The 57671-nt window shown below is 72.4% G+C and carries 39 protein-coding genes and 1 pseudogene (1 of these 40 cut by a window edge); 17 read left to right on the top strand and 23 right to left on the bottom strand.

The genetic code is table 11. The features are described 5' to 3' along the window. Positions 1-292: 292 nt before the first annotated feature. From WMF31_RS32210 to WMF31_RS32195, 4 genes are all read right to left on the bottom strand, one after another. Positions 293-964 carry a tetratricopeptide repeat protein gene (locus tag WMF31_RS32210; protein WP_436605617.1) on the bottom strand — a complete coding sequence of 224 codons (672 nt, stop codon included), beginning with the start codon at positions 962-964 and terminating at the stop codon, positions 293-295. Continuing rightward, positions 964-2391, bottom strand: coding sequence for a serine/threonine-protein kinase (locus tag WMF31_RS32205; RefSeq protein ID WP_436605616.1), 1428 nt, complete (start codon positions 2389-2391; stop codon positions 964-966). Before WMF31_RS32205 ends, WMF31_RS32210 begins: the two co-directional genes overlap by 1 nt. Positions 2392-2526: 135 nt before the next feature. After that, positions 2527-3984: a GDSL-type esterase/lipase family protein gene (locus tag WMF31_RS32200; protein WP_436605615.1), complete on the bottom strand. Its 1458-nt coding sequence runs from the start codon at positions 3982-3984 to the stop codon at positions 2527-2529. Next, positions 3981-5123 (bottom strand): SDR family oxidoreductase, encoded by a 1143-nt coding sequence (locus tag WMF31_RS32195; protein WP_436605614.1) that lies wholly within the window; start codon positions 5121-5123, stop codon positions 3981-3983. The genes WMF31_RS32200 and WMF31_RS32195 overlap by 4 nt, the downstream gene beginning before the upstream one ends. 486 nt (positions 5124-5609) lie before the next feature. Here WMF31_RS32195 and WMF31_RS32190 point away from each other — a divergent pair, with 486 nt between their 5' ends. The 4 genes from WMF31_RS32190 (at position 5610) to WMF31_RS32175 (ending at position 15432) form a co-directional block, all read left to right on the top strand. Continuing rightward, positions 5610-7403, top strand: coding sequence for a hypothetical protein (locus WMF31_RS32190; protein ID WP_436605613.1), 1794 nt, complete (start codon positions 5610-5612; stop codon positions 7401-7403). Next, positions 7400-8410, top strand: a complete 1011-nt coding sequence (locus tag WMF31_RS32185; protein ID WP_436605612.1) for a 3D domain-containing protein — start codon at positions 7400-7402, stop codon at positions 8408-8410. The genes WMF31_RS32190 and WMF31_RS32185 overlap by 4 nt, the downstream gene beginning before the upstream one ends. Positions 8411-8536: 126 nt before the next feature. Continuing rightward, positions 8537-11362, top strand: coding sequence for a protein kinase domain-containing protein (locus WMF31_RS32180; RefSeq protein WP_436605611.1), 2826 nt, complete (start codon positions 8537-8539; stop codon positions 11360-11362). Beyond that, positions 11359-15432 carry a DnaJ domain-containing protein gene (locus WMF31_RS32175; protein ID WP_436605610.1) on the top strand — a complete coding sequence of 1358 codons (4074 nt, stop codon included), beginning with the start codon at positions 11359-11361 and terminating at the stop codon, positions 15430-15432. The genes WMF31_RS32180 and WMF31_RS32175 overlap by 4 nt, the downstream gene beginning before the upstream one ends. Positions 15433-15503: 71 nt before the next feature. Here the strand turns inward: WMF31_RS32175 and WMF31_RS32170 are convergent, their stop codons facing one another. After that, positions 15504-17390, bottom strand: coding sequence for a S41 family peptidase (locus WMF31_RS32170; protein WP_436605609.1), 1887 nt, complete (start codon positions 17388-17390; stop codon positions 15504-15506). 356 nt (positions 17391-17746) lie between these two features. Between WMF31_RS32170 and WMF31_RS32165 the strand changes: the two genes are divergently transcribed. Beyond that, positions 17747-18574, top strand: coding sequence for a sigma-70 family RNA polymerase sigma factor (locus WMF31_RS32165; RefSeq protein WP_436605608.1), 828 nt, complete (start codon positions 17747-17749; stop codon positions 18572-18574). A 225-nt stretch (positions 18575-18799) separates the two neighbouring features. Here the strand turns inward: WMF31_RS32165 and WMF31_RS32160 are convergent, their stop codons facing one another. Continuing rightward, entirely contained in the window at positions 18800-19621 is an 822-nt protein-coding gene (locus WMF31_RS32160) for an MBL fold metallo-hydrolase (RefSeq protein ID WP_436605607.1), read from the bottom strand. A gap of 389 nt (positions 19622-20010) precedes the next feature. Here WMF31_RS32160 and WMF31_RS32155 point away from each other — a divergent pair, with 389 nt between their 5' ends. From WMF31_RS32155 to WMF31_RS32145, 3 genes are all read left to right on the top strand, one after another. Continuing rightward, positions 20011-20556 carry a YdcF family protein gene (locus WMF31_RS32155; protein WP_436605606.1) on the top strand — a complete coding sequence of 182 codons (546 nt, stop codon included), beginning with the start codon at positions 20011-20013 and terminating at the stop codon, positions 20554-20556. A gap of 2 nt (positions 20557-20558) precedes the next feature. Further along, positions 20559-22937, top strand: a complete 2379-nt coding sequence (locus WMF31_RS32150; RefSeq protein ID WP_436605605.1) for a peptidylprolyl isomerase — start codon at positions 20559-20561, stop codon at positions 22935-22937. A gap of 154 nt (positions 22938-23091) precedes the next feature. Then, positions 23092-24213 (top strand): glycosyltransferase family 2 protein, encoded by a 1122-nt coding sequence (locus WMF31_RS32145; RefSeq protein WP_129345535.1) that lies wholly within the window; start codon positions 23092-23094, stop codon positions 24211-24213. Positions 24214-24336: 123 nt separating this feature from the next. On the opposite strand, the gene WMF31_RS32140 is transcribed toward WMF31_RS32145, so the two are convergent. From WMF31_RS32140 to WMF31_RS32130, 3 genes are all read right to left on the bottom strand, one after another. Continuing rightward, on the bottom strand, positions 24337-25113 hold the full coding sequence (locus WMF31_RS32140; protein ID WP_436605604.1) for a YdcF family protein: 777 nt from the start codon (positions 25111-25113) through the stop codon (positions 24337-24339). Between the two features lie 205 nt (positions 25114-25318). Beyond that, positions 25319-27136, bottom strand: a complete 1818-nt coding sequence (locus tag WMF31_RS32135; RefSeq protein WP_436605603.1) for an MYXO-CTERM sorting domain-containing protein — start codon at positions 27134-27136, stop codon at positions 25319-25321. Positions 27137-27250: 114 nt separating this feature from the next. Next, positions 27251-28666, bottom strand: a complete 1416-nt coding sequence (locus tag WMF31_RS32130) for a PQQ-dependent sugar dehydrogenase (protein WP_129345539.1) — start codon at positions 28664-28666, stop codon at positions 27251-27253. 110 nt (positions 28667-28776) lie between these two features. Here WMF31_RS32130 and WMF31_RS32125 point away from each other — a divergent pair, with 110 nt between their 5' ends. Genes WMF31_RS32125 through WMF31_RS32115 form a run of 3 tightly spaced genes read left to right on the top strand, consistent with a single transcriptional unit; the run spans position 28777 to position 31832 of the window. After that, a complete protein-coding gene (locus WMF31_RS32125) occupies positions 28777-29535 on the top strand; it encodes an EboA domain-containing protein (protein ID WP_436605602.1) in 759 nt (252 codons plus the stop codon). Between the two features lie 23 nt (positions 29536-29558). Then, positions 29559-30443 (top strand): TatD family hydrolase, encoded by an 885-nt coding sequence (locus WMF31_RS32120; RefSeq protein ID WP_436605601.1) that lies wholly within the window; start codon positions 29559-29561, stop codon positions 30441-30443. A gap of 12 nt (positions 30444-30455) precedes the next feature. Further along, positions 30456-31832 carry an alkaline phosphatase family protein gene (locus WMF31_RS32115; protein ID WP_129345543.1) on the top strand — a complete coding sequence of 459 codons (1377 nt, stop codon included), beginning with the start codon at positions 30456-30458 and terminating at the stop codon, positions 31830-31832. Between the two features lie 62 nt (positions 31833-31894). Here the strand turns inward: WMF31_RS32115 and WMF31_RS32110 are convergent, their stop codons facing one another. From WMF31_RS32110 to WMF31_RS32095, 4 genes and pseudogenes are all read right to left on the bottom strand, one after another. Then, on the bottom strand, positions 31895-33610 hold the full coding sequence (locus WMF31_RS32110; RefSeq protein WP_436605600.1) for a hypothetical protein: 1716 nt from the start codon (positions 33608-33610) through the stop codon (positions 31895-31897). A 91-nt stretch (positions 33611-33701) separates the two neighbouring features. Then, positions 33702-34589 carry a UbiA family prenyltransferase gene (locus tag WMF31_RS32105; protein ID WP_436605599.1) on the bottom strand — a complete coding sequence of 296 codons (888 nt, stop codon included), beginning with the start codon at positions 34587-34589 and terminating at the stop codon, positions 33702-33704. Beyond that, on the bottom strand, positions 34586-36061 hold the full coding sequence (eboE, locus tag WMF31_RS32100) for a metabolite traffic protein EboE (protein WP_436605598.1): 1476 nt from the start codon (positions 36059-36061) through the stop codon (positions 34586-34588). The genes WMF31_RS32105 and eboE overlap by 4 nt, the downstream gene beginning before the upstream one ends. After that, positions 36058-37284 (bottom strand): annotated as a pseudogene (locus WMF31_RS32095) (3-dehydroquinate synthase); the annotation flags it as partial. The gene eboE and the pseudogene WMF31_RS32095, both read right to left, overlap by 4 nt. Before the next feature lie 262 nt (positions 37285-37546). Here WMF31_RS32095 and WMF31_RS32090 point away from each other — a divergent pair. The 4 genes from WMF31_RS32090 to WMF31_RS32075 all read left to right on the top strand — a co-directional run bounded on the left by WMF31_RS32090 (position 37547) and on the right by WMF31_RS32075 (position 43205). Further along, positions 37547-38149 carry a polysaccharide biosynthesis/export family protein gene (locus WMF31_RS32090; protein WP_242516450.1) on the top strand — a complete coding sequence of 201 codons (603 nt, stop codon included), beginning with the start codon at positions 37547-37549 and terminating at the stop codon, positions 38147-38149. 4 nt (positions 38150-38153) lie between these two features. Next, a complete protein-coding gene (locus tag WMF31_RS32085; RefSeq protein WP_436605597.1) occupies positions 38154-39635 on the top strand; it encodes an oligosaccharide flippase family protein in 1482 nt (493 codons plus the stop codon). A gap of 174 nt (positions 39636-39809) precedes the next feature. Next, positions 39810-41144 carry a nucleotide sugar dehydrogenase gene (locus tag WMF31_RS32080; RefSeq protein WP_436605596.1) on the top strand — a complete coding sequence of 445 codons (1335 nt, stop codon included), beginning with the start codon at positions 39810-39812 and terminating at the stop codon, positions 41142-41144. A gap of 363 nt (positions 41145-41507) precedes the next feature. Then, entirely contained in the window at positions 41508-43205 is a 1698-nt protein-coding gene (locus WMF31_RS32075; protein ID WP_436605595.1) for a SpoIIE family protein phosphatase, read from the top strand. A gap of 51 nt (positions 43206-43256) precedes the next feature. Here WMF31_RS32075 and WMF31_RS32070 read toward each other — a convergent pair whose 3' ends face one another. The 5 genes from WMF31_RS32070 to WMF31_RS32050 all read right to left on the bottom strand — a co-directional run bounded on the left by WMF31_RS32070 (position 43257) and on the right by WMF31_RS32050 (position 49272). Then, entirely contained in the window at positions 43257-44660 is a 1404-nt protein-coding gene (locus tag WMF31_RS32070) for a hypothetical protein (RefSeq protein ID WP_436605594.1), read from the bottom strand. A gap of 88 nt (positions 44661-44748) precedes the next feature. Then, positions 44749-46584 (bottom strand): hypothetical protein, encoded by a 1836-nt coding sequence (locus WMF31_RS32065; protein ID WP_436605593.1) that lies wholly within the window; start codon positions 46582-46584, stop codon positions 44749-44751. Beyond that, entirely contained in the window at positions 46577-48130 is a 1554-nt protein-coding gene (locus WMF31_RS32060) for a GumC family protein (protein WP_436605592.1), read from the bottom strand. Before WMF31_RS32060 ends, WMF31_RS32065 begins: the two co-directional genes overlap by 8 nt. Before the next feature lie 258 nt (positions 48131-48388). Then, a complete protein-coding gene (locus tag WMF31_RS32055; RefSeq protein ID WP_436605591.1) occupies positions 48389-48688 on the bottom strand; it encodes an STAS domain-containing protein in 300 nt (99 codons plus the stop codon). Further along, positions 48685-49272: an ATP-binding protein gene (locus WMF31_RS32050; RefSeq protein WP_436605590.1), complete on the bottom strand. Its 588-nt coding sequence runs from the start codon at positions 49270-49272 to the stop codon at positions 48685-48687. Before WMF31_RS32050 ends, WMF31_RS32055 begins: the two co-directional genes overlap by 4 nt. A gap of 65 nt (positions 49273-49337) precedes the next feature. Between WMF31_RS32050 and WMF31_RS32045 the strand changes: the two genes are divergently transcribed. Next, positions 49338-50069: a sugar transferase gene (locus WMF31_RS32045; RefSeq protein WP_436605589.1), complete on the top strand. Its 732-nt coding sequence runs from the start codon at positions 49338-49340 to the stop codon at positions 50067-50069. A gap of 25 nt (positions 50070-50094) precedes the next feature. Here WMF31_RS32045 and WMF31_RS32040 read toward each other — a convergent pair whose 3' ends face one another. Both WMF31_RS32040 and WMF31_RS32035 read right to left on the bottom strand, forming a co-directional pair. After that, entirely contained in the window at positions 50095-51477 is a 1383-nt protein-coding gene (locus tag WMF31_RS32040; protein WP_436605588.1) for an O-antigen ligase family protein, read from the bottom strand. A 114-nt stretch (positions 51478-51591) separates the two neighbouring features. Continuing rightward, positions 51592-52557: a hypothetical protein gene (locus WMF31_RS32035; RefSeq protein WP_436605587.1), complete on the bottom strand. Its 966-nt coding sequence runs from the start codon at positions 52555-52557 to the stop codon at positions 51592-51594. Positions 52558-52715: 158 nt separating this feature from the next. Between WMF31_RS32035 and galE the strand changes: the two genes are divergently transcribed. Next, positions 52716-53681 (top strand): UDP-glucose 4-epimerase GalE, encoded by a 966-nt coding sequence (gene galE / locus WMF31_RS32030; RefSeq protein ID WP_436605586.1) that lies wholly within the window; start codon positions 52716-52718, stop codon positions 53679-53681. Positions 53682-53690: 9 nt separating this feature from the next. On the opposite strand, the gene WMF31_RS32025 is transcribed toward galE, so the two are convergent. The 3 genes in view from WMF31_RS32025 to WMF31_RS32015 are tightly spaced (each overlapping or abutting the next) and all read right to left on the bottom strand, a layout consistent with a single transcriptional unit that may run on beyond the window. Further along, positions 53691-56174 (bottom strand): hypothetical protein, encoded by a 2484-nt coding sequence (locus tag WMF31_RS32025; protein WP_436605585.1) that lies wholly within the window; start codon positions 56172-56174, stop codon positions 53691-53693. Then, positions 56171-57181 carry an NAD-dependent epimerase/dehydratase family protein gene (locus tag WMF31_RS32020; RefSeq protein WP_436605584.1) on the bottom strand — a complete coding sequence of 337 codons (1011 nt, stop codon included), beginning with the start codon at positions 57179-57181 and terminating at the stop codon, positions 56171-56173. The genes WMF31_RS32025 and WMF31_RS32020 overlap by 4 nt, the downstream gene beginning before the upstream one ends. After that, a protein-coding gene (locus WMF31_RS32015) for a Gfo/Idh/MocA family protein (RefSeq protein ID WP_436605583.1) crosses the window boundary here: on the bottom strand, positions 57178-57671 show its 3' end. 595 nt of this gene lie beyond the right edge of the window; the window shows 494 of its 1089 coding nt (coding positions 596-1089); its start codon lies beyond the right edge, outside the window; it ends in the stop codon at positions 57178-57180. The genes WMF31_RS32020 and WMF31_RS32015 overlap by 4 nt, the downstream gene beginning before the upstream one ends.

The following is a 57671-nucleotide window of genomic DNA, read 5'->3' as shown; positions in this document are numbered from 1 at the left end:
CGTCAGGCGTGCCTCGCACGCGGCGCTCACGCGTCGCCCGAGCGCGCTCAGGGCGCTCCGGCCGGCGCCGCGCGCGCGAGGGCTTTCCGCCGTCCACGACGATGATCGCGGGCTCCTCCGCGGCTCGCACAGGTGCTCGAGTGTATGGATCTCGGCGCGGTGCGGTGCGGGTTACCGCGGGGCGCGCCGCCATGGATGCGCGACGCGCGGTGCGCGACGGGAGAGCGGATCGCGATCGCCCTCTCGTGCGCCGCGCCACAGGCCCGCCGCGGCGGCGGGCCGCCCGGCGACCTCACGGCGGCGCAGCGCTGGTCGGCAGCGGGTGCACGGTGAGCGTCACGAACCGGGTGCGGCGCTCGTGGCTCGAGAACGCGCTCGCGGCGACCGGAACGCCGTGCCGGAGCGCCACCGCGACGTGAGGGCCTGGATCGACCCGGATCGCCTTCGACGGCTCCGCCGGCACGCCGTCGAGCCGCAAGGTCACGCCCTCGGTCGCGCCGGCGAGGTTGAGCACGATCCGCGGCATGCGCGCCTCGATGTCCTGGAGGCGCGCGTCGATCTCGGCGAGCACCGCGGGCGCCGCCGCGTGGAGCGCGACCTCGCGCGCACCGCGGTACAGCCGCTCGGCCCTGAGCAGCCGGCCGAGGCGGTCATTGCAGAGGCCGATGTGGAACGTCACGTTCGCCGTCGGCCGGAGGCGGGCTATCGCCTCGAACCGCTCCAGGGCGTCGGCCCAGCGTCCGGCGTTCTCGAGGGTCAGCCCCTGCGCGAACTTCAGCCGCAGCGCGCGCGTCGCGACGTCGTCCTGCGCGCGCGTCGCGACGTCGTCCCGCGCGCGCGTCGCGACAGCGTCCTGCGCGCGCAGCGAGGCCGGCGACAGGAGCGCGCAGCCGAGGAGGCCGAGCGCGGCGGCGCCCCGGCAGGAGCGCCCGCGCGACGGGGGGAGCGGCGCGGCGCGTGCCATCAGAACCCGGGGCTCGTGACGCGGGAGCGCCATGGCCCGCGCGGTGCGTGCGCGCGCGGGCGCGCGTCCTCGGTGTCCGCCGCGACGCCGGCGCTGTCCGGGGCCGCCGGGGTGAGCGCGGGCGGGCCCGCCGCGCTGGCGCAGCTCGCCGGGGCCGGGGTCGGCGCGTCGCCGCCCGCCGCCCCGAGCGGGCCCGCGCCGCGCCGCGCCGCCGCGCCGCCCTCGGCGAAGGCCGCCGCCAGCACGGGGCGGAGGGGGACGCGCACCGCGCTCTCCGGCGCCGCGCCCGTCGACTCGAGCAGCGCCACGGAGGTGAGCGCGGCCGCGAGCGCCGCCGCGGCCGCGACCCGCAGCGCCATGGCCGCCCTCGCGCGCCGCCGGGAGAGCGGCGGGGGCGCGGCGCCCGGCGTGCTCCCCAGCGTCGTCGCCTCGAGCCGTCGATGCGCCTGCCGCGAGATCCAGAGCCGCCGCAGGGCGCGCGCGGCGCGCAGCGGGGGCGCGGCGAGCGCGCAGCGGGCGCGCGTCGCCTCGGCCGCCCGCGCGCCCGCGTCCGGCTGCGTGACGATCACGATCGGCGCGGGCGCGCACGCGCCGAGGTCGTCGAGCGCGGCCTCCAGATCCGCCCGGAGGGAGGCCGCGTCCTGGTAGCGGCGCGCCGGGTCCTTCTCGAGGCAGCGGCCGACGATCTTCCGGAGGCGCGGCGGGACCGAGGGCGGGAGCGGCGCCGGCTGGGCCTCGAGGATGCGCCGGAGCACGGCGTGGTGGTTGCCGCCGCCGAACGGCTGCGCGCCGCTCAGCGCCTCGTACAGCATGACGCCGACCGCCCAGAGATCGGCGCGCGCGTCGATCGTGCGCCTGCCGAGCGCCTGCTCCGGGCTCATGTACGAGGGCGTCCCGAGCAGCTGTCCGTCGAGGGTGAGCGCGTCGGTCGCGCCTGTGATCTGGCTGATGCCGAAGTCGACGATCTTCGGCACGATCCCCTCGCCGGGGACCATGGCCATCACGATGTTCTCCGGCTTGATGTCGCGGTGCACGACGCCCTCGGCGTGGGCGGCCGAGAGCCCGGCGCACACCTCGATGAGGACCGGCACCACCTCCTCGGGCGGGAGCGGTCGGTTCGGGATGAGGCGATCCGCGAACGGCGCGCCCCGCAGGAGCTCCAGCGCCAGGAAGAGGTAGCCCTCGTCGGGGAGCTCTCCGGCGTCGACCACGCCGACGATGTTCCGGTGCTGGAACTTGCCGATGATCTTCGCCTCGCGGATGAACCGCCCGACGACCTGCTCGTCCCGGAGCGCCGGGGACAGCTTGAGCGCGACGTCCCGGCCGATGAGCTCGTGGCGCGCCCACCAGACGCTCGCCATGCCGCCCGAGCCGATCGGCCGAATCAGTCGGAAGCGACCTCCTGCGACGTCCCCGGCATGCAGCATGTGCCTCCTTCGCCCATCGCGCGTGAGAGAAGCCTTCACGCTGATGGAGCACCGGGAGCCGACAAGGCACGAGCAAGGCCAGCCCCGCGGCGCGCCGCCGTCGCCGTCCTACGGGCGAGCCGGGGATCCGTCCCTTCAGGGGCGATAGCGCTCGAGGAGGTCGCTGGAGAGCTTCGCGCCGAGCTCGCGGTAACCGCGGGCGGTCAGGTGGACGCCGTCGCGCGAGGCGCGCGGCGGGCGCTCGCGGTACCAGGCCTCGATCGAGCCTCTTCCGCCCATCGCCTCGTAGGTGTCCCAGAACCCGCAGCCGCCCTCGCGGGCGGCGTCGCGCAGCACGTCTCGGACGAGGGGGATGCGCTCCGCGGCGTCCCTCCGGTCGGTGGGCGCGAGGACCAGGCAGTCGATGTCGGGCTCGACCCGACGCGCCCGGGCGAGCAGCTCCCCGAGCTGCGTCGCGTAGAGGGACGGATCGGTGGTGACGTCGCCGGCCTCGTTCGTGCCGTACTCCAGGATGAGGAGCTCCGGCGAGCGCCGCGCGAGCTCCGCGGCCCAGCCGAGCTCGTTCCACCGCAGCGGCGTCGCCAGGCGGGCGCCGTTGATGCCGAGCGTGTCGAGCACCACGCCGGGCCGGACCTCGGGATCGGCCTCGACGACCACGCCGCAGAGCTCGGGCGCGCCCGACGGAACGACGCTGAGCGTCGGCGCGTCCACGCTCGCGAGCTTCGCGTGCTGCAGCACACCGGCGCCGTCGTCCGCGGCCCCGCGGAGGACGGCGCTCGGCCCGCCCGCGATCGTCACGGCGAGCTCGTCGGTCGGCGCGGAGGGCCGGTAGCACACGTCCCAGAGCAGCCGTGTGGACGGCGCCACCCCGCTGACCGTGAGCTCCGCGCGCACCGGGCCGCGCTGCGCGCCGAACAGGATCCCGCCGAGCCCGAAGATGCCGTCGTCGGACGGCGCGGAGCCGCCCGGCGCCTTCGGGCGTGTCCGCCACTTGCCCTCGACGATGAGCCGCGCGCCGTCGTGGCGGTAGGCGGCGTAGCCGAGGTGCACGAAGCCGAGCCCTCCGTCGCCGAAGCGCCGCTGGAGCGCCGCGCGGAGCGCGCCGCTCCAGAAGTCGGCGGCGGCGTGCGAGTCCCCGAGCCAGGCGATGCGCACGTGGTCCTCGCGCTGCCCCTGCTCGAGCGCGCGGAGCGCCGCGAAGAAGTGGGCGTAGGGCCCGTCCTCGGGGCGCAGGAGCGCGCGCTCCGGCGGGGGCGCTGGGAGGGCCTCGGCGCCGTGCGGCGCGGGCGACGCTGCGGGCTCCGGGGCGGCTCCTGTGCGGTGCGGCGCGGTCGCCGCCGTGAGCGCGGGGGGCGCGGCGCCCGCCTCCGGCGCGGGCGGCGCGGCGTGATCGCAGGTCGCGCTGCAGCCGAGCGCCGCGGCGGAGAGCAGCGCCGCGGCGGAGAGCGGCGCCGCGGCGGAGAGCAGCGCCGCGGCGGAGGGCCGCGCTGTGGTCTGGGGCCACGCCGGCGCGCGCCGGCCCGGGGGACGGGGAGGCGCGGCGTCGCGCCGCGGGATTTCCGCGCGCTCCACGGAGCAGGGCGCGCCGCTCACGAGAGCGGGTCCTCGATGTCGAGGTCGGCGTCGGCGCCGGCCTCGGGCTCCGGGCGCTCGCGCCGCTCGCGGACGCGATCTTGCACGGCGCCCACGAGCACGTCGACGTACGACTCGAAGGGGGGGCAGGTGATCCCGGCGCCGGCGAGCACGAGGTCCGCGTTGCGGGCGTCGTAGCGCACCGGGGTCGTCAGCTGCTCGACGAAGGCGCGCGGGCTGCGGAGGAAGCGCTCGATCCCGGGCGTGCGGAGCAGCGCCTTGGCGAGGTTCGACGGGATGTGGCCGCGCGCGGCGCGGCGACCGCTCGCCTTGGCGACCAGGTCGAAGACCCGGCGCGCCGAGAGCGGGTGCGGGTCGGCGATGTGGAACGTGCGGCGCGGCGCGAGCCGGTGGAGGCCGATCGCGTGCGCGGCGCGGACCACGAAGTCGATGGGCACGATGTTGAGCGGGACGTCGCCTCGGCCGGGCATCGGGATCGCGATGTCGGGCGGCGCCGCCATGATGAGCAGCACCAGCAGGTAGAGGCCGTCGAGCCGATCGATCTCCCCGCTCACGGAGTCGCCGACCACCGTGGTCGGCCGGATGACGGCGACCGGCACGTGGCGCATCGCCCGCCGCACGAGCACCTCCGCGCGCATCCGCGTCTCCTCCACGGGGTTGCGGAACGTCTGGCCAGCCTCGAGATCGTCCTCGTACACCGTCCCGGTCCGGTCGCCCGACACGAACGCGGTCGACTGGTGGACGAGGCACTGGAGCGAGGCGCAGGCGCGGGCGAGCTCGAGCACCTCGGCGGTCCCGACGACGTTCAGGGCGTGGGCGGCGCTGCGGTCGGCCCCGGCGTGGCCCATGTACGCGAGGTGATGGATGCGGTCGACCTCGCGGGTGAGCTGCCTGAACTCGGCGCCCGACAGCCCGAGGTCCATCGCGGTGACGTCCCCCTCGAGCAGCACGACGCGCTCGCGATCCGGCGCCGGGAGCGCGTCGCGCTCCGTGCTCGCCTGCGCCCACGACTTCGCGAGCACCACGGCGTAGACGAGCGTGCGCGGCTCCGACGCGAGGAGGTGCTGCAGCATTCTCTTCGCGACGAACGAGGGAAAGCCGGTGATGAGCACCACGCTGTCGTAGCCGGGGCGAGACATTGGCCGGAAGCTTACCGCAGCGGTGCGTCTGCTCTGCAGCTTTCGATCGACGCGCGCTCGAGCGGGGCGTCGCGGGCATACGCCGAACAGCGCGTCGCGCTGCGGCGGCCGGGGGGCGTTCCGGTGCTCGGCGGCGGACTCCCGGAAACGGCGACGATGACGGGCAACGTGTGCGGAAGCTGGCCCTGGTACTACGGCGGGAAGTTGCCCCGGAGCAGCAGAAAAACCGCCATGGCGCCAACGACGCCAAGACAAGAAGAGAGGGGAAGGGTTGTCCCTCCATTTTCCCCTTCTACCTCCCTGGTTTCTTGGCGCCCTTGGCGTCATGGCGGTTCGCCTCTCGGCCCGATTTCCCGCAGTAGCGCTAGCTGAGTTGCCGCACCCAGGTTGAGCCGGCGTCCGCACCCAGGTTGAGCCGCCGCCCGCTTGGGGCAGGGAGTCGCAGGTTCGTGGTCGATCGCGGCAGGAAGGCGCTACCGTTCGGTCGTGACCGCACAAGCGACCTCCGCCATGCACCGCCGCGCGGCCGCGCTCCTGGCCATCGCCCTGGGCCTGAGCGCGGGCGCGCCGGGGTGCAAGCCGCGGGATCCGGCGCCCGACGCCGGCGCCGCGAGCCCGAGCCCCGTGCCCGCGCCCGCCGGGCTCATCGCCGAGGCGTTCCTCCCGACGCCGGACGCCACGTGGGCCAAGGCGCGCGCCCTCGCCGGCGGCCCGGCGGCGCTCCTGCCAGGCAGCACCGGCGCCCTCGCCGCGTCGCTGCTCGGCCTGCCGATCACCGTCGCGTCCGAGATCGACGGCGGCGTGCCGGTGCTCGGCGCGGCCGTGGAGGCCCCGGACAGGCCGCGCCCACGGGTCGCGATCGGCCTCCACGTGAAGGACGGCGCGCGCCTCGTCGACCAGCTCACGCGGGGAGACGCGGCGCGCTTCCGCGCGAAGCCCGACGCGGCGACCTCGATCACGCTGCTCGAGCCGCTGCAGGGGACGAGCCCTTTGGCCCTCGGCGTCCTCGGCAACTACCTGCTCGTCTCCGAGCGCGCCGACGACCTGACCCTCGTGGGGCCGTACGTCGCGCGGACGATGCCGCGGTCCGCGGTGCCGAAGGAGGACCTCGCGATCGAGATCCCGCGGTCCGCGATCGAGGGCCCGCTGCTCAAGGCGGCGCGCAGCGCCTGGGACCGCGCCCGCGGGGCCGAGGGCGCGCCGCGCGCCACCGCGGTCCCGCTCGCGCCGATGATCGAGGACGGGCTGGCCTGCCTCGGCGATCTCGACCGGGCGCGCCTCACGCTGGTGCTCGGCGACGGCGCGCACCTGCGCGTCACCGGGACGCCGAGGGCAGGGGGCGGCCCGGCGTCGAGGGCGTCGGCGGAGCTCGCGGTCGGCGACGTGAAGCCGCTGCTCGAGCTGCCCGCGGACACGCTCGCCGGCGTCCTGGTCCGCGACCGGGCCGCGTCTCGCGCCGAGGACGTGCCCAGGCTCGTCGACGCCCTCGCCGGGCTCGTCGAGGGCGAGCTCCCGCCCGCGGAGCGCGAGCGGCTCGGCGCCGCGATCCGCGCCGCGTCGGACGCGCGCGGCGACTGGTTCGCCGGCGGGCTCCGCTTCTCCGGGGCCGGTCCGACCGCCTTCGTGCGCGCCGCCGTCGGCGATCGGGCAAAGCTCGAGACCGCCGTCGCGGATCTCCTCGGGACCGCGGAGCTCACGCCGGTCAAGGCGGCCCTGAAGCGCGAGGGGATCCGGATCTCCGCGAGCAAGGCGGCGCTCCCGCAGCTCGCCGGCGGCGTGCGGCGGGTGCTGTTCGAGCGGTCCGGCGGGGCGAGCCAGGCCGGCGGCGCGGCGCCGTCGCCGGCGCGCAAGGCGCCGGCGGGCGCTGGCCTGTCGGGCGGGGGCGCGCCGGGATCCAGCGGCGCGTCGGGGGCGCCGTCCTCGGTCGAGCTGCTCTATCTCCTCCGCGACGACGGCCTCTTTGCGTCGGTCGGCAGCGAACCGGGCGAGGGGCTCCGGAGCGTCGTCGCCGCGCTTCAGGGCGAGAACCTCGGCGGGGTCCCGGCCATGAAGACCGCGCTCGCCCCGCTCGGCGCGGACATCGCGTTCGCGCTCGTCGTCGAACCGCTGCGGCTCGTCGCGAGCCGCCTGGGCCAGCCGGGCGCCGGCGACTCGGCTCCCGTGGTGATCGCCGTCGGCGCCACGCCCGCCGCCGCCGGCGCGCCCGCCGTGCTCTGGGCGCGCGCCGACGTCGCCGCCACGGCGATCCGGGAGATCATCCGCTTCGGAGGCGCCTTTTGACGAGCGCGGCGCGCGCGAGGGCGCTCCGCGCCTGCGGGCTCCGCGCGCTCCTGCTCGCGGTCGCGATCGCGGCGGGGTGCGCCACGAAGGCGGGCGCGGACTGGGTCGAGGACGGATCACAGCCGCGGCTCGCGCGCGGCGGCGGCGGCTGGCTCCACGCGCCCCCGCCGGACGACGGCGGCCGCGGGCCGCGCGCCGGCGTGGCGCCGGCCGATGCGCGCGGCGTGGCGCCGGCCGACGCGTCCGGCGCGGCGCTGGTCGACATGCGCGCAGCGGTGGCCGTGGCCCCGGCGGAGGAGGAGCCGCCGATCCTCGTGCGCGTGCACGGCCGGCCTGCGCGCCCGGCGGCTCCGCGCGCCGCGGGCGCCGTGCTCGCCACGCCGGGGCTCGCGCCCGGGCTGTTCCGGAACACCTACTACGACTTCCCGAGCGAGGGCCCCGGGCCGAAGGACGCGACGCTCTACGATGCGGCGTGCGCGCCGCTCGCCAGCGTCCCGCGTTCGTTCCACGACGAGGTCTGCGTCCAGGGCAGCGGCCGGCTCGCCTCGGGGGACACGGTGAGCTTCGCGCGGCGCGGCTGCGCGTGCGCCGACATCTGCCCGCGCACCGGCCAGAAGGTGTGCTTCGAGCGGCTCGATCCGCGGCGCTTCCCCTACGGTCGGGGCGCGACAGGGCGCCCGATCACGCCGCTGCGCACGGTCGCGGTGGACTCGAGCGTCATTCCGCTCGGCACGCCGCTCTACGTGCCCGAGCTGGTCGGCTTGCCGCTCCCGGGCGGCGGCCGTCACGACGGCTGCTTCATCGCCGAGGATCGCGGCATCAAGGTGGTCGGGCAGCAGATCGACGTCTTCACCGGCGATCCGGCGGTCACCGCGCGCCTGAACGCGCTCTTCCCCTCGAACCGCGGCGTGCGCCCGGTGCTGAACGACGCGCGCTGTCGCGCCGTCCTCGCCGCGCCCGCCGCCACGCCGATCCCGGCGTCCGGCGCCGCGCCCGGGCCGTCCTGACCGGCGCCCTCGGCGGGACGCTGGCGGGGACGCGACCGGACCGTGAGGTGGGCCTCCTTCGCGCGCGAAATCCGGAACCTGACGAGGGCGCGGTGGTGATACGATTTCCGGCCTTCCGGTGGCCGAATGACCTCACGTGGCGTCATCCCCGAGTCCGTCTTCCCTCCGCCCTCGGAGGTCTCGGGCACGCCGGACGAGAAGCAGAGGGCGCGCGCCCGGGTCGGCCTGACCATCAAGCAAAAGTGGCGGATCGACGCCCTCCTCGGCGTGGGCGGGATGGCCTCCGTGTACGCGGCCACCCACCGGAACGGCTCGCGCGCCGCGCTGAAGATCCTCCACGCGGAGTTCGCGCGCGACGCCAGCATCCGGGACCGGTTCCTGCGCGAAGGGTACGTGGCGAACCGGATCGACCACCCCGGCCGGGTCGCGATCCTCGACGACGACCTCACCGAGCAGGAAGAGCCGTTCCTCGTGATGGAGCTGCTCGACGGCGAGACGGTGCAGCAGCTCTGGAAGCGCAAGAGCCGCAGGCTCCCCGTCGCGGAGGCGCTCTGGATCGCGGGGGAGGTGCTCGACACGCTCGAGAGCTTCCACGGGGAGGGCATCGTCCACCGCGACCTGAAGCCCGCGAACATCTTCATCACGAAGGACAACATGGTGAAGCTGCTCGACTTCGGCGTGGCGCGGGTGCGCGACGCGCACGGCGACAAGACCAAGGCGGGCACGGCGCTCGGGACCCCCTCGTTCATGGCGCCCGAGCAGGCGATGGGGCTCTCCGAGGGGGTCGACGGGCGGGCCGATCTCTTCTCGATCGGCGCGACCCTGTACGCCGTGCTCAGCGGGCAGCGCCTGCACCAGGGGCGCTCGGACAACGAGGCGTTCATCCTCGCCGCGACGACGCCGGCGCCGTCGCTCGCGCGGGTCGCGCCCGAGCTGCCCGCCCCGGTCATCGGCCTCGTCGACAAGGCGCTCGCCTGGGATCGGCGCAACCGCTACGACTCGGCCGCGCAGATGCGGAAGGAGGTGCTGCGCGTCCTGGAGGAGACCAGCGCGTCCGCCCCCCGCCGGACCGGGCCGATGAGCACGCGGCGCCCCCCGCCGGACGACGCGCCGACCGCCGTGGGGACGCGGCCGGCCGAGGAGCCGCCCCGGCCGGAGGAGCAGGGGGAGGCCGGCCCCGACGACCCCGCGGTCGCCCGGCTCGTCGAGGTGTTCCGCCGCGCGGAGCGGCTCCTGCCCGCGGTGCGCCACTACGGCTGGGACCACCCGGATCCCGAGAGCAAGCTGCGCGCGACCTTCCGGGCGATCGTGGACGCGCTGCGCGAGGACGGGAACCTCGTTTACTGGACGCTCTCGCCGTACGCGTTCGAGCACCGCCGGAGGACCGTGTGGGAGCCGTCGCACCCGCTCGATCTGGTCCCGTACAACCTCTTCGCGGCCGGCCTGCGGCGCGTCCAGCTTCTCCCGGGCATCACGAAGGAGGAGCTGCGCTCGTTCTGCGAGGTGCTGCTGCTCGATCCGCTGCGCGACCTGACCCCCGAGGACGACGTCGTGGCCGCGCTGTGGGAGCGCCGCCTCGAGCACGTGCGCTACGACGTGGTGAGCGTCTTCGCCGAGGGGGACGCGGCCGATCGCGAGCAGTTCTGGCACGAGGCCGACGACGTCGAGGGCATGGCCCGGCGCGCCGCCGAGGAGCGGGCGAACCGCGCCGAGGCGGCCGCGATGGTCATCGACACCGACGCGGCCGCGGTGCGGGCGGCGCGCCGCGCCGCGGGCGCGCTCGCGCTCGACCCGGCCGCGCAGCGCGCGCTCGGCGCGCAGCTCGTGCTCAGCCCGGATCTCTGGAGCGAGCGCTTCGTCGAGGTCCTCGCGGACGCCTTCCTGAACGCGAAGCGCTACCAGGACGCCGAGCTCGTGACCGAGCCGATGGCGGCCTCGGCGCGCGACCTGATCCTCGCGCGCCGCTTCGACGTGCTCTTCTCGATGCACGAGGCCGTCGAGAGGGCGCTCGACGCGCTCGCGCCCAGGCAGCAGGGGGGCGCGCTCGCGGCCGAGCTCACCCGGGGCATGTTCCCGCCCGACACGATGCGGCTGCTCCTCCGCGAGGCGACGCGGGGGCCCGCCCCGGGCGCCCCCGGCGCCGCGGCGCAGGCCGCCCCCGTGGACCTCGACCTCGTAGCGCAGCGCCTCGCGCCGATCTTCGACGAGCTCGGCGCCGAGTACCTCCCGGTCGCGATGGAGAACGTCGGGCACATCGGCCACGAGGCGCTGCGCCGCGCGCTCTTCAGCTTCCTCGAGCGGACGCTGCCGGGGCACGAGGAGGGGGTCGTCGACGCGCTCATGACGCTCGAGCTCGACATCTCCCGCCCGATCCTCAAGATGTTCGCGGCGTCGCGGACGCAGGGCGCCACGGGCGCGCTCAGGCGGCTCTCCGGGTGCGCGAACGCGGCGCTCCGCTGCGAGGCGATCGCGCACCTCGCGCAGAGCCCCGAGCAGATCCGGGACGAGCTGCTCACGCTCGCCGAGTCGGCGCCGCCCGACGTGCGCGTCGCGGCGCTCCGCACGCTGGCCCACCACCAGGTGCGCGCGGCCGGGCCGCTGCTCGTCCGCCGCGTGCAGGACAGCTCCTTCCACCAGCTCACGCTCGACGAGCGGCGGGAGTTCCTCGGCGCGCTCTACACGCTGAACCCGGCGCGCGGCGAGTCGGTCGCCATCGAGGCGCTCCTGCGGCACGGGCTGCTCGCCGACGACGCCGTGGAGCAGACCCGCTGCCTCTCGGCGGAGCTGCTCGGCCGCGAGGCGAGCTCGCAGGAGGCGCTCGACGCCGCGCTCGCGGCCTCGAAGCGGCGGCCCTGGAACAGCCAGGCGCTCCGCGACGTCGCGACCGCCGCCGCCGAGGCGATCGCCGCGCGCATGGGCGAGCGGATCTCGACGGGCGGAGATCTCCCGTGACGGCGCCCCAGGTCGACGTCATCAGCCAGAACGTCTCGGAGAACATCCGGCGCGAGCAGGCGCGCGACCTCGCCGCCAGCGTGGTGCAGGCGCTCTTCCGGCTGGTCAAGCTGTCGACGCTGCACGCGATCGACAACCAGGCCATGGTGCGGCAGGTCGAGGAGACGGTCGCCCTGATCCAGGACTTCGGCCAGCGCTCCGGGCACAACGTCTCCATCCTGTTCGCCCGCGGCGCGGTCTTCGTCTCCGGGCAGCTCCTCAAGGCGAACCGCGCCGTCTACGAGGGGGCGCAGGAGCTCGGCGACGTCGTCGGCCGCTGCGGCTACTCCGAGATCGGGGTCGCCAAGGACGTCCGCGCGAGCGATCTCTACGCGTTCGCCTCCGCGCTCGCCGAGGCGCTCCGCAGCGGCAAGCCGGCGCTCGCGGACCGCCCGGCCCCTCGCATCCGCCTGCGCGCGGTGGACGAGGCCGTGCTCCTCCGCGAGGCGGCGGGCGATCGCGACGGCGACGAGGCCGCGGCGATCGTGCGCGCCTACGCGACGGCGATCGTGATCCTCCGCCGGTTCTACGAGGACCTGCGGCGGGGGCGCTACGCGCTGCGGCAGGGCGTCAAGCGCATCACCCAGCGCCTCGTCGACCTCTCCGCGAACGAGACGCCGGCCTTCCTGGGCGTCACCGCGCTGCGCAACCAGAACCACGACGACGCCGGGCGCGCGGTGAACACCGCGATCCTGAGCCTCGCGATGGCCCGGCAGATCACGGGCGACGTCGTGCTCCTCCAGCGGCTGTCGATGGCCGCGCTGCTCTTCGACATCGCGCGGCCGCGGCTCACCGGCGTCGCGCGGGGCGGCGAGGGCGGGCTCGTCCCGCAGCTCAGCGAGCAGCAGGAGGCGGACGTCCCGGCGGGCACCGCGGTCGTGCTGACCGCGCTCGGCCTCGTCAACGAGCCCAGCGTGATGCGCACGGTGGTGGCCTACGAGGCGCACTGGGTGCGCCGCCAGGCGACGCTCGGCCCCGTCTACCGCGGGCTCCGCCCGCCGACCTTGCAGGCGCGGATCCTCGCGACCGCCCGCGCGTTCAACGATCTGCTCACGGCCGCGCCGGGCGAGGCGCCGCTCTCCGCCGACGAGGCGATCGCCCGGCTCGAGCAGGAGGCGGCCGACCCGGCGGATCGCACCGTGCTGCGGCTCCTGGTCGGCGCGCTGGGCATCTTCCCGACGGGCACGCTCGTGGAGCTCTCGACCGGCGAGGTCGCGCTCGTCGTGCAGACGCCGGCGCACCCGGCCCGCTATTCGCAGCCGCGCGTCCGGCTGGTGCTCGACGCGTCGGGCGGCCCGATCGAGGGCGCGACCGAGGTCGATCTCGCCGAGCCGCCCCGCAGGGGCGAGCCGGCGCGGCACGTCCACCGGATCGTCGCGACGAGCGACGACCCGGCCGCCGCCTCGATGCGGGCCCACGCGGCGGTCCAGGACGCGACGCCGCACGCGTCGCTCCGCGCCCCCAGGGTCCCGGTGGTCCCGGACGCGCCGCCGCCGCGCGCGGCGCCGCCGGCGTCGCCCCTCAACCACCTGCGCATGCCGCCGCCGCAGACCATCACGCGGCCGTCGTCGCCGACGCTGCCGAAGGCCACCGCCCCCTCGCGGTGGAGGACGCAGCCGCGGCCGTTCGACGCGGGCCGCGGGCCGAGCTCGTCGGACGGCGGCGCGTGGGCGGCCGCGCCCGAGGACGGGGGCGCGGACGCGGCGCTGCTCGGGGACCTCCCGCCGGCGCCGTCCGCCAGGCAACCGCCGACATTGCGGCCCGGGCGCACCACCGCGCGCTGGCCGGACCCGCCATCACCGCACGCGCCGTTCGCGGCGGCGGACCCGTACGGGTCGCCGGCGGGCGCCTCGTACGGGTCGCCGGCGGGCGTTCAGGGAGAGGAGTCGTGGTCGGTGCAGACAGACAGCGAACAGGACGAGATCCCCGAGGAGAGCGCGCGGGCGCAGGCGCTGCGCACCCGAGGCTGGGCAGAGCCATCCGAGCGCCGCGAGCGCAGCCCCCTGTCCGACCTGCCCCCCTCGGCCATGGCGGGCCCGATCGCCGTGCTCTCGCTGCCGAGCGACCCGCCGACCGCGGAGGGCACGCTCGCGCGCACGCCGCTCGTCCACCTGCTCGTGTACATGCTCGACCGGCGCCTCACCGGCACGACGTGCCTCGTCGACCCCGAGGGCGTCCGCCACGGCATCTTCTTCAGCGACGGCGTCCCGGCCAAGATCTGGACCGGGACGATCATCGCCCCGCTCGATCGGGTGATCCTCGAGCTCGGGCTGCTCGACGAGGCGACGCTCCGGGAGACGCTGCGGGAGATCACCCGGCGGCGGGTGCTGCACGGCCGGCTGCTCGTCACCCGGGGCCTGCTCGACCGGGAGACGGTCTTCGGCGTGCTGCGCCAGCAGCTCGTGCGCAAGCTGGTCGCGCTCTACGATCTCTCCCCCGGGACGCGCTACGCCTACTACGACGGCCAGAATTTGCTGGCGTCCCACGGCGGACCGGAGCTCATCGGGTGCGAGCCGCTCGCGGTGATCATGGCGGGCGTCCGGCTCCACGCCGACGATCCGCTCATCGACACGACCCTCGACCGGATCCAGAGCCGGCCGCTCGGCATCCACGTCGACGCCGAGATGAAGCGGTTCCAGCTCCAGCGCGACGAGGCGGCCGTCGTCGATCTCCTGCGCACGCGGCGCATGACGCTCACCGAGCTCGTCGGGGCCGGCGTCGCCCAGGAGCGCGTCGTGCGGCTCACGATCTACGCGCTCGCGATCACGCGGCACCTCGACCTCGGCGTGCCGGGCCGCGGCCCCGTGGGGCTCGGCCGGGAGCGCGCCGCCGGCGGCCCGCCGGTCGACGCGGGGCAGGCCGGCCAGCGCGAGCCGTCCGGCGCGGCCGCGCGCTCGCCGCGCCCCGCGGCGGGCTCCACGATGCCGGCCGGGCCGCACCCGACCCGCGGCGAGGCCGATGGCCGCGCGTCCCCCTCGGACGCGCCGAGCCGGCGGGGCGCGCAGCTCGCCGAGCCGGCGGCGCCGCTCCGCAGGCCCGCCCAGGCCGCGCCCGGCGCGCGCGCCCAGCCCGCGCAGGCGCCCACCGTCAAGATGCCGGTCGTCGGCCCGGAGGGCAGGGCCGCGAGGGGGGCAGGGCGCGCCGAGGCGCCGCCGCCGCCGCCGTCGCCGCCTCCGCGCGCCGCGGAGCCCGCGAGGCCGACGGCGGCCGCCGCGCCCCTCGCGGATCTCCCGCCGCCGCCGCGCGCTGCGCTGAGCCCGGAGCTCGCCGCGCGCCGCGCCGAGATCGAGGCGCGCGCCGCCGCGATCGACGGCGAGAGCTTCTTCGAGCTGCTCGGCGTCGCGGAGGACGCCCCCCCGGAGCGCGTGCAGAGCGCCTACTTCGCGCTCGCCAAGCAGTGGCACCCCGATCGGACGCCCCCGGAGCTCCAGGACCAGAAGCCGCAGGTCGCGCGCGTGTTCGCGCGCATCAGCGAGGCCTACCAGACGCTGAGCGACCCGAAGCGGCGCGCCGAGTACCAGAAGGCGCCGAAGGACGGCGCGGCGCCCGCGGAGGACGAGGAGAAGATCGCCCGCGCCGTCGACGCCGCGCTCGAGTTCCAGAAGGCCGAGATCCTGCTCAAGAAGAACGACCTCGCGGGCGCCGAGATCCGCGCGCGGCGCGCGCTGAGCGCCGACCCGGAGCAGCCCGAGTACATGACGCTGCTCGTGTGGATCCAGGCGCTCCGGCGCGGCGAGCCGCCCCCGCCCGCGGAGGGGGTCACGAGCGCGCACTACGACGACCTGATCCAGGTGCTCGACACGGTCTTGCGGAAGGAGCCCCACTACGAGCGGGCGCTCTTCTACCGCGGCATGCTCCTCAAGCGCTCGGGGCGGATCGACCGGGCGATCCGCGATTTCCGCCTCGCGGCAGAGCTCAACCCGAAGAACCTCGACGCCATCCGCGAGGTCCGCTTGCAGGAGATGCGCAGTCGGACCAGCAACGATCCGACGCCCACCGGCGGCCTCCTCGGCAAGTTCTTCAAGCGCTGATCGCCCGCGGGAGGTGGGGCACGTCGGGGGCGTGCGGTGGGGCACGTCGGGGGCGTGCCCCCGCCCGCGCGTCAGCGCGCCGCCGCGCGGATGGCGCCGAGCGATCGCAGCGCGCGGCAGACCGTCTCGTCGCGGCAGGGCCCCACCCGCCCCGCGTGCGCCGGCCAGGGCACCTCGCGCACGCGGTGCAGGTCGCGCACGTCGGGGCCGCGCCAGGGGCCGAGCGCGCGCTCCACGCGCGCCTCGCGCTCGTTCGTCGCCGGAAGCGAGAGCTGCACCTGCGGCACGATGCCGACCTTCTGCACCGGCGCGCCGTCGGGGAGCGCGTAGAGCAGCGTGGTCAGCCGCAGCACGCCGACGTGGGCGTCGTCGTCGAGGTACTCCTGGGCGCAGCCCTTGCCATAGGTGCGATCGCCGACGACCACGCCGCGCCGGTAGCTGCCGATCGCGCCGGCGATCATCTCCGCCGCGCTCGCGGAGTCGCCGTCCACGAGCACCGCGAGCGGCCCGCTCCACCCGCGCCCCGGCGGGACGTCGGGCGAGCGCTCCACCTCGACGCCGCCGTCGCGGCGCCGCATCGGGAACAGCGGCACCCCCGGCAGGAACAGCCCGAGCGCGGCGATCGCCCCGTCGGTCGAGCCGCCGCCGTTCGCGCGCACGTCCAGCATCACCCCCCGCGTGTCGGGCCGCGTCCGCGCGCGCGCGAGCGCCGCCGCGACCCGATCCCCGAGGTCGTCCGGTACGTCGGCGATGGTGATCACCGCGACGTGGCCGTCGCCATAGCGCACGATGTCGAGCGGCAGCTCCGAGGGCGCCGCCACAGGCTGCGGCTGCGGTCCGGCTGTGGGCGGCGTGATCGTGAGCTCCAGGGGCGCCGCGGCGTCCCGCCGCAAGAGCGCCACCCGGGCGGTCGTCCCGGGGCGCAGGTCGGCGAGCACGGCGAGCTGTTCGGCCTGCTCGACGCTCATGCCGGACATGGGAAGATCCTCGATCCGGAGCACCACGTCGCCGTCCACGAGCGGCGCGAGCGCGCCGCGGTCGATGCGCACGCCGATCGCGGTGCGCGTCATCTCCTGCCAGAGCCTGGCCGGCGGGTTCGCCTCGAGATCGAGGTCGTAGATGGAGACCTCCTCCTCGAGCGGCGCCCAGGCCCCGTGCGCGTCGAGCTGGGGCACGTAGGCGCGCACCGCGGCCGCGATCACCACGCGCGCCCAGCCATCATCGCTCATCGAGGGCGCCGTGCGCTCCCGCGCGGCGTCCGCATAGCGGGCCAGCGGATCGCCGAAGCGCGCGCGCAGGGCGCCGACCCCCCGGCCGAGCTCGTGCGCGAGATCCCGGGCGCTCCGCGTCACCTCGCCGTCCTCGAACGGCGCTGCGGAGATCAGCTCCCATGCCTCGGTGGGCGTCGCGGGCGGACTGGCCAGGCCGTGACGGAAGCCCTCGTCGAAGATCCCCTGGAGCTCGCGCGACCAGTGCGAGAGCTCCTCACCGACGCGCAGCGCCGCCGCGCACGGCCCGCTGCCCACCGGCGCCTGCAGCTCGGCCAGCAGCGCGGCTGCCTCCCGCCGCAGCGACGCGCCCACGGGCGCGTCCGGGGCGACCGACCACAGCCCGTGCGGATCCAGCCAGTCCGAGGTCGCCTCGGAAAACTTTGCGGGATCGACGCGGAGCGGCGGAGCGGCCAGGGTGGTGCGCGCCTGGGCGACGATGGCGCGCGCCTGCTCGCAGCCGAGCGAGGTCGGCGCTCCGGTCGGCATCGCGATGCCGCGATCGAGGGCGTTCGGGTCACAGCCATCGCCGTCGATCTCCTCGTCCAGCGGCGTGACGACCCGGAGCACGGGCCGCGCGAGCCCGCGCCGCGCCTCGACGGGGGGCGCGCCCGCGTCGCGCGAGAGCACGGCGAGCATCGCCAGGCCGGCGGCGATGCACGCGACGGAGCTCGCGACGCGCGTCTTCACTGCTCTCCGAATATCATGGCGCGGGGCGCGGGTGCAGAGGCGACCGCGCCGGGGGCGCCGGCGAGGCCCGCCCCGGGCCGGGAGCTCAGGCGCTGCCCCGGCCGCATCGTCCGCCGCTCGCGCGCCATCGACCAGGGCTCAGCGCCGCGCATCCGTGCTCCTCCGCTTTCCCGCAAAGCTTTCGCATCCCTCCCCGGATCCGAACACGTTGCGCATTCCAGCGCAAAAATAAGGCAAATTCCTAAGGTCGCCCCCGGCATCCCGCCTGCATCTGGCGGCATTGCCGCCCACCGGCTTGCATGGGCCTCCGACCCAAGGCCCCTTGACCGGCGCGCGCGGCGGAGATCGAAGGGACCATGAGCACCACCTGGGATCGTGCGGCATTCTCGGCTTACCGTACAGAGCTCGCGAACTACGCCACCCTGAGCCCCGAGGCCGAGCGGGAGCTCGCGCGCCGCTGGAGGGCTGGTGACCGGGACGCTGGCCGGCGCCTCATCGAGGCGTGCTTGCCGTTCGTCATGACGATCGCGCTCGAGTACCGGCGATGGGGGCTGCCGATGGAGGACATCGTGCAGGAGGGGAACATCGGCCTGCTCAAGGCCGCGGAGCGCTTCGACCCGGATCGCGGCTGCCGCCTCGCCACCTACGCGGCCTACTGGATCCGGGCGGAGATCCGCGAGCACGTGGCGCGGGGTTACCGGATCGTGCGCCTCGGCTCGTCGAAGAGCGAGCGCCGCGCGCTGCGCATCTACCGCAAGACGCACGAGAAGGATCCGGCGGTGCTGGCGGAGCTGAGCGGCCTGACGGAGGAGCGGGCGGCCGAGCTGCTCCCGCTGCTCATGGCGCGCGACGTGAGCCTCGAGCGCGCCCCGACGGACGACGGCGTGGCGCCGCTCGACCGGCTCACGTCGAACGCGATCTCGCCCGAGGAGGAGGCCTGCGCCGCCGACGAGCGCGAGCACCTCGCGCGCGCGCTGAGCCAGGTGGTGAGCGAGCTGTCGCCGCGCGAGCGCTCGATCGTGAACCAGCGCTGGCTGACGGACAACCCGGTGACGCTCGAGCAGCTCGGCGCCGATTTCGGCGTCAGCAAGGAGCGCGTGCGGCAGATCGAGGAGCGCGCGAAGAAGCGGATGCGCGAGCGCATCGAGCAGATCACCCGCGAGCCCATGGCGCGAAGCGCCTGACGAGCGGCGAGCGGCGGTCGCCCGCTTCGGATACGGGCCCACCTCGACGTCTTCGGTGCTCGGCGTACTTGAGTACGCCTGCGCGCCGAAGACGCCGATCTGGGCCCGTCTCCTGTGCGGGCGACCGCCGCTCGGTTCCGTGGGGGCTGGCGCTCGGGGGAAGCTGCGCCTCGGGGGGCGTTGTCCCCGAGGCGGGGTGCGGGGGCTCGCAGGCGGGGGCGACCGCTAGATCTCGATGACCGTGCCCTCGCGCGCCGCGATGGTGTTCGGGAAGAGCTCGCGGGCGCGCATCTCCTTCTCGCGCACCATCGCGTCGGTCTGGTTGGGGTCGTGGTGATGGAGCACGAGCTGCTTGGCGCCCGCCGCCTTGGCGAGCTCGCAGCCCGCGACGAACGTGGCGTGCCCCCAGCCCGTCTTCGGCCCGCCGCCGACCTCGCCGGCGTACTCCTCGGGCGTGTACATGGCATCGAAGATCAGCACGTCGGCGCCCATCGCGAGCTTCTTCAGCTTCGGATCCACGATCGCGTAGTGCTCGGAGTCGGTGATGTACACGACCACCTTGCCCTCGTGCTCGACGCGGTACGCGTACACGCCGTTCGGGTGGTTGCCCCGCGCGTTGGTCACGCGCACGTCGTCGTTCGGGCCGATCGTGACCACCTCGCCCTCGTAGAGATCGCGGAACGTCATCGCCGCGCCCATCTCCGTGAGGTGCACGGGGAAGCTCGGGTAGTCCATCTGCCCGGCGAGCGTCTCCTCGAGCGTCCGGGAGACGTTGAGGCCGCCGTAGAGGTGAATCTTGTTGCCGCGCACGAACGCCGGCGTGAAGAACGGGAAGCCCTGGATGTGATCCCAGTGCACGTGGCTGAAGAACATCCACGCCTCGAAGGGCATCTCCTTGACCAGGTCCTGGCCGAGGAGACGGAGCCCCGTCCCGCCGTCGAGGATGATCAGCGTCTCGCCGGCACGGATCTCGTAGCAGCTCGTGTTGCCGCCGACTTCGACCGTGCTCGCACCGGGCGTGGGGATGCTTCCGCGAACCCCCCACATCTTGATCCGCATCCTGCCTCGCTCGCTGAACCCCGCCCGTTTCAAGGTAGAGCTATTAGATTCCGAGCGCGGGCAGCGTCAAGCCGCCTGGTGCACCGGGCGCAAGGAAGGTCGCAGGCATGGCGCCCTGACCGGGGGAGCAGCGCCCTCGGCGCCAATGTAGTTGTGGCCCGCGCGACCGGCGCCGTGGCGGGTGGCGGGGCCCGCTGGGGGCTCACCGGAGGGGCTTTCGTGCAGGCGAGCCACGACAGGGGCTCGCCGGAACGCAAGCCACGGAAATGAGCCCCCAGCGGGCCCCGCCACCCGCCGCGCGGCGGCGTCCGCGGGGGCGAGGTGCTAGGTGCGCGGCGGACGGGCGAAGCCCTCGGCCGATCGGCTATGGTCGGCGCATGCCGCTCCACGCGGACGCCATCGTCGTCCTCGGCTGCAGGGTGCTCCCGTCCGGGCGCCCCGCGGCTCCCGGCGCGCGCCGCGCCGCGACCGCGGCGCGCGCCTACCGCGAGGGGGTCGCGCCCCGGGTCGTCGTGAGCGGCGGGCGCCGCTGGGGCGCGCAGATCGAGGCGCGCGTGCTCTCCGCCGAGCTCGGGCGCGCCGGCGTCCCCGCGGCCGCGATCGTCCAGGATCTCTGGTCCTTGACGACCCACGAGAACGCCATCTTCAGCGCGGCCCTGCTGCGCCGGATGGGCGCGCGGCGGGCGGTGATCGTCACCTGCCCGTGGCACATGCCGAGGGCGCTCCAGAACTTTCGCGAGGTCGGGATCGACGCCTCGGGCCTGCCCGCGCCCGCGGGCTGCGACCGGGTGGTTGCGCGCGCGTGGCAGCGCGGTCACGAGATGGTCTCGACGTGGCTCGACGCGCGCGCGATGCGCCGCCGGCGGATCCTCTGCGAGAGCGCCGCCTGGTTGCTCGACACCGCGCGCCACGGTGAAACGTGATCATGCCGATGTGGCGCCGCTGCTCTCTGCCTCTCCTCGCCCTGCCCCTCTCCCTCGCCGCCTGCACCGGGCAGCCGGCGCCCGGCGCGGCCCCCGACGCGGGGAGCGACGCGGCGGCCGCGCCGTCCCGCGAAGGCGGCGAGGCGCGGCGCGCGGCGCTGCTCGCCGCCGAGCAGCGCCGCGCCGCGCTCGAGGTGACCCCGGCCGATCAGCAGAGCCGTGACGTCGAGGTGCGGCGCGCCGCCGCGCGCGCGCTCGCGCGCATCGGCGGGGACGCGTCCCGGGCGGGGCTCCTGCGGGCGCTCGCCGACGAGGACGAGGAGGTGATCGCGTGGGCCGCCTACGGCCTCGGGTCCTCGTGCAAGGGGCGCGAGGGCGAGACGGTCTCGGCGCTCGTCGCGCGCGCGCTCGCCCGCGACGCGGGCCCGGGGAGCGCGGCGGGCGCGCGGGGCGGCGCCGCGCCCGCCGCGGGCGGTGCGCGGGCGGCGAGCGCCGGCGGCGCCTCCGCCGGCGCGCCGCGGCTCGACGCCGGGGGCGCCATCGCGCGCGCCATCGGGCGGTGCGGCGCCGAGGCGTCGGAGCCGACGCTGGTCGCGTGGCTCGAGGGGCCGCGCGCGCGCGCGGTCCACGCGGCGTACGCGCTCGGCGATCTCGCGGCGCAGAGGCTCAGGCTGCGCGAGGAGACGCTCGTCGCGTTGCTCAACCTCGCGGCGGGCAGCGCGGCGAGCCCGCCCGTCCCGGAGGCGCTCTACCCGATCGGGCGGCTCGAGCACGTCCCGCTCACGGTCATCGCCCGCATCCGCGACGTCGCGACCGCGCGGCTCGCGGAGGCGGGCGACGCGCGCCTCTTCGCGGTGCGCGCGCTCGGGCGGGCAGGGAAGGAGGCCGCGGTCGAGCTCCAGCGCGTGCTCGTGACGAGGGGCGTGTTCACGGCGAGCGAGCGCGCCGAGGCCGCGCGCTCGCTCGCGCGGCTCGGCGCGCCCGGGCAGCGCGCGCTCGCGGAGGCGCTCGCGCCGCTCGTCCCGAGCGCGGATCCGATCGCGCTCACGGGGCTGGTCGGCGAGGACCTCGGCGTCCTGCTGACCGTGCTCGACGCGCTCGGCGCGCCCGGGGCCGCGCGCAAGCCGCTGCGCGACCTCGCCGCCCTGCCGCCGCCGCCGAGCGCGCCCGCCGCGGTCCTCCGCCGCGTGGCGTGGCTCCGCTGCGCTGCGGCCAAGCTCCTCGCGGGCGCGGATCACCGCGAGCCGCTGCTCCTCGGCTGCGACGTCACCGCGCCGGCGGATCCGGAGCGCAAGCCGGGCGCGGCCGCGCCGGTGCGCGGCTCGATCGGGGCGCGGGCCGTCGTCGAGGTGATCGGCCGCGGCGCGATCACGGGCGCCCGGCTCGCCGCGTACCGCGCCTACGCCGAGGGGGGCGAGCTGCGCGCGAGGGAGGCCGCGATCGAGCTCATCGCCACGCACGACGAGATCGCCGGGGCGCCCGAGCTGCTCGCGAAGGCGCTCGCCGCGGAGGAGCCGGGCCTCGTCGCCGCCGCCGCGGAGGTCATCGCCCGGCAGCCCCAGCGCGCGTCGGAGGACCCGAAGCCGCCGCGGCGAAAGCGCAAGCGGCGGCGCGACGACGACAGGGGCGCGCCCGTCGCGACCGCGTCGGCCGCGATCGAGCGCGCGCTGCTGTCGATCCTCGATCGGCCGGGGGCGCGCGACGATCCGGGGCTGATCGACGCCGTGATCGACGCGGTGGGGGCGCTCGCGCTGAGGCCGGCCGAGGCGCGGCTCGTCTCGCTCTGCGGATCGAGCTATCCCACGACGCGGGCGCGCGCGGGGACGGCGCTCGGCGTGCTCCGGGGGCGCAAGGTCGGGTGCGAGGCCGGGGTGCCGGGCGACGCGGCGCCTGGGGGCCTGCCGGCGCTCGCGCCGCCGACCGGCGAGCTGCCGGCCGAGGCGTCCGCGCTCGTGCGCGAGCCGGCCGTGCTGACGTTCGACACGGACGCGGGCGAGCTCACGATGACGCTCGACCCTGCGCTCGCGCCGGTCGCCGTGACCCGCTTCGTCGATCTCGCGCGCTCGGGCTTTTACGACGGCAAGATCATCCATCGGGTGGTGCCCGGGTTCGTCACCCAGTTCGGCGCGCCGTTCGGTGACGGCGCCGGAGGTCCGCCCGGCCGGCCGGCGCTCCGCTGCGAGACGTCGCCGGTCCCGTTCGAGCCGCTGCGCGTCGGCGTCGCCCTCGCGGGACGCGACACCGGATCGAGCCAGCTGTTCGTCATGCACACGCGCGCGCCGCACCTCGACGGCCAGTACGCCGCGGTCGGCACGGCCGCCGGGCCGTGGTCTGCGCTCGTCGACGGGGACGTCATCCGGAGCGTGAAGGTGCGAGACTGATCACGCGGCGCGTGGCGAGCGGCGCGCGGCGCGCAGCGCCCGGCGAGCGCCGCGTGGCGCGCAGCGCGCAGCGCCTGGCCGGCGGCGCCCCGGCGCGGAGGGGAGGGACCGTATCGATTGACAACCGCCCCCGACCGGCGCTTTACAGTCCAGGGTGGTCATTGCCTCCTTCCTGGCCGTCGCGCTGCTCGTGTACACCTACTTCGGGTACCCGGTCGTCATCGGCGTCCTGGCGCGCCTCTGGCCGGCGCAGCGGAAGGAGGATCCGAGTTACGTTCCGACCGTGACGGCGTGTATCCCCGTCTACAACGCGGCGTCGTATCTCCCGGCGAAGGTCGAGAGCCTTCTCGAGCTTGATTATCCGAGGGACAAGCTGGAGGTCCTCCTGTACTCGGACGGCTCGACCGACGACACGGTGGACGTGGCCCGGAGGCTGGCCGAGCGAGATCCGCGGGTGAAGGTGCTCGTCAGCGAGGCGCGCCGGGGCAAGCCGATCGGCGTGAACACGATGCTCGGGGTCGCGACGGGGGAGGTGCTGTTGATGACCGACGTGCGCCAGCCGCTCGTGCCCGGGGCGCTGCGCGCGCTCGTGCGCCATCTGGCGGATCCCGGCGCGGGCTGCGTCTCGGGCAACCTGGTGCTGAAGGGCGCGGCGGGGTCGGGAGCGTACTGGCGTTACGAGAACTGGATTCGCCGACAGGAGGGGCGGTTCCGAAGCATGGTGGGCGTGACGGGCCCCATCTATGCCATCCGGCGCGCCGACATGAGCCCGCTTCCGGAGGGCGTCATCCTCGACGACATGTGGGTTCCGATGCGCCTCCGCCTCGCGGGCCGGGCGATCCTGTTCGCCGAGGACGCGATTGCGTACGACGATGCGTTCGGCGACGAGCGCGAGTTCGGCCGCAAGGTGCGCACGCTGGCGGGCAATTACCAGCTCTTCTCGTTGTTGCCCGCGCTCCTCGTCCCGTTCAGGAACCCGTCCTGGTTCGAGGTCTTCTCTCACAAGCTGCTTCGTCTGGTGTGCCCGTGGGCCCTCGTGGCGCTGCTGATCACGTCGAGCCTCGCGTGGCTGGGCGCCGAGGCCGAGGGGGTCTCCTGGACGCTCTACACGGCGCGGGCGCTGTTCGGGGGTCAGGTGGCCTTCTACCTGCTCGCGCTGCTCGGGGGCGCCGCGGGCAAGCTCGGCACGCTCGCGCGCACCTTCGTGGTGCTCAACGCGGCCGCCGTGGTCGGCCTGTGGCGATTCCTCCGCGGCTCGCAGAAGGTCACGTGGTGACGCGGGCGCGCGGGCGCGAGCGGGCGTGAGCGGCGTGCGGGCGTGAGCGGCGCGCGGGCGTGAGCGGCGTGCGGGCGTGAGCGGCGCGCGGGCGTGAGCGGCGCGAGCGCAGCGCCGTTGCGGTCAGGGTTCGAGCAGGCCGACGATCTCGTGCACGAGGCGCTGGGATCGCCGGAGGGCGAACGACGACGGGATCAGCCGTTCCAGCCCCTCGGGCGGCGGCGACTGGAACCTGACCGGCGCCGGGAGGACGGGGAGCCCCGCGCGCTCGAACAGGCGGATCGAGCGCGGCATGTGGAGCGCGCTCGTCACGACCACCACGGTATCGACCGGGAGGTCGCGCACCATCCGGGCCGAGTAGAGGGCGTTCTCCCGGGTGTCGCGCGACTCGGTTTCCAGGAGGATCTTCTTCCTGGGGACGCCGAGCTCGACGAGCAGGTCGGCCATGGCGCCGGCGAGCGCGGTGGGCCCCTGCACCGCGTCCCGCCCCGAGATGATGACGTGCCCGAAGCCGTGCTCGCGGTAGACGCGCGCGGCGCCGAGGCAGCGCTCGAGGCCGGGCTCCGACAGCCGTTCCATGGCCGGCACGTTGAACTCGTCGACGTCGATCCCGGCGGAGAGGAGGATCAGGGCCCGCCGCTCGGGCGCGGTCCCTGCGAGATCCGCGCGCAGGTCGCTGGGCCTGGTGCTGTACCAGCGCACGAGCGAGCTGGACATCCAGGGCATGGAGAGGAGCCACAGCGCGAGCCAGGCGCCCCACACGAGCACGCGCCCGACCTTCCCCCGGCGCGAGCGATAGGCCCAGTCCCCGCCGGAGAGCGCGAGGCCAACGGCCACGGCGACGAGGAGCAGGAAGATGGGATCGACGAGTCGAGCGATGGGCAGGGCGAGGCTCGCCATGAGAGCTGGGTAGCTGTCTATGCTGCTTCCGGGGAGCGAGGCGAGCGAAAAAGCGGGCGCGAGGAACGGGCGCGAGGGCGGGACGGACGTGGGCCGCGCGTCGTGTCCGCCGTCCGGGCTCAACGGGGCGCGCGCCGCGCAGGAACGTGCGCATGCGGTTCAGCGACGTGCGCTCATGCGGTTCGGTGACGCAAGGGCGTGCGGTTCAGCGACGCGCGCGCACCGCTCGCCGGCGCCGGGCTGCGGCCGAGGCGAGCGCGAGCCCGGTGAGGGCTGCGGGGAGCCACCCGGTGCTGTCGTCGCCGTGGGTCCGGCAACCGCATCCCCCGCTGTCCCCGGCGATGGGCGGCGGGCGATCGGTTGTGCTGTCGCCGCCGCTGCCGTCATCGCCGGTGCCGCTGCCGCCTCCGCCGGTGTTCGCGGGGGGATCCCCGAGCGCGATCGGCGCGTCGGCGCTCGCCACGAGGATGGGCGGCGCCTCGCCGGTCTCCTCGTAGATGGCCATGAGCTTTTCCCCCAGGTCATTTGTGACGTTCTCGTGCCGGAGAAACTCGATGTGCTCCCGGGTCATCGACTGGTAGTAGACGCGCGCCGAGAGCGTCTGGGGGCCGGAGGCGTCTGCCGGGACGGTGAGGGTGAACGTCGCCTCATCGTAGTTGCGGTATCCGCCGTCTCCGTCGCGGAAGTCGATCTCCTCGGTCGGCGTGGTGGTCTGCGACGGCACGAAGCCCTTCGGCGGGATGCGGGTGTCGGAGATGATCATGTCGTGGAGCGCGAGGTGCTCCTCTTTCTCCCCGGCGCCCGTCTCGCTGTCCCAGCGCCCGTGCACGGCGCGGTACTCGTGGGTCGGCGGATCGTGCTGGATCTCGCCGGTGTCGGCGTCGTAGCCGCCGAGCAGCGGCCGCTCGCCGCCGTCCTCGTCGACGAGGAACACGGCGATCCAGGCGCGCCGGCTCTCGGCGTAGCCCGTCGGGAACTTGTGCCCGGTGAGGTTCTCGACCCGTACGGTGAGCTCGAGCTCCTGTCCGGGCAAAGCGTCCTCCGGGGCCTCGACGATCGTGACGGCGGCGGCGGAGGCGAGGCTCTCGAGGGTGCGGTCGAGCGCGAGCTGGAAGGCGTTGGCGCGCGTCGCGGCGAGCTCGGGGTCGGCGGCCATGACGGCCTGGATGCCCCAGTGGTTGCCGCCGACGATGACGTGGTCGCGCGGATCGGTGCGGATCGGCCCGGGGTTGGCGACGGGCCACTCCCCGGTCTTGCGCTGCATATGGCAATCGATGCAGCTCTTGGCGTCCGGGCCGCCGTCGCGGAAGTCGCTGGACGCCCACTCTTCATAGGTCGTGTCGAGGGGAAACTCGATGTTCGTGGGCGTTCCGTCCGCATTCCTCAGCTTGAGCTCCGGGTTGGTGACCTGGTGACACTGGCCACAGAACCGGGAGTCGGCGAGCGTGGGATCCGGTGCTCCGGTATGGGAGTTGGAGACGATGTTCTCGTAGGGCCCGTACATCACGGGCGTGCTGGTGAACGACGCAGCCTCGGGGCTGGTATCGAACACGAGCTGAGCGTTGCCGAGGAGGTACGACTTCTCGCCATCGGGGCCCTCCGTCGGCATCGCGCGATGGCAGACGCTGCAGCCGACGGCCTGGCCGTCGATGATGCCGTCGACCTCGGCGTTGGGATCGAACCCGGAGCCGTCCGGCGGGGTCGCGTGTCCTCGCACGAAGCCGACGGGAGAGTGGCAGCGCAAGCAGAACGTGCCGATGCCTGGCGCGTCCTGGTTGGCGATCGTGAGGGCGGCCTTGAAGACGGGATCACGCCACGCGTTGGCCATCATGGTGCCCGACCACGTGTCGCTCGGCATGTAGTCCCGCGGATCATCGCCCTTTCCGCGGTGGCACGCGGCGCATCGTTCGCTGGTGTCGAAGTTGTCCCGCTCTGGCAGCTCGCCTGGCTTCGTGCCCTGAAGATCATCGATCCCAGCCGCTGCCTCGCGACCCAGGAGCCCGAAGGCGAGTACCCAGGCCATCGCCACTCTCGATATCTTTTGCATGGCGTGAATCCAGAGCTATTAAATTGTTCTGTGTCAAAGCTGGGTCAGCGAACGGCGGTCGCGCTGGCCCCCTGTCGAACATGGGGCGATCTATTCGGGATCGATCCGGTAAACCCTGCCACCGAAATCAACGATGTAGAGCTCGCCCGCGGCGTCCTCGCCGAAGGAGGCCAGGCCCTCGAGGATGGTTTCGCTCTGCAGATCCTGGCTGAGATTGCTCTTGGACACGACGCTGTTGTCTTTCCAGGTGAGCGTCCAGACCCGGTTGGACACGAAGTCGCCATACACGTAGGCGCCACGTAGAGCGGGGATCTTGCTGCCGCGGTAGACATAACCGCCTGTAATGGAGCCATCGCCCAGGTTGTGATTATAGCTCTCGACGGGCGCTGTGATCATCGGTGATTCGCATCCCGGCGGCTGGTCGTTCTTGAGGCACTGGGTCCCCTCGGTGACGCTCCATCCGTAGTTCTTGTTGCCCTCGCCGCGAGCCTTGATGTTGACCTCCTCCAACAAGCGTCCGCCGACGTCGCCGATGTAGAGATCGCCTCTGCAGCGGTCGAAGCTGAATCGCCATGGGTTGCGCAAGCCGTAATCCCAGACGTCGGGGTCGCCGTTGTTGACGTTGCCGGGGGGAGGCGTCGGGTGATTGTTGACGTCGATGCGGAGGATCTTGCCATATTTTACATCAATGTTTTGGCCATTGTTCCTCCGATCAGGGTTGTCGCTGCTGCCGCCGCCGTCACCGATGCCCACATAGAGCATGTCGTCAGGGCCGAACGCGAGCATCCCGCCGTTGTGGTTGCCATCCAGCGTTTCAATCGAGAAGAACTCTTTCCGGAGCTGCGGGTCAGCCTGATCGGGATTGGTCGATGAACGCCTGTACTCCTGGAGCACCTGAGAGCGTCCGCGCGTGTTGAAATAGACGAAGAACCTGCCATTGGTCGCGTACTCGGGGTGAAACGCGAGCCCGAGGAGACCTCGCTCATCACCTTCGTATTCCCATCCTCGTACGACCTCGGAGATATCGAGGAACGCGGCGCTCTGCAGCACCCCGTCCTTGATGAGGCGTATCGTACCGTCCTGCTCCACCACGTAGAGCCGGCTGGGATCGTCCGGCTCGCTGGTCACGAAAAGGGGCCGCGTAAAGCCGCGCGCTACCTCCGTGAGCGTGAGCGGCGGCACGGTCCCGCCCGGCTCGTCGCATTCGACCGTTCCGTGTCCGCCCGCGCCGGTGCCCGTCGCAGGGCCGGCTCCGGCACCGCTGGTGCTGGTGCTGGTGGTTGCACCGGTGCCGCCGGCGCCGGTGGTTCCGCTGGTCGCAGGACCGGCGCCGCTGCCCGTCGAAGGCCCCGTGGCGGCACCGCCGCCGGTCGCCGAGCCGCCGGGACCGGCTCCTCCCTCGCCACCGGCATCGCTCTCGCTGCAAGCATTCAGGGCGAGGCCGAACCCGAGGACAGCGGCAGCGATCGGCATGAAAGACAAAACGGAACGGTTCTGGTCCATCATGCCGTAGGAGGCTATCCGAACGGCGTGCTCCTTGGTATTACTTTCGGCCGCCGGGTACCGTGTCGCCGCCGCCTTACCGCAGGCGGCCGTGACCTGCGAGCACGACTACAATGCAGGACATCTCCCTACGTTTGCTCGAAATTCTGTCACGTCGGATTCCGCCGGCGGCGGGCTCCTGGCTGGAGCGCGTCGAGGCGGTGACCGGGGCGGGTGGGCACCAAGGCGGCGCGCCGGATGCGGTCGTGGCCGGGGCCTCGACCTGGCTCAACAGCGACCGCTTCCTGGCGACGTTCACCGCGGCAGCTCGCGTGCTCGGCAAGGCGCCGCTCGGGCTGGAGGCTGCCGAGCGCGAGGCCTTGGCCGGGGCCGGCTTTACCGGGGCAGCCGATGGCTGGAGCCTGGATGAGCTCGGCCGAATGACCATGATCACGCTGGTCTCGAGGCGCCTGCCCGCACCGGAGCTCGAGCTGTTGCTCGAGACCTGCTACCAGCAGGGGGATAGCCGCGAGCGGCAGGCGGTCCTGCGGGCGCTCCCCTTCGTGCCCGGAGCAGAGCGCTTCGTCGCGCTCGCGATCGAGGCGTGCCGCACCAACGAGCTGCCGATCTTCGAGGCGATCGCCTGCGAGAACCCCTATCCGGCGGCCTGCTTTCCGGACCTCAATTTCAACCAGATGGTCCTCAAGGCGATGTTCATGGGCGTGGCGCTCGCCCGGATCGTCGGGCTCGAGCGCCGGCGATCGAGCGAGCTCGCCAGGATAGCAGAGGACTTCGCGAGCGAACGGAGAGCGGCCGGCCGGAGCGTTCCAGGGGACATCGGCCTGCTCTCCCTGGAGCACGAACACGAGCGCGCGACGCGGATCCCCGAGTGAAGCAGCGCGAGGCGGAGGAACCATTGAAGCTGTTCGATCCTCACATTCACATGACCTCTCGGACGACGGACGACTACCAGGCGATGGCCGCTGCCGGCGTCGTCGCCGTCCTCGAGCCGGCGTTCTGGCTCGGTCAGCCGCGGACGCACGTCGGCTCCTTCGAGGACTACTTCGCGTCGCTGCTCGGCTGGGAGCGCTTCCGGGCGAGCCAGTTCGGCATCCGCCACCTCTGCACGCTGGGCCTCAACCCGAAGGAAGCCAACAACCCTCGTCTGGCGCAGGGCGTCATCGATCTCCTGCCGCGCTATCTCGACAAGGAAGGCGTCGTGGCGGTCGGCGAGATTGGGTTTGACGACATGACGCCCGAGGAGGAGAAGGTCTTCGCCCAGCAGGTCGAGCTCGCGCGAGAGCACGATCTTCCGATCCTCGTGCACACGCCGCACCGCGACAAGAAGCGCGGCACCGAGCGGACGCTCGCCCTGGTGCGGGAGCTTCGATTCCCCGAGGAGCGCGTGCTCGTCGATCACAACAACGAGGAGACGCTGCCGCTGGTGCTCGCGACCGGCTGCTGGGCCGGTCACTCCATCTACCCGAATACCAAGATGGATGAAGATCGGATGGTCGCGCTGGTCAAGAAATACGGCGCGGAGCGGATCCTGATCAACAGCGCGGCCGACTGGGGCGTGAGCGACCCCCTCAAGGTGCCGAAGACGGCAGCGCGCATGCGCGAGAACGGGATCGCGGAGGAGGTGATCGAGCGGATCGTCTGGAAGAACCCGCTCGCCTTCTTCGCCCAGAGCGGCCGGCTCGACCTCGCGGAGCTCGGAGAGGCGCCCGCGGTGGATCAGCGCGCGCTCTTCGAGGGGAACTCGGTCTTGCGCGGGCAGACGCCCGTCGTGCAGCGCTGAACGGACAGGTTGATGCACCGCACCGTCGTTCTCAACGTCGTCGGGCTCACCGGCGATCTCCTCGGCGACGCCACGCCGAACCTGAAGCGGTTCGCTCAGGAAGGCGTGATGCGCCCATTGCAGACCGTGTTGCCGGCGGTCACCTGCACGGTCCAGTCGACCTTCACGACGGGCCTGCTCCCGAGCGGGCACGGCTGCGTCGCGAACGGCTGGTATTTCCGCGACATCGCGGAGGTGAACCTGTGGCGCCAGGCGAACCAGCTCGTGGCCGGGGAGAAGATCTGGGACGTCGCGCGCCGGCGCGATCCGACGTTCACCTGCGCCAAGCTGTTCTGGTGGTACAACATGTACAGCTCGGCGGATTACGCGGTGACGCCGCGGCCGATCTACTGGGCGGACGGGCTCAAGCTGCCGGACATCTATACCGAGCCGGCGTCGCTGCGCGACGAGCTGGTCTTCCGGCTGGGGGAGTTCCCCCTGTTCAACTTCTGGGGTCCGAACGCCGACATCCGGTCGACCGAGTGGATCGCGCGGTGCGCGCGCCATGTCTATGACACGCGGCGACCCACGCTGACGTTGGTTTATCTCCCGCACCTCGACTACAACCTGCAACGGCTGGGGCCGGATCACCCGTCGATCAAGGACGACCTTCGCGCGGTGGACGCCGTGTGCGGGGAGTTGATAGACCACGTACGCAGGGACGGGGCGCGGGTGATCGTCCTCTCCGAGTACGGCATCACGCGTGTGACGGGGGCCGTGCACATCAACCGGGCGCTGCGGGAGCAGGGGCTCCTCCGAGTGCGCGTGGAGCGCGGCCTGGAGAAGCTGGACGCAGGGGCGTCAGAGGCGTTCGCCGTGGCTGACCACCAGGTGGCGCACGTCTACGTGCGCCGACCGGAGCGCATTGAAGAGGTGAAAAGCCTGCTGGAGGGGCTGCCCGGGGTGGATTTCGTTCTTGATACTGAAGGTAAGCGCTCCGCTGGGTTAGAACATGCAAGATCGGGCGAACTCGTCGCCATTTCGCAACAGGATCGGTGGTTTAGCTACTACTATTGGCTTGACGATGAGAAAGCTCCGGAGTTCGCCAGGACTGTTGATATTCACCGAAAGCCTGGCTATGATCCAGTAGAGCTGTTTTTTGATCCTAAGTTGCGCGCGCTGCCTGCTAGCGTAGTGTGGCGATTGGCGAAGAAGAAGCTTGGGTTTCGCTATCTGATGGATATTGTCCCGCTCGATGCTGCACTGGTGAGGGGATCTCATGGGCGGTTGACTGAACGGCTTGATGGAGGCCCAGTGTTTATGTCTAGCCGTGACTCGGTTCTGTCGTCGAGTGCGTGTGTTCAAGCCGTCGATGTGCATGATCTGGTGCTGAGGCACGTGTTCGGCTGACTTTCAACGTATTGGCGTTGGGGTTGTGTGGGCGTGAGCGCTGCCGTGCTTCGGGTTGCGATCTAGAATCCAATTTTGGTGATAAACGGTGATATGTCGTCAATGTACTGTTCGCCAGTGTCGAGTGTGCCTGTTTCGAGGTGCATCTGAAGAGAAAAGCGTCCGGCGATGATGCTCTCGTTGCTGAGGTCTGTCTCGATAATGCTTCCGTATGCCAGTCCGGCCGTGTATGTTCTTTTCCACATGGTGCTTCCGACTGAGTTTATCTTGAGCGCCAGTGCGTACTGTCTTTCGCTTGGGTCCAATATTTCATTGTCGACCAAGATGTTTCTTGCGATTGTGCAGACGATCACGACGTTGTTGAGTTGATCGATGCTGACATCGGACGATAGTACCTGGGGGCCTGTACTTTGGAGTGAGGTGAAGCCTCGGCTCCATTTGTGGTCGCCAGTTGTGTTGAACTGTGCAACGAACAGCGGCGCTCGTCCTTCTGGTAAAGGACTGCCGGCCTCGAAGCTGAAGGAACTGCCCTCATAACTGCCCGTGACAGAGATGTTGCCCAGCGTGTCAACATCCAGGGCAGAGGGGTGTGCGTTCTCGAAGCCGCGGCCCCAGGCAGCATCGCCATTCCTGTCCAGTTTTGTTAGGAACATGCCGGAGCCGTCGATCGGCGGTAGGTTGCCGAGAACTATTTCCGCGTTGTGGTGTCCGACAAGGACGACGTTGTCGCTTCGATCAACTGCCGCATCAACAAGTGTATCAACCCCACGGCTGCTGAACTGTCGCACCCAGCCGCCATGTGATGTGCTGGTGTGTCCAGTGCTTCCATCAAGCTTTGCGACATAGATGTCCCGCGTGTTCTCTGGGGTTGCTGGCTCTGTTGTCAATGTTTCGTTGTCGAGTTCTATGTAGTTTTCGAAGGTTCCCGAGATGATGATGTTGTCGTGTTGTGTGGTGTTGACTTTGGGTCGAGTTGTGTCGTTGTTTATTGGGTTTCCTGGGAAGCTGCGACTCCAGATGTGTTTCCCCTCGTTGTCAAATTTTGCGATAAACAGCCCTGGTCCAAGATTGAGGCCGTCGAGGTTTATTGTGCCATCGTTGGTGCCGATCACGATGGCATTTCCTGCGCTGTCCACGGCTACGGAAGACGCTTCCTGAGCAGCCACGTCGCCGAACTCGTGACTCCATCGATGCTGTCCGAGCTTGTCGATGGATGCCACGAAGATATCCGTCTCGCCGGCGCCCATGAGCGAGGCAGACCCAGGTTCGGTGTCAAATTGTATGGATTCTTTGAAATGTCCTACTAGGAATATGTTTCCCGATGTGTCGGTCGCCACCGAGTGGATCTGTGCATCCTTGGCGAACGCCCTTGCCCACAAGGTGCAGTCAAACCCATCGCAGTTCTCGTCTTCCGTGGAAGCGCAGCTCTCTTGCTGGGGGGTTACCTCGTCCTCGCACGTACCCCACATCTCCCCACTGTCGTCGCACGTCCGTATCCCGGCTCTGCACAGCCCGACCGCTTCCGTGCCCGGCGGCCCGCTATAGCATCGCTCCGCGATCTCCGGACGGCAGGTGCCTGCGCCGCCAGCTCCGCCTGACCCGCCAGCTCCGCCCGCTCCGTCAGCTCCGCCTGACCCGCCAGCTCCGCCAGAGCTTTGGCGCCCTGTCGCAGATGCGTCCTCGAAATCGTCAAGCCCGAGAATGAGCCCGCAACCAGATCCGGCGAAGATGAACGCCAGAGAGCCGGCCTGTATCGTACGAGCGCGATGTGACGTCATGCCTGAGTGTCTCCAGTAGCTCAACATGTTGTCCCGGAGTTCGGGATGAGTCTTTCGCACGGAGAAGGCGCGTGACCCTCCCGATCTCCCCTCACGTCCCCTTCACGACCCGCTGCATCGCCAGCGTCAGCGGGAAGCCCAGCATGGCCAGCGCCGCCGCCGCGCCGGCCGCCGCCGCGCCGCTCCTCGCGATGAGCACCGCGTCGAGGAGCGAGATCCCCGCGATGAGCGTCACCACGGCCCGCGGGATCCGGTCCTTCCTCGTTCCCCGCAGCAGCCGCACCGCGTGCACCACGCACCCCGCGAGCGCCCCGTACGCGATCGTCCCCACGAGGCCCGCGAGCGGCGCCCCGATCGCATAGAGGAACGGCACCGCCATGAAGCCGAACGCGGACAGGCTGCGCACCGACAGCAGGTTCTCCTGCTTCGCGATCGCCGTCAGCCCGATCAGGTAGAACAGCAGCGCCATCCCGCCCCCGAGCACCGCGGCCCCGAGCTGTCCCCCCGCCGAGACCGCGGCGGTCACGTAGACCAGCACCCGGCACAGCCCCATCAGCGCAGGGCTCAGCGGATTGCCCTTGTGCCACGCGTCGTACAGCACGATCGCCCCCGCGAGCAGCGCGCTCGCCAGGGCCGGCGACAGGCCCCGACCGGAGAGGTGGCCGTCGACCCCCACGATCACCACCCCCGCGCCGAGCAGGCCGTAGCCCACCGCGAACACCTCGCCGGCGCTCACCAGCCCGGAGGGGATGGGCCGTTCCGGGCGCTCGCGCGCATCGATGTCGCGGTCGAACGCGTCGTTCAGGAACATCCCGCCCACGTACATCAGCGACACCGCGAGCCCCACGAGCGCCACCGCCGGCGCACGCAGGTCGGAGCCCGACAGGGCCATGCCGCAGAGCACGTTCGTCCAGACCGTCGGAAGGTTCGAGACGCGACCGAGCCGCAGGTACACCCGCGCGCGTGAGACCGTTGTCATGCTCCCTCTCCGTCGCCTGCGCGCCCGCTGTCGCCTGCGCGCGTTCCGCCGCCCGCGCGCCCGCCGTCGCCCGCGCGCATTCCGCCGCCCGCGCGCCCGCCGCCGCCCGCGCGCCCGCCGCCGCCCGCGCGCCCGCCGCCGCCCGCGCGCCCGCCGCCGCCCGCGCTCCCTGATCCCACCATCCGCTCCTCCACCCAGCGGAGCTCCCTGGCCACCGCCTCGACCACGCCCCCCTGCCGCTGGTCCTCCGGAAGGACATCCCAGGTGTAGGTCTCCACCTCGAGGTGCTGCGTCGCAGGCCGCCCTCGCAGGTGCGACAGCAGCGCCGCGAGCTCGGGTTGCGTCGTCGCCAGCGCGCCCTCGAACCCACGGAAGATCGGCATGTGAAAGTGGATGCGCCACTCGAGCGGCCTCGCCCCCGCCGGCGCCGCCCGCGCGCCGTCGAGCGCCGCGAGCGCCTCGGGCAGGTCCAGGTAGCGAACGAGCTCGCCCCCGCCCGCGCGCCGCTCGACCACCTGGTGCAGGTAGACGACGTCCTCCGCATACGCGCGCAGCCTCGCCATCGCCGCCGCGTCGCGCTCCGCCACGTTCGCGCGCAGGCCCGCGCTGATCTGCACCTTGTGCACCCCGATGCCCGCCGCCTCGAGCGCCGCGAGCGACGCGGGCGCGTCCTCGAACTCGACCGCCATGTGGCAGGCGTCGAAGCAGACGCCGAGGTGCGTCCGGAGCGCCTCCTCGGCCGCCGGCACGCTCATCCCGGCCAGCGCGGCGAGCTCCCGGGCGCGTTCCCGCGAGAAGACGTGCTCGGTGAAGAAGTCGATCGTCTCCGGCGTCGTCTCGAGGAAGCAGCACGGCTCGGGCTCCAGCGCCAGCGCGATGCGCTTGCCCGTACGGCGATGGAGCTCGACCAGGTGCGCCGCGTGCCGCACGAGGCGCCGCGCGATCGCCTCCGCGTCGTCCGGCGCGCGCACCCGCGGCCGGAAGGCGCCGGGCACGGTGCTGACGCTGCCCATCAGGCCCTCCTCGGCCGGCAGCAGCGCGGCCAGGAGCGTCGCCAGCCGATCGCTGTAGGCGAGGCGCTCGTCGTCGAGCCAGTCCGGCAGGTACACGCGCTCCTTCACCGGCGCCCCGTGAAACCGGCCGTACGGGAAGCCGTTCAGCGTGAAGACATAGAGCCCGTTCCGCCCCAGAAAATCGCGGAACGCCTCGAGCTCCGCCGGCGCCGCGAGCTCCGCCGCCGCCCTCGCCGAGAGCCGCAGCCCCACGCCGCACGGGCGGCGCTCGCCGGGGCCGCCGCCCCCCGCGCCGCCTCGTCCGTCGCCCGGCGGCGCGCCGCCTCGTCCGCCGTCCGCGCGCGACCAGATCGCGCAGACGTGCGCCTCCAGGCTCCGCTTCACCTCGGACCACGTCTCGCCCGGGTGGATGTTCGTGCAGTACGTGAGGTGCGGCGAGCCCGCGCACGCGAGCCTCACGAGCGCGCTCCCCCCGCCGCTCCGCCCGCCGCGCCGGCCGCCGCGCGCGCGCCCCGCCGCGCCGCGCGCTCGCGCAGCCGCTCGATCGCCGCCACGATGTGCCGCTCGTCCATCTCGTGCACCTCGCGCGAGCGACCCACCCCCTCGAGCAGCGTCACCGTGAGCTCGCCGCCGAGGTGCTCGCGGAAGTCGGTCAGCCCGTCGAGCACGCACAGCCGCCCGCCGCCCGGGTGCGTGAGCGCGAGCGCCTCGTCCCACAGGACGAAGCCTAGCGCCTCGAGCGTCGTCAGGACCGCGGCCGCGGTCGCCTCGCTGCATAGACCGGCGAACGCCGCGTAGAGCGTGTCGATCGCGATCCCGATCGCGACCGCCTCGCCGTGGCGGAGCCGGTGGCTCGTGAGCGACTCCAGCTTGTGCGCCGCCCAGTGCCCGAAGTCGAGCGGCCGCGCGCTCCCGAGCTCGAACGGATCGCCCGCGCTCGCGATGTGCTGGAGGTGGATCTCCGCCGACCGGCGCACGAGCTCCGCGAGCGGCGCGAGCTCCCCCGACGCGAGCGCGGGCGCCTGGCTCGTCAGCCACGAGAACAGCCGGGGATCCCGGATCAGCGCGACCTTCACCGCCTCCGCCATCCCGGCCACCTTGTCGCGCAGCGGCAGCGTCTCCAGGAAGCGCGCGTCGATGATCACCGCGAACGGCGGGGCGAACGTGCCGAGCAGGTTCTTCTTCCCGAACGCGTTGATGCCGTTCTTCACGCCGACGCCGGAGTCGGCCTGGGCGAGCACGGTCGTCGGGATCCGCACGACCCGCACCCCGCGGTGCACCGTCGCGGCCGCGTAGCCGGCCATGTCGAGCACGGCGCCGCCCCCGACGATCACCACGAACGACTGCCGATCCATCCCGAGCGCGTCGAGCCTCGCCTGCAGCGCGGCCGTGGCCGCGCCGTCGTTCTTGGCCGCCTCGCCGCCCGGCACCACGATCGGATCGGCCACGAGCGAGAGCCGCGCCGCGTGGGCGCCCACGTACCGCGCGATGTCCTCCGGGAGCGACGGCCACGCCGCGGCGACCCCGCCGTCGATCACCGGCAGCACCCGGTGCCGCCGGCCGGGCTCCCTCGACGCGACGGCGGACGCGAGGTCGTCGTTGCTCGGCGAGAAGACGCCCTCGGTGAAGTAGACAGGGTACTCGAAGGGGACAGCGATCCGTTGCACGTGAAGCAGCATCGACGCCGAGCTTCGAGAGCGACCATCGAGCCGTCAAGGTGCTTCCTCGCCCGGAACGGGCGTCCTGCGGCAGGGTGAAAACTTCCCCTTGGCGGCGGACGGCCTTCCTGCAATGCTGCCGACGTTGCGCGACCCGCGCTTCCGCGCGCCGGCGCGGTCGAGGACGACCCGCGGTCGCGCCCCCGTGCTGCCTCACTTTCCCCTCTTCGATGCAGACGCCATGGAAGGCACAGCCCGTCCCACCCAACGGTCATTCATGAGAAGAGTGCCCTTGGCAGCAGCGGCAGGCCTCGCCCTGGCCGCGCTCTCTCTGGGGTGCTCGCCCACGTACGTCTACAACCCGGCGAATTACGCGAAGGAGTATGATCCGCGTAAGCACGAGTACGTGATCGGCGTGGGGGACCAGCTCCGGGTCAACGTGTGGCGCATGCCCGACCTGTCGAGCGAGGCGCTGGTCAGGGCCGATGGCGTCATCACGATGCCGCTCATCGGTGACGTCCGCGTGGCGGGCAGCACCCCGACCCAGGTCCGCGAGGAGCTGAAGAGGCGGTTCTCGGAGTTCGTGAAGGACGAGACGGCCGTCATCACGGTCGCGGTGACGTCGATCAACAGCTACCGGTTCGTGGTCAGCGGCAACGTCGCCCGCGCCGGGATCTACACGGCCAGCCACTTCGTCTCGGTGTCCGAGGCGCTCGCCATGGCCGGCGGGCCGAACCAGTTCGCTTCGACGGAGCAGATCCTGCTCATCCGCATGGACTCCCCCGGCAAGTTCCGGCAGATCCCCATCAACTACGACGATATCGCCTCGCGCGCGCGGCCCGAGCAGGACCTCGTGCTCAAGGCCGGCGATACCGTCTTCGTGCCCTGATCTCGTGGCCGGCTCCTCGGCGCTCGCTCGCAAGGCCGTCCTCGGCGCGGCGTGGACGATCGCGACCGGGCTCGGCTCGCGCGTGCTCGGCCTGCTGGGCACCCTCGTCCTCACCCGGTTCATCGCGCCGGACGTGTACGGCGAGGTCTCGGCCGCCGCCGTCGTCGTCATGACGGCGCATTTCATGTCGAGCCTCGGCATCGGCCAGTTCATCGCGTCGAGGCCGAGCCTCGACCGCCAGATGGTCTTCAACGCGACCGTCTACTTCCTCCTGGCCGGGGGCGTCGCCATCGGCGGCGTGTACCTCCTGCGAGAGCCGATCGCGGAGCACCTCGTCGGCGCGCCGGGGATGCTCGAGTTCATGCCCGGGCTCGTCGTGGCGATGCTCATCGACCGGCTCTGGTACATCCCCGACCGCCTGCTCATCCGCGACCTGCGCTTCCGCAGCGTGAGCCTGCGCAACGCGGCCGGCGAGCTCACCTACACCGTGTCGTCGGTCGCCCTCGCGGTGCTCGGCTGGGGCGGCAACGCCATCGTCGTCGCGACGCTCCTGCGCGCCGTCGTCCGCGTGGCCACCACCCTCCCGGCGGTGAAGCTCTCCGAGTGGCTCACGCCGAGCCCGCTGTCGCGCGAGAAGGCGCGCGAGCTGCTCTCCTTCGGCATCCCGCTCAACTTCGGATCGCTGGCGAACTTCGGCGCCTCGAAGTGGGACAACCTCGTCATGATCCGCCTCTTCGGCGAGCACGTCGGCGGGCTCTACAACCTCGCGTGGAACCTCGCCGACATCCCGGCCTCCCAGGTCGGCGAGCGCATCGGCGACGTGCTCGTCCCGTCGTTCTCGAAGCTCGAGCCGGAGCAGCGCAAGACGGCGCTCGTCCGCGCGCTCACGCTGCTCTCGCTCCTCGTCTTCCCGCTCGCGGTCGGCCTCGGCGCGGTCGCCCCGACCATCCTGAACGACACGTTCTTCAACGAAGCCTGGGAGTCGGCCGGCCCGCTCCTGGCCGTGCTGTCGGCGCTCGGCGTCACCCGCCCGATCGGCTGGGTCCTGTCCTCGTACATGCAGGTCTACGGCCGGACGCGGACGATCATGGTCCTCGAGTGGCTCAAGGTCGCCGCGATCGTCGGCGGCATCGCGCTGCTCGGATCCATCGGGGGCGTGCTCTGGGCGTGCGCGGGCGTCGGCGTTGCGTTCGGGGTGCACGCCCTGGCGAGCCTCTGGGTCGTCAAGCGCGCCGACGGCGTCCCCTACACGCGGCTCCTGCGGCCGCTGATCCGTCCGCTCATCGCGTGCCTGCCCATGGTCGCGGCCGTGCTTGCCGTCCGCTACGGCATGGCGCGGCTCGGCGAGCTGCCCCGCGGCGTCCGACTCGGCTCCGAGGTGGTCGTGGGCGCGCTCTCCTTCATCGTGTCCGCGCTCGCGATCGCGCCGCACGCGTCGCGCGATTTTCTGGCGCTCGCCCGCGAGGCGATGCGCCGCCGACAGTAGGGCATTCCCCGATACCGCAGGCGGCGCCCTTTTCCGAAGATCTCTCCCGTCGACAGGGAGAGGGCGACTTCGACGCCCGAGCGAAATCTGAGGGCCTGTGGTAGCGTCGAACCCCTCTCTTCGAACCTGGGTCGGGGGCCGCAGGGCGGCTCCCATCACTGGAGATAAAAGGAAATGGCAGAGACGTATCCCGCTGCGGTCGAGAGCCTCCTGGCCAAGATCACCACGCGCGAAGCCCGGGTGGGCATCATCGGCATGGGTTATGTCGGCCTGCCGCTGGCGCTCACGTTCATCGAGAAGGGCTTCCGCGTGCTGGGCTTCGACGTCGACCCCGAGAAGGTCACCGCGCTCAGCGCAGGGCAGAGCTACATCAAGCACCTCGACCCCGCGCGGGTCGCGGCGGCGGCCAAGACCGGTCGATTCGAGGCCACGGCGGACTTCTCGCGGCTCGACGAGCCCGACGCCATCCTCATCTGCGTCCCCACCCCGCTGACGGCGCAGCGAGAGCCCGACATGAGCTACGTCATCGGGTCCTCTCACAAGATCAAGGACCGGCTGCGGAAGGGGCAGCTCGTCGTGCTCGAGTCCACCACGTACCCCGGCACGACCGATGAGCTCGTGAAGGGCATCCTCGAGCAATCCGGCCTGCGCATGGGCGAGGATTTCTACCTGGCCTTCTCGCCCGAGCGGGAGGACCCGGGCAACCGCGATCACAGCACCGCGACGATCCCGAAGGTCGTCGGCGGCGTCGATCGCGCGTCGCTGGCCCTCGCGCAAGCGCTCTACTCGCAGGCGATCGCGCGCACGGTCGCCGTGTCCTCGGCCCGCGCGGCGGAGGCGGCGAAGCTGACCGAGAACATCTTCCGGGCCGTCAACATCGCCCTCGTGAACGAGCTCAAGGTCGTCTACGACACGATGGGGATCGACATCTGGGAGGTGCTCGACGCCGCCTCCACCAAGCCGTTCGGGTTCATGCGGTTCGACCCGGGGCCGGGCTGGGGCGGCCACTGCATCCCGCTCGATCCGTTCTACCTCGCCTGGAAGGCGCGCGAGTTCGGCAGGTCCACGAAGTTCATCGAGATCGCCGGCGAGGTGAACGTCGAGATGCCGCACTACGTCGTCAACAAGCTCCAGCTCGCGCTGAACGAGCGCGGCAAGGCGCTGAAGGGCACGAAGGTCCTGCTCGTCGGCGTCGCCTACAAGAAGGACATCGACGACCCGCGCGAGAGCCCCGCCTTCGAGATCATCGAGCTCCTGCGCCGGCTCGGCGCGGTGCTGAGCTACCACGACCCGCACGTGCCCAAGCTGCCGCGGATGCGCTCGTGGCCGCACCTGCCGGAGCTCTCGTCGCTGCCGCTCAACGAGGATACGCTGAAGAGCCACGACGCGGTCCTGATCGTCACCAACCACTCGGCGGTCGACTATGACGCGGTGCTCAAACACGCCGCCTTCATCGTCGACACCCGCGGCGTCTACCGGTCGGCGCACCCCAAGGTGATCAAGGCCTAGCGGAGAGCGCCCTGCGCGGCGCCCGCCTGCCAGCGGGCGCGCGGGCGGCACGGCGCCAGTCCTGGCCCCGGATCGGGTGCCCGATCGCACGCCAGCGCTGGCGCGCGATCGGGCACCCATCCGCGGCGCCGTCGTCCTCCTCGACGGCGATGACGCGGTGAGCGGCGTGGGTCGCTCGATGGCCGCGCCGCGGGCGGTGCTCCGCGGGCGGCTCGCGGCGCTCCGCCGTCACGGGCGAGGGCGCCCTGACATCAAGGGGATGCTCGCGATTTCGCGAGCATCCCCTTGATGTCAGGGCGCCGGTTCGGTACCCATCGAAGACGGTCCATGTCCACGCCGCCGCCCATGGTCGGGCCAGGTCGAATGATGTCGCCTGCAGATGACAGTCTGGGCCCTGCGCCGTCGAGCTCGGATTGGAAGGGTCATCTGGAGATCCGGCTCGGCGATCTCCCGGCGACGCGGCGGCCGCTCACGGAGTCCCACATCGTCATCGGCCGGGCGCCGGGCGTGCAGCTCACGCTCGACCATTACACGGTCTCCCGGCGCCACGCGGAGCTCTTCTGCGACCCCTTCGGCCGGTGGTGGATCCGCGATCTCGGCAGCACCAACGGCACCCTCGTCAACGACGAGCGCATCAACGAGAAGGTGCTGAAGCCGGGCGATCGCATCGGGATCGGCGACTACCTCATCGAGTTCCAGCTCACGGCGCGGACCCCCCGCGTGCCGATCGACCCGGGCGGCCTCCACTTCGAGGAGGACAAGCCGACCGCGATCCGCAAGCTCGGCGAGCTCGATCCGCCGCGCATCGCGGCGAAGCACCTCTTCACCCTGATGGACCTGTCGCGGCGGCTCCTCAGCATCGAGGACGCCACCGACCGGTTCGACGCGCTCTGCCAGCTGATGGTCCGCGAGGACTTCCACGGCAGCATGGCGCTCGCGCTGCGGCTCCGGCAGAACGGCGCGCTGACGATCCTGTCCGGGCCACACCGCCCGTTCCAGTCGCTCCGGCGTGAGGACTCGGTCGCTCCCCCGTACATCTCGCGCCGCGTGCTCGCGGCCGTGCAGGACACGCGCGAGCCGGTCCTCGCCGGCAACCTCGTGAGCGACAGCGCCACGGTCGAGCTCACGATGTCGCGCGACGTCATGGCGCTCTGGGTCGTCGCGTGCCCGCTGCGCGTCGACGAGCAGATGATGAACCTGCTCTACGTGACACTGCCGCCCGACTTCGGCAGCGTCGAGTGGCTCGGGCTCATCGCGCTCGCGGCCGAGGTCTACCAGCAGGCCGAGTCGGCCTGGGAGGCGCGGCGCCACGCGCAGGCGCACGCGGCGATCGAGCGCGAGCTCGAGATGGCCCACCAGATCCAGCGCGCCCTCGTCCCGAAGCGGCTGGACTTCAGGTCGCTGGACGTGGCGCTCGGCTTCGAGCCGTGCCGGTGGGTCGGGGGCGACTACGTGGATATCGTCCCGATGCCGGACGGCCGCATCCTGCTCGCGGTGGCGGACGTCTGCGGCAAGGGGCTCCAGGCCGCGCTCGTCGGGTCCAGCGTGCACACGATGGTCCGGGCGACGGTCGACGCCGGCCGGGGGATCACGGGCATGATGGATCGACTGAACGCCTACCTCTGCGAGTACCTGCCCGAGCACTCGTTCGTGACGATGGTGGCGGTCGCCCTCGATCCGGTGACGGGCCGCATGGAGTGCGTCAACGCGGGGCACCCGCCCGCGCTGGTGGCGACGTCCGAGGGCGGCCTGCGGCACCTCCAGGCGGCCGTGAACCCGGCGCTCGGGGTCGGCCCGGTGCCCATGGAGGCGCACCAGAGCGTGCTCGCGCCGGGCGAGGTGCTCACGATGTACACCGACGGGCTCACCGAGCTGCGCAACTCGTCCAAGCAGATGCTCGGCCTGCACGCGCTCGGCACCGGCTTCGCCAAGCTCTGCTCCGCCTGCGCCGGCCGCCCTGTCGCGGCCATCGCCGACAAGCTCACGCACATGCTCGAGGAGTTCCGGGGCGACCAGCTCCCCGAGGACGACAGGGCGTTCCTCCTCGCGCGCCGCATCTGACCCGCGCCGCAGGCGCGGTGCGAGGCGGCCGCCTCCACCGGCCGCCTGGCGCTACCGCGCGCCGTGGCCGGACGACGGGGGCGCCGAGCCCTCCGCCGGCTCGGGGGCCGGCGTCGGCCGCCGGCGGCGCGCGCCCTCGGGGCCTGCCGAGCCGAACGGCTGGGTCATCGAGATGCGCGAGCCCGGCTCCATCCTCCGGGGGAACGCCCCCGACACCGTCACGAGGACCGCGTTCCGGAAGAGGAGCGTCGCGTCGCCGCCCTCCGTCCTCGCCTCGGCGCGCTGGCTCGTGTGCTGGTAGCGGAGCGCGAGCGCGAAGTCCGGGATGACGAGGACGGGGCTCCAGAGCAGCGCCACGTCGGTGAGCACCGCGCGCGTGGTCGGCCCCGTGGTGAGCTCTCCCTCGGTGCTCCGCTCGACCGGCTGGGCGATCTGCGCGCCGGCCGAGCCCTCGACCGACAGGTGCCACGCGGGGCGGAGCGGGGCGGCGGCGCGGAGCGTCAGCTGATGCGAGAGCTGGATCTGCTGCAGGAAGACGTTGGGCGCCGCCGAGTAGGAGTACGCGAACTCGGCCTCGCCCCGATCGTGCGCGTAGCGCAGCGCCGCGAGCGCGGCCGGCCGCGCGAGCGCGTCGGCGCCGCCGCGCAGGTCCGCCGCGAGGGTCCCGCCGACGTCGAGCTGGCTCGAGAGGCGATGCCCGAAGTCGTGCTGCCAGCTGGCCACCAGCGTGCTCAGGAGCTGCTCGCGCGAGGTGTACGTGTCCGGGGTGTCGGGGTCCGTGTCGCTGACGGGGACGTTGCCGAAGTGGGTGTAGCCGACCGAGAGCGCGAGGGACGCGATGTCGTCGGGGAAGAGCCGCTGCAGGCTCAGCGTGTTCGCCGCGCTGAGCGTGCGCTGCGGGCGGTCCTGGAGCGGGTTGTAGACGCCGAAGGTGGCCGCCTGTCCGAGCGACCAGATCGGCGAGAGCTGCACCGAGAACCCCTCGTTGAGCGACCCCTGCACGAAATTCGTCGTCCCGCCGGCGATGTTCTGGGGCGTCCCCGCGGCCGGGGCCTGCTCGAGCTGGAAGGTGTTGAGCTGGCCTTGCGAGCCGCTCGCGCCGAGCGTCAGCGACGTCCTCGGCGACGTGACGAAGCGGCCCGAATAGACGGCCGTGTTCGAGTACGAGCTCGCCTCCGGGTGCAGGAAGAAGAAGCTCGCCGCGAACGTGTACGACAGCGTGTGCGCGGTCCGCGGCGTGGCGTAGGTGAAGACGAGGCCCGGGCTCGCGGTCCCGAAGCCGTCGGCCTCCGGTCCCGGGCCCGCCGGCGGCTCCGCCGCTCCGCTCACGTTGTCGGTGACGCCGACCGTGCCGGCGAAGACGCCCTGGAGGAACGCGTCCTGCGCTCGCGCGCGGCCCTGCGTGAGGATCGCGCAGCCGAAGGCCGCGACCGCAATACCTCGTCCGGAGCGCATGAGGGCCGCAAGGTAACAATGGAGCCGGCGCTCGGCTACGCCTCCCCGACCTCCCGGCCCGGAAGGCGCCGGCCGGGGAGCCGGCGCCTCAGAGCTCGACGAGGACGACGCCGAGGACCGGCGCTGGCCGGAGCTGCTCGATGGCCTGGCGGAGCGCCTTGCGGGTCGACTTCTTGACGACCGACGTCAGGATCACGCCGTCGACCGAGTCCCCGATCACGTTCATGTCCATGGCGCCCAGCACGGGCGGCGTGTCGATGATGATGTAGGAATAGCCCGCGCGCTTGAGGCTCTCGAGCCCGGCCGAGAACGCCACCGCGTCGAGCATGGGCGGCCGCTCGGTGCGCGGATCGACGGCCAGGATGTGAATGGGCGCCTGGAGGGAGAGCCTCGGGTCGAGCGGTCTGCTGCCCGAGGGGGCGCTCCGGTCCGAGGACTCGCCGCTGTCGTCGCTGGACGTCGCCGTGGGCGCCGGCGCCGCCTGCTCGACGACGACCCAGGGCGCGAGCCGATCGTCGCGGTGGCGCTGGAGCTGCTCCGTGAAGCAGCTCGGGGGCTCGAACCGCAGCGCCTTCGCGATGCCGGGCGCGCGGATGTTCGCCTCCACGAGGAGGATCTTCCCGCGGATGGTCTCCCGGAGCGCGAGCGCGAGGTTGATGGCGCACGACGTCTTGCCCTCGCCCGGCAGCGCGCTGGTCACGGCGATCGTGACCGCGGAGCCCGGCGGCAGCTTGCGCCGGAGCGTGCGGTAGGCGTCGGCCTGCGGCGAGTACGGCGCGTGGACCATCACGATGCTCGGGTCCACGGAGTCCGGCATCGGCAGCGGGCGCACCGTGATCGCGCCCGGGTAGCCCGGGGAACCGGACTCCGGGAGCAGCCCGAGGCTGTCCGGGCCCCCGGAGAGCGAGCGCGCCTGCTCGATGTGAAGCGACGGCGGCGACTCGAACACGTCCTCTGCCGGCCGCTGCCGCGCGTCGGAAGGGGCGTAGTGCGGGGGCGGCACCACGCGGTCGAAGACGAGCGAGGGCGGCGAGGCGAAGCTGCTGGTCTGCGAGCGCTCGAGCGGCGGCCTCTCCGCGGGGGGCGGGGGCGCCGGCGCCTCGCGCACGGTCACCTCGCGCCCGGCCGGCGGGACCACGCGGTCGAAGACGAGCGAGGGAGGCGAGGGGAACGCGCCGCCGAGGCCGCGATCGAGCTGCGGCGAGCCCACGGGCTGCGCCGGCGCGTCGCGGACCCCCACGTCGCGCGCCGGGGGTGCGATGACCCGCTCGATGGTCACCGGCAGCGCCGGCGAGCTCGGCGCCCTCGCACCGCCGGGCGCGAGCACGGGGCTGCTCAGCGTGGCGCTCAGATCGACGACGCGCGGGAGCGCCGAGCCCACGCCGGCTCGCCCCGGCCCGGGAGACAGCGCCGCCGCCGTGACCACGCCGCGCCCCGCCCCGGGATGCGCCTGCTCCGCGGGCGCCCCCGCCAGGAACAGCGCCGCCCCGGGCGACGGGGCCCTGGCGGGCGGCATGCCGCCGGTGTGAGCGCCCGGCATCGCGCCGGGACCGAGGCGCAGGCCCGCGGGCTGCGCGGGCCCCGGCGGCAGGAGGTCCTGCCGGAGGGGCGGCGCGTCGAACGACCCGCTCGAGGTGCTCGGGTCCTCCTGGCCGGGGCTCGATCGCTCCGCGGAGACCACGTCCTCGGCGTCGTTCGCGAGGCGCAGGACGCGGGCGATCATCTCCTCGCGCACGTCCGGATCCGGCGCGATCGAGCGCCAGTTCCCGACCACGTTGCGGAGCCTCCGCGCCTCGATGACGAGGGCGCGGACCCGCGCGGTCTGCTCGGCGCGACTCAGGAAATCGCAGACCTGATCGAGCGCCCGCTCCAGGGATGCGACCGGCGGGGGCTTTCCCGGCTCAGCACCGCCCGCTTCAGCCACGGCGCCTCCGGGACCCGCGCGCGGCGGCCGGCACGACGACGAGCACCGGAGCGAGCGCCATTCGATCGATGTCTTCCATGTCGTACACCCGGTCATCGAGCACGATGCCACGCGCCGCCGCGGCCGCGATGCCGGCCGCGATGGACATGACCAGCCCGCCGAGGGCCAGGATCATGCGCGACGGGCCCGAGGGCGCGCTCGGCCTGAACGCCGGATCGAGCACCTCGATCTGCGCCGAGTAGCCGCCCTGCTCCGAGCTCGCGGCCATCTCCGCGCGGAACGACTTGCCCTCGAGGTCGGCGAGCCGCTGCTGCGCCCGCGCCTTCTCGCGGCTGAGCCGGGACCACTCGGTCTCGATGTTGATGATCTGCTTCGCCGTCTCGCTCGCGTCGGCCTGGTTCCCGCGCTTCGCGCTCTTGCGCGCCGCGATCTCGCGCTCGATCTTCTGGAGCTGGGCCCTGATCTTCGCCTTCTCGGCCTCATCGGTCGCCGCGACGTCCACGACCGGCGCCGGCGGCAGGATGAGCGCGTCCTCGGCGCGCCTCAGCGCCGCCTCCGCGTTGCTCACGCGGAGCATCGCGGCCCGGACGTCCGGGTGCTGCTCGGTGAAGCGGGACTGCTTGCTCATGAGGTCCCGCCGCGCGGCCGCGAGCTCCTGCTCGGCCTGCTCTTTCTGCCGCACGAGCGCAGGGGGAGGCGTCGGCGGGGCGGCCGCCGCCGGCTCCGGCTTGCCGGTCAGCCTGGCCCGCAGGCGGGGCGCCTGCCGCTCGAGGGCCTCCAGCGTCGGGTCGCTGCCGGTCGCCGCCGCGCGCGACGCGCGGACGGCGGCGCCGGCCTGCGCGCCGCCGGGCGAGGCCGTCTCCGCGGCGAACTCGGGGTGCTCGGCGAGGAACGCCGCGAGCTCGGTCTCGGCCTTCTCGACGTCCTGCTCGGCGCGCTTCAGCTCGGCATCGAGGAACTCCGTCGTGATCTTCGCCTGCGTCCTGCGCACGCGCGTCGTCTCCTCGACGAGGATGTCCGCGAGCCTCTGCGTCACCTCCTGCGCCTGCTCGCGCGTCTGCCCCTCGGCCGAGATCGCGAAGGTGTCGGGCGAGCGGGTCTTGAAGATGACCTTGCTGCGGAGCCGATCGACCGCGTCGACCATGCCGCGCTTCTCGCGGACCTCGGGGAAGAGGTCGAACTCGGTCACGACCTTCTCGAGGTTCGAGCGCGCGAGCAGCGTCTCCTTCAGCCGCGCCGCCAGGGTGCGGAGCGGGTCGGGCCCGTCGGGCCCGAGGTACGTCGACTTCACGCCCTCCCGGTAGAAGATCACGGTCTCGGAGCGGTAGACCGGCTTCCTCGACTTCACGACGACCGCCGTGAACGCCACCCCCGCGATCGCCACGAGCACCGCCACGTACCAGTGCGCCAGCGTGCGATTGATCATCGAGGTGACGCTGGGCGGCTGCGGCCCCGCAGCCCGCGCCGCGACGTCGACGGGCAATGCCCCGAGCGCCTCCTGGGGCGGGGTAGGCCCGGAGGTCTGCTGGTTGATCTTCTTGTCCATGTTCCCCGCTCCTCGAAGGTTGCCTTGCTCCGCCCGACCCGGAGAACGCACACCCCAGTCCGGCAGACTGGCTGCCTATGGTAGACGTGCGACGCCCGAGCGCCAGCTTGTTGCACCCGGTCCGCGATCAGCGGGCGCAGCGTGCGCGCGGGGCGGAGCGGCGCGGCGCGCGCGACCGCTCCGCCGCTCCCGCGCGGCGGCTGGTGGGCATCGCCACCGCCGCCGCCCGGCCGCGGGCGAGCGGGCTGCGCCGCGGCGTCACGTGGGGAACACCCGATCGAGCCGCAGCAGGCGGAAGATGGCGCGCGGCTGATCCCGCAGCCCGACGATCCGTACCTGGCCGCCGTTGGCGCGCACCCGCTTGAACAGCGAGACGATGACGCCGACGCCAGAGCTGTCGATCAACCGGAGGGACGAGAGCTCGAGCGTGATGTTCTGCCGGTTCTCGGCCACCAGCTCGTCCACCAGCGTCCTGAACTCCGGAGCGGTCACTGCGTCGAGGGTCCCCTCGAACTGCACGATCGTTTCACTGCCGTTATCGGTCCGCGTATAGCTCATTGGATCTTGATTCCCCCAGCGGCGCGGGCTGCGCCCACGCGGGAGACGCTCCGCATTCGAAAACTGCTCGCCCGATGCCCCTTCGCCTCGGTGAAATCGGCGTCGGTATGCCCTTGTTCGCTGTCGCCTTCGCTCCCGTCGCCCGCGGAGCACGAGCTCCCCTCCCTGCGCTTCACCAGGCGGAGGACATTGGGGCTGCCGGGCCGGTAATCGACCTCGTCCATGAACGACTTGATGATGAAGAGCCCCATCCCGGACTCGGGGAGGTCGTCGATGGGGGGGCTCTCGATGCTCGCGGGATCGAAGCTGCACCCCGTATCCATCAGGCGGATGATGATGCCGTCCGCGTCGGACTCGATCTCGATGTCCACGTCGCCCGGCGGCCCGGCGCGGTAGCCGTGAATCGCGATGTTGTTGAACGCCTCACCGAACGCCGAGACGGTCTGGGCCTCGAACTCCTCCTCGGTCGGGCCAGGCGACCCGCCATCGACCCTCCGTGGCGCGGCCATCTTGCAAGCGGCCGCCACCACGCGGAGGGCGAGGTGGCGATAGGTCAATGAACCTGGTACACGGAGTCGGATCACGCCCAAACCTCCATCCGAGCTTGTACCCTACCACGTTCTCGACTATGGGAGCCACAAGGTAAACAGTGACACCTGGCGTTCGTGTAGCCAAACGTGCGATCGACATCGCGGGCTCGCTCGTGGGGCTCACGCTGACCCTCCCGCTCTACCCCATCATCGGCGCGGCCATCTACCTCGAATCGCCCGGGCCGATCTTCTATATGCAGCGCCGCGCCGGGATGCTCATCGGCACGGAGGTGCGGGACGGCGTGAGCTATCCGCGGTTCGTCGAGTTTCACATGCGCAAGTTCCGTTCCATGCGCGTCGATGCCGAGAAGATGACCGGCCCCGTGCTCGCGCAGCAGGACGATCCGCGCATCACGCGCGTCGGGCGCTTCCTGCGCAAGACGCGCCTGGATGAGATCCCGCAGTTCTGGAGCGTGCTCCTGGGCGACATGAGCCTCGTGGGGCCGCGCCCCGAGCGCCCGGAGCTGCTCGTCAACCTGGCGCTCGCCATTCCCTTCTTCGAGGAGCGGATGCGCGACATCAAGCCCGGCATCACGGGGCTCGCGCAGGTCTCGCTGGGCTATTCCGGCCGCGCCCCGGCGGAGAGCGAGGTCGCCGCGTTCGAGGCGACGTTGACCAACCCGTTCGGCCTCGAGGAGGCGGAGGGGGCCGAGGCCGACGACATGCGGATGAAGCTGCTGTTCGATCTCGCGTACGCCGCGTCGCTCGAGAAGCTCTCGACGTACCTGCAGATGGAGCTCTCCATCCTCCTGAAGACGCCGCTCGTGATGGCCCTCGGCCTCGGGCGCTGAGCGCGCCTCCCGGCCGAAGGCCGCCCTAGTATCCCTTCGACTTCGTGTACACCGCGATCGCGGTCACCAGGCCGACGTTGCCCAGGACGAGCCGGAGCACGTCGCGCCGCTCGAGCCGGACCGAGAAGCTCGGGTCCACGCCCTTGATGGAGCAGTACAGCGACCCCGCGAGGCCGAAGTAGATCCAGAGCACGTAGTGGTAAGTGAACGAGAGGAAGAAGATCCCGACCATCATCCCGCAGAACCCGGCGAGGACGGCCATGGACCAGGCCCGGATCATCGCGAACTGGGCGCCGTGCTCGTAGCGCTTCAGCGCGGTCAGCGAGATCTTGAGCGTGAGGTAGATCATCGCCGTCCACGCGAACATCCCGAGCGGGCCGAGCTCCGCGAGGGCGAGGAGGTACGCGTTGTGCGCGGTGAGCCAGTGGTGCTCCGTGAACTGGCGGAAGCCCGCGCCCATCAGCGGGAACATGCGGTAGATGTTCAGGCCCTCGGACAGGATCTCGGTGCGCTCGTTCGCCGACTCGTCCGCCTCGCCGCCGCCGCGGCCGCCGAGCAGCATCAGCGGCATCGCGACGACCGCGCCGAAGAGCGCGCCGCGGATGCCGTACTTCTTGACGAAGTAGACGCCGAGCACCGTCGCGAAGACGAGCTGGCCGCCGCGTGACTGCGTGAGGATGACGGCGGTCGCGATCACGAGGAGCGACACGAGGACCAGGACCGCGCGCGTGAACGAGCGCTTCTGCTCGAACAGCGCGAAGCTGAACGGCAGCACGATGCTCGCCGTGAGCGCGAGCTCGTTCGGATCCTGGAGCACGCCGCGCCAGCGCACGCGGCCGTTGATCGTCGACGTCTTGAAGAGGCCGACGCGCTCGCAGAGGTACTCGGCCTCGGGGTTGGCCCCCGCCTGCTCGTAGCAGTCGATGCGGCGCTCGCAGGGGCGGCCGTCGGGGATGCCCGCCTCGCCGCGCGTGCCGCCGATGGTCTCGGTCATCGCGAGGCACTGCCACGACGAGAACCCCTGGTGCACGGAGACGCCCGCGACGAACAGGCCCATGATCAGCACCGTGGCGGCGAGCTTCCGGAAGCCGGCGAACCCGTCGGCGCTATGCCCGATCAGGAAGAAGAGCACGAACGTCACGCTGATCGAGACGAACCCCCCGGAGAACGCGGCGGGGTTCCTCACCATGAGCGTGAACACGCACCACAGGTAAACGACGATGGCCCACCGGAGCTGCGGGGTCGCCTTGAGCCGGACCTTGCCCATGGCGAGGTCGAGGCCCATGCCCATGAACGCGAGGCCGAGCCAGAGGTAGAGGAACGGCAGGCTCTCGAAGCGCTCGTCCCACTCCTGAGGCCTGCCGTAGATGAAGATGATGAGAAGGATGACCCCGGGGAGCGCGAGCATGAGGGTCCTCAGCGGAGACGCGGTTCGGGTGGACGGCGACGTTCCGGACGACGGCGGTCCGCGTCAAGCCACTTGCGGGCTCGCGGCCGTCCGGCGCGCACCAGGCCGGCGCCGCTACGGGACGAGGCCCGCGCGGCGGACGGCCCGGTTGATGAACGGCACGAGCTCATCCGCGGCCCTCGCGTTGCCCTCGCTGGAAGGGTGGTTGTCGGTGTTCCCCTGGGAGCCGTGCAGGGAGAAATTGGACTCGCCCCGGTTCGTGAGCACGTCGTAGTAATCGAAGACGACCACGTTCTTCTCCGGATAACCGCTGAGCCAGCCGTCGGGCGATTTGACCCAGTTGTTGAACGAGCGCGCGAGATCGGCCTGGCGCTGCGCGATCTCCTCGTCGGTGGGCTTGCCGAGGATCCGCTTCGCGGTCCACTTCCACGCGGGCTCCGTCGAGCGCTTGAGGACGTTGGCGGGGGCGGTGAGGTAGACGAACAGCGTGTCCTTCCGCTTCGCGAGCTCGGGCAGGAGCGACGTCAGCGCGGCCTTCGCGTTCCAGACCGTGAGCTCGGGGCCGGCCGGATTGCCCGGGGCGGTGCCCTCGCCGCGGAAGCGGTTGTTCGGATAACAGGACTTGAAGACGACGATCCGGTTGACCTCGCCCTCGGGGAGCACCTCGTCGTTCAGGGCGACCCGGAGCAGCTTGTCCATCTTGTCGCGGAACTTGGGCGCCCAGTGGAAGAGATCGGTGTCCTCGCCGATCTCGCTGCCGTAGGAGGCCTCGTGGACGCGGTAGCCCTGCTCCGTGAGCTTCCGCCTGAGCCCGCCGCCGTTCGGGTGCGCCTCGTAGACGCACGAGGCCTTCTCCTTCTCGGGGCCCGGATCCGTGAGGAGCTGGCCGCCGACCGAGTGGTGGATGAACAGGAGATCGAGCGGGGCGCCGGGCGGGGCGCTCGAGAAGCCGGAGAGGTCGAGCGCGCTGGCCTTCGCCGTCGGGCCGGTCGCCGCGGGGGCCTTGCCCTCGATGGGGATGAACAGGGCGCCCAGCGCGACGAGGAACGCGCCGGCAAAGACGAGTCGTTTCTTGCTCATGACCTCTCCGTGAAGGACGCGGGCGGTGATCCTGGAGTATCGCAGTGGGGCGCGCCGACGACAAGCGGGCCCGAGGCGCCTGGCGCCGGCGAGGCCGCGCGGATATTCTCGCGCGGTTCGGCCGGAACAGCCGGCCGGGAAAGGCGCGCGGGCGAGCAATGGCCATCTTGGTGACAGGCGGCCTCGGCTTCGTGGGGTCGCATTTCGTGTGGGCGGCGTCGCGGGTCGGGCGCGAGGTCGTGGTGCTCGACGACGGATCGGCGGGCACGGACCCGCCCATGCCGGCGGGGGTGACGACGATCCGGGGGGACATCGGCGACAAGGCGCTCGTGCGCGACCTGCTCCGGCGGGCGAGCGTGGACGCCATCGTGCACTTCGCCGGGAAGATCCAGGTGGGGGAGTCCGTGACGAACCCCGCGCTCTACCTCGACGTGAACCTCGTGCGGGCGCTCGCGCTGCTCGACTGCGCGCGCGAGGCCTCGGTCCTCCGGATGGTGTTCTCCTCGACCGCGGCCGTCTACGGCGAGCCCGAGGTCGTGCCGATCGTGGAGGACGCGCCGAAGAGGCCGGTCAACGCCTACGGCGCGTCCAAGCTCGCCTTCGAGTACGCGCTGGAGGCCTACGGCAAGGCGTACGGGCTGAAATGGGCGGCGCTGCGCTACTTCAACGCGGCCGGCGCCCAGGAGGACGGCCTGCTCCGCGAGATGCACGAGCCGGAGACCCACCTGATCCCGCTCGTCATCGACGCCGCGCTGGGCCGCCGGCCGCCGCTGACCCTCTTCGGCACGGATTACCCGACCCGCGACGGCACGTGCGAGCGCGACTACATCCACGTCAGCGATCTCGTGAGCGCGCACCTCCGCGCGATCGCGCTGCTCGAGCAGGGGCGCGACGTCGGCCCGCTGAACCTCGGCACGGGGCGGGGGAGCACGGTGCGGGAGGTGATCGACGCGGCGAGCCGGATCCTCGGCAAGCCGGTGCCGTTCAACGTGGGCGCGCGCCGGGCGGGGGACCCGTCGGCGCTGGTCGCATCCCCCGCGCGGGCAGAGCAGGTGCTCGGCTGGCGCGCGGTGCGCTCGGACCTGCCCACGCTCATCGAGGACGCGCTCCGGTCGAGGCGGTGAGGCGGCGGCTCAGAAGGAGAGGACACCGCCCTCGTCGGCCTTGACGGCCGAGCCGGGGCGGACGGTGATCTCGGCGCCGCCGCCCGCGGGCTTCCTGATCACGTCGTACGAGGCGGAGGGGGCGAGCCCCGTGACGAGGTGCCGCGTCACGCCCTGCGGCGCGGTGAACCGCACCTCGGAGACGGGGCCCAGCTCGACCGGGAACAGGACCAGCGTCCCCTTCACCGCGGCGCCCGCGAACGGCGTGCCCTGCGTCGTGCGCACGAGCGCCGCCGGGTCCGCCGTCGCGCCGCCGGCGGCGCCCTGGAGCACGTGGAGGAAGCGCGCGCTCCTCGGCATCGCGGGCGGCTCGACCCGCAGGGTCGCGAGCATCGACTCGTTCTCGGCCGGCTTCGTCTCCCACGTGCCCCCCGGCTCGTACGCCTCGGCCGTGATGACGGGGCTGTCGGGCTGCAGCGTGGTCACGAAGAGCTTCTGCCCCTTGGCGGTCGTGACGGTCGCCAGCTTGCCCGAGACCTGCGCGACGGTCGGCGTCTGCAGGAAGAAGCGCTTGAAGCGCCCCTCCTTGCCCGTCTCGGCGCGGTCGTAGATCACGAGGTGGTCCGGCTTGAGCCACACGAGCGACCGGCTGACGTGCTTCACGTCGTCGATGTTCTCGTACCGGGAGTTGTAGAGCGCGGTCGCGTCGCCGAGGACGTAGACGTAGCCCTCGGCGAAGCTCTTCGCGAGCACCCGGGGGTCGTCGGTGTGCACGAGCGGCCACTGGGACCCGCGCCTCCAGAGCCCGCCGCGGATCGCGTCGTCGTGGCGGCGGTTCCTGTCGTTCTCGACGGCGAGGGTGTTGTGCTGGTCGGAGTTCATGAAGAACGCGCCGTACCCGACGCGCTCCTTCGTGAGCCACTCGCCGCCGCGGTAGAAGCCGAAGCTGAGGCCGTCGCCGTGCTGGTGGTCGATCTGCTCCCAGCCGAGCTGGAAGTGGAGCCAGGTCGCCTCGGGCCCCCAGCTCGTCCTCGCGAAGATCTGGCCGAGCCCGGCGCCGTAGTGCGTGAGCGGGATCGACGGGCGCGGGTCGGTCGGGGTGACCGCCGGATCGAGCAGCAGGAAGTACAGGATGGAGTGGCGCTTGTAGACCTGCCCGAGCCGCGAGCGCGCGCGGCGCGGCAGGGCGTCCGCGCCCCCCGGGCCCGCGTGGATCACCATCCAGCGGAGCGCGTTCAGGCGCTCGGCGTTGCCGCTGTTCTCGGCGTGGAGGCCGAGCGCCGCGAACGGGTCGATGTGATCCGCGAGCGCGTAGCGCTCGCCGTCGCCCGTCCACGCGGCCTCGTGGACCGGCCCGCCCCAGCTCTTGACCGTGCCGGGGCTCAGGCTGTGGAGGTGGGCCGGGATGACCTCGTGCCAGAAGGGGTTGCCGTCGAGGTGCACCTGCGGGCCCCACTTCGCCGGATCGGCCTCGCCGGCGGTCTGGATGGCGAGGAGCGTCTGGCTCACGTAGCCCAGCGTCGCGGGGCCGTACTGGAACCCCTCCGGCGGCGCGCCGCCGCGCGCGTCGTTCCGGAGGATGCTGTCGGTCATGTAGAGCCACGCCCCGGTGACGTTGGCGAAGTAGTCCCTGAGCCGCGGGTAGGTGCCCTTGTGCCCGGGGTCCGGCGGATCGTCGGCCTCGTCGAACGCGAGCGACAGGAGCGTGAGGTTGCGCATGTGCGACGTGAAGTAGTTGTTCACGGCGTACCGGCGCTTCTTCGGCTCCTTGAGCATCGACGGATCGTTCAGCGCGCCGATCGGCTCGGGGTGGTCGTGGCTGGTCGTCGACGACCGGAGCTGGTCCTCCGCCCAGCGCAGGAAGACGGGCCGGATCGCGGCCTTGTCCTCGGCCGAGAGGTACCCGTAGATCCAGTCGACCGTGAGGCCGAACGACTCGCCGGCCCAGCGGGCGCGATCGCCCGTCGAGAACCGCCGGTTGAACGGATCCTTGGGATCGCCCTTCTTCACGCGATCCATGATGTAAAGCAGGATCTTCCGCGCGCGGGCGGCGTAGTCGTTGCGGGCCGCCTCGTCGTTCGAGACGAGCGACATGAAGGCGAACAGCTCGGCGTGCGCCTCGCAGTAGACGCGCCGGTACGCGCAGGGGCCCTCGGAGGGGATCTCGCCCCGGTCCATCGCCTCCACGGCCTCGGCCGCGACGGCCGCGAGCTCCTTGAAGATGGGGTTGGCCGGCGTGGCGCGCGCCCGGAGCTTCGGCAGGTCGGCCGCGCGCACCCAGAGCCGCGGGTGCCCCTTCGCGGGCGTGGCCGGCGGCGCGGGCGGCGCCTCGAAGGGCGGCGGCGCGACGGCGAGGGCGGCGGCGCCCGACCGCGTCTCGGCCCCTGACTGCGCGCTGCCCTGCGCCGTCGAGGCGGGCGGTCCCGGGATCAGCCGCCGCTCGCAGCCGCAGCCGGCGAACAGGCCCGCGAGGACGAGCGCGAGCGTGAGCGCGAAGGGCCGCCGGGCCGTCATGCCGAGAGCGCCCGGAGGTACGCGAACGTCCGCTGCAGGCCCTCCTCGGTCGAGACGAGCTGCTTCCAGCCGAGCGCCTTCAGCTTGGTGTTGTCGAACCGGTTGCCCTTCCAGGTGGTCGCGGTCTTGTAGGGGGTGAAGATGGCCGGGAGCTGGCCCTTCGAGTAGGCGTGGTAGCGCTCCACGAGCTTCGATATCCCGGCGAGGGCGACGTAGGGGACCGGGATCGAGCGGATCGGCTTCACCTCGCGCTTGTAGCGGGCGAGGTAGGCGTCGCACGTGGGCAGGTCGTCGTCGTGGACGTTGTAGACCTGCCCCTTCGCGACGTCGCTCCGGCCGGCGAGGGCGATCGCCTCCGCGCAGTTGTCGACGTACGTGAGCGGGAGGAGGTTGTCGCCGCCGAGGTGCAGGAAGACGCCGAACAGGTTCATCCCCACGCGGCCGGAGAAGGCGTTGCCGCCCGGGCCGTAGATGACGCCGGGGCGGAGCACCGTCAGCGGGAAGCCGTAGCGCGCCTGGTACTCCCAGAACAGCTTCTCCTGCCGGAGCTTCGCCTGCGAGTAGAGGTCCCGCTGCGCGGGCCGCGTCTCGAGCGGCGTGTTCTCGTCGACGAGGTACCCCCGCGGGAGGTCGGCCACGCCGTAGACGCCGAAGGAGCTGATGAGGATGACCCGGGGCGACCGGCCGGTGTGCGCCAGCGCCTCGAGCAGGTTCTTCGAGGCGACCACGGTGTTCAGGAACATGTCCGCGGGCGCGCCGCCCATGGCCGCGGCGACGTGGTAGACGACGTCGACCCCCTCGACCGCGCGCTCGGCGGCCTCCTTCGTGCCGAGGGAGCCCACGGTCACGTCGAGCGCGATCCCCCGCCGCCGCTCGATCTCCTCGAGCCGGGCGCGGTTGCTCGCGGGGCGGACGAGGCAGCGGACGTCGGTCTCGCCGTGGGCGAGCAGCCGGTCGACGAGCGCCGACCCGAGGAAGCCGTTCGATCCGGTGACAAGGACTTTCATGTGCGCGCCTTCTCCTGCGGGATCTGCCGGAAGATCTCGTCCATCATCCACGCGACCCGGATCATGTCCCGGTACGAGATGGGCAGCTCCGCGCCCCGCGTGATGCTGTCGTAGAAGAGCCCGATCAGGCGGTTCATCCCCGAGAAGAAGTGGAAGTCGCTGCGGGCGAACCGCGCCACGTTCTTTCCGCCCTCGCGCAGGTACGAGAGGGCCTGATCGAAGGCGGGGACGACGCGCCCGATGGCGCTCGGCAGCCTCGGCGCCGCGTCGAGCGTCACGGTGCGGCTCGTGAGATCGACGTGGAGCGTGTTCTTCGTGCCGTAGACGCGGACGAAGTGCCCGGGCGGCCGCGCGTGCGACGAGAACGTCCCGTAGCCGCTGACGCGCGCGCCCTGCACCGTGACCCGGAGCTCGTCCAGCATGTCGTCGCGCGCGTCGCCGAACCGCTTCTCCCGGAGCGCGTAGGCGAACGCGGTGACCTTCGGCTGCT

This window comes from Sorangium sp. So ce1036, assembly GCF_051369805.1.
Taxonomy (GTDB): Bacteria; Myxococcota_A; Polyangia; order Polyangiales; family Polyangiaceae; genus Sorangium; species Sorangium cellulosum_F.
The sequence above is the reverse complement of the archived record's forward strand: the minus strand, read 5'-3'. Positions and strand labels throughout refer to the sequence as shown.

What these genes read in the sequence shown, in the direction of transcription:
- WMF31_RS32075 (WP_436605595.1), top strand. Translation starts at nt 41,508, where the DNA reads ATGATGTCGCCTGCAGATGACAGTCTGGGCCCTGCGCCGTCGAGCTCG.
- WMF31_RS32040 (WP_436605588.1), bottom strand. Translation starts at nt 51,477, where the DNA reads ATGCTCGCGCTCCCCGGGGTCATCCTTCTCATCATCTTCATCTACGGC.
- WMF31_RS32205 (WP_436605616.1), bottom strand. Translation starts at nt 2,391, where the DNA reads ATGCTGCATGCCGGGGACGTCGCAGGAGGTCGCTTCCGACTGATTCGG.
- WMF31_RS32110 (WP_436605600.1), bottom strand. Translation starts at nt 33,610, where the DNA reads ATGACGTCACATCGCGCTCGTACGATACAGGCCGGCTCTCTGGCGTTC.
- WMF31_RS32070 (WP_436605594.1), bottom strand. Translation starts at nt 44,660, where the DNA reads ATGCGCTCCGGACGAGGTATTGCGGTCGCGGCCTTCGGCTGCGCGATC.
- WMF31_RS32165 (WP_436605608.1), top strand. Translation starts at nt 17,747, where the DNA reads ATGAGCACCACCTGGGATCGTGCGGCATTCTCGGCTTACCGTACAGAG.
- WMF31_RS32195 (WP_436605614.1), bottom strand. Translation starts at nt 5,123, where the DNA reads ATGTCTCGCCCCGGCTACGACAGCGTGGTGCTCATCACCGGCTTTCCC.
- WMF31_RS32155 (WP_436605606.1), top strand. Translation starts at nt 20,011, where the DNA reads ATGCCGCTCCACGCGGACGCCATCGTCGTCCTCGGCTGCAGGGTGCTC.
- WMF31_RS32210 (WP_436605617.1), bottom strand. Translation starts at nt 964, where the DNA reads ATGGCACGCGCCGCGCCGCTCCCCCCGTCGCGCGGGCGCTCCTGCCGG.
- WMF31_RS32035 (WP_436605587.1), bottom strand. Translation starts at nt 52,557, where the DNA reads ATGAGCAAGAAACGACTCGTCTTTGCCGGCGCGTTCCTCGTCGCGCTG.
- WMF31_RS32130 (WP_129345539.1), bottom strand. Translation starts at nt 28,666, where the DNA reads ATGATGGACCAGAACCGTTCCGTTTTGTCTTTCATGCCGATCGCTGCC.
- WMF31_RS32115 (WP_129345543.1), top strand. Translation starts at nt 30,456, where the DNA reads ATGCACCGCACCGTCGTTCTCAACGTCGTCGGGCTCACCGGCGATCTC.
- WMF31_RS32020 (WP_436605584.1), bottom strand. Translation starts at nt 57,181, where the DNA reads ATGAAAGTCCTTGTCACCGGATCGAACGGCTTCCTCGGGTCGGCGCTC.
- WMF31_RS32060 (WP_436605592.1), bottom strand. Translation starts at nt 48,130, where the DNA reads ATGGACAAGAAGATCAACCAGCAGACCTCCGGGCCTACCCCGCCCCAG.
- WMF31_RS32150 (WP_436605605.1), top strand. Translation starts at nt 20,559, where the DNA reads ATGCCGATGTGGCGCCGCTGCTCTCTGCCTCTCCTCGCCCTGCCCCTC.
- WMF31_RS32025 (WP_436605585.1), bottom strand. Translation starts at nt 56,174, where the DNA reads ATGACGGCCCGGCGGCCCTTCGCGCTCACGCTCGCGCTCGTCCTCGCG.
- WMF31_RS32180 (WP_436605611.1), top strand. Translation starts at nt 8,537, where the DNA reads ATGACCTCACGTGGCGTCATCCCCGAGTCCGTCTTCCCTCCGCCCTCG.
- WMF31_RS32125 (WP_436605602.1), top strand. Translation starts at nt 28,777, where the DNA reads ATGCAGGACATCTCCCTACGTTTGCTCGAAATTCTGTCACGTCGGATT.
- WMF31_RS32105 (WP_436605599.1), bottom strand. Translation starts at nt 34,589, where the DNA reads ATGACAACGGTCTCACGCGCGCGGGTGTACCTGCGGCTCGGTCGCGTC.
- galE (WP_436605586.1), top strand. Translation starts at nt 52,716, where the DNA reads ATGGCCATCTTGGTGACAGGCGGCCTCGGCTTCGTGGGGTCGCATTTC.
- WMF31_RS32080 (WP_436605596.1), top strand. Translation starts at nt 39,810, where the DNA reads ATGGCAGAGACGTATCCCGCTGCGGTCGAGAGCCTCCTGGCCAAGATC.
- WMF31_RS32160 (WP_436605607.1), bottom strand. Translation starts at nt 19,621, where the DNA reads ATGTGGGGGGTTCGCGGAAGCATCCCCACGCCCGGTGCGAGCACGGTC.
- WMF31_RS32140 (WP_436605604.1), bottom strand. Translation starts at nt 25,113, where the DNA reads ATGGCGAGCCTCGCCCTGCCCATCGCTCGACTCGTCGATCCCATCTTC.
- WMF31_RS32135 (WP_436605603.1), bottom strand. Translation starts at nt 27,136, where the DNA reads ATGGCCTGGGTACTCGCCTTCGGGCTCCTGGGTCGCGAGGCAGCGGCT.
- WMF31_RS32055 (WP_436605591.1), bottom strand. Translation starts at nt 48,688, where the DNA reads ATGAGCTATACGCGGACCGATAACGGCAGTGAAACGATCGTGCAGTTC.